This window comes from Sphingomonas sp. URJC2 (genome assembly GCF_059803575.1).
Window position 1 is genome coordinate 1 of the sequence record NZ_JAPFGX010000012.1, and the last position, 56,727, is coordinate 56,727.

At 68.7% G+C, this 56,727-nt stretch carries 52 protein-coding genes, 1 tRNA gene and 1 pseudogene (1 of these 54 only partly in view); 24 read left to right on the top strand and 30 right to left on the bottom strand.

The annotated features are described in order from the left end of the window. Positions 1-94: 94 nt before the first annotated feature. Complete coding sequence (cpaB, locus tag OPU66_RS06530) at positions 95-1,129, bottom strand: Flp pilus assembly protein CpaB (protein ID WP_498552807.1); 1,035 nt, start codon at positions 1,127-1,129, stop codon at positions 95-97. A gap of 44 nt (positions 1,130-1,173) precedes the next feature. Next, entirely contained in the window at positions 1,174-1,626 is a 453-nt protein-coding gene (locus OPU66_RS06535; RefSeq protein WP_498552808.1) for an A24 family peptidase, read from the bottom strand. A 68-nt stretch (positions 1,627-1,694) separates the two neighbouring features. Here OPU66_RS06535 and OPU66_RS06540 point away from each other — a divergent pair, with 68 nt between their 5' ends. Together OPU66_RS06540 and OPU66_RS06545 are read left to right on the top strand one after the other, a co-directional pair. Further along, complete coding sequence (locus tag OPU66_RS06540) at positions 1,695-2,696, top strand: alpha/beta fold hydrolase (RefSeq protein ID WP_498552809.1); 1,002 nt, start codon at positions 1,695-1,697, stop codon at positions 2,694-2,696. Further along, positions 2,693-3,793 (top strand): NAD(P)/FAD-dependent oxidoreductase, encoded by a 1,101-nt coding sequence (locus OPU66_RS06545; protein ID WP_498552810.1) that lies wholly within the window; start codon positions 2,693-2,695, stop codon positions 3,791-3,793. The genes OPU66_RS06540 and OPU66_RS06545 overlap by 4 nt, the downstream gene beginning before the upstream one ends. A gap of 47 nt (positions 3,794-3,840) precedes the next feature. Here OPU66_RS06545 and ruvX read toward each other — a convergent pair whose 3' ends face one another. Both ruvX and OPU66_RS06555 read right to left on the bottom strand, forming a co-directional pair. Then, a complete protein-coding gene (gene ruvX / locus OPU66_RS06550) occupies positions 3,841-4,302 on the bottom strand; it encodes a Holliday junction resolvase RuvX (protein ID WP_498552811.1) in 462 nt (153 codons plus the stop codon). Continuing rightward, positions 4,299-5,408 (bottom strand): DUF3089 domain-containing protein, encoded by a 1,110-nt coding sequence (locus OPU66_RS06555; RefSeq protein WP_498552812.1) that lies wholly within the window; start codon positions 5,406-5,408, stop codon positions 4,299-4,301. Before OPU66_RS06555 ends, ruvX begins: the two co-directional genes overlap by 4 nt. A gap of 182 nt (positions 5,409-5,590) precedes the next feature. Here OPU66_RS06555 and gatC point away from each other — a divergent pair, with 182 nt between their 5' ends. Beyond that, entirely contained in the window at positions 5,591-5,878 is a 288-nt protein-coding gene (gene gatC / locus OPU66_RS06560; protein WP_498552813.1) for an Asp-tRNA(Asn)/Glu-tRNA(Gln) amidotransferase subunit GatC, read from the top strand. Further along, positions 5,878-7,356, top strand: coding sequence for an Asp-tRNA(Asn)/Glu-tRNA(Gln) amidotransferase subunit GatA (gene gatA, locus OPU66_RS06565; protein ID WP_498552814.1), 1,479 nt, complete (start codon positions 5,878-5,880; stop codon positions 7,354-7,356). The genes gatC and gatA overlap by 1 nt, the downstream gene beginning before the upstream one ends. A gap of 26 nt (positions 7,357-7,382) precedes the next feature. Here gatA and OPU66_RS06570 read toward each other — a convergent pair whose 3' ends face one another. The 3 genes from OPU66_RS06570 to OPU66_RS06580 form a co-directional block, all read right to left on the bottom strand. Further along, positions 7,383-8,369 carry a glycosyltransferase family 2 protein gene (locus OPU66_RS06570; RefSeq protein WP_498552815.1) on the bottom strand — a complete coding sequence of 329 codons (987 nt, stop codon included), beginning with the start codon at positions 8,367-8,369 and terminating at the stop codon, positions 7,383-7,385. Between the two features lie 314 nt (positions 8,370-8,683). Beyond that, positions 8,684-9,253 (bottom strand): DUF6702 family protein, encoded by a 570-nt coding sequence (locus OPU66_RS06575; RefSeq protein WP_498552816.1) that lies wholly within the window; start codon positions 9,251-9,253, stop codon positions 8,684-8,686. After that, positions 9,250-11,667, bottom strand: coding sequence for a M1 family metallopeptidase (locus OPU66_RS06580; protein ID WP_498552817.1), 2,418 nt, complete (start codon positions 11,665-11,667; stop codon positions 9,250-9,252). The genes OPU66_RS06575 and OPU66_RS06580 overlap by 4 nt, the downstream gene beginning before the upstream one ends. A gap of 152 nt (positions 11,668-11,819) precedes the next feature. Between OPU66_RS06580 and gatB the strand changes: the two genes are divergently transcribed. The 6 genes from gatB to OPU66_RS06610 all read left to right on the top strand — a co-directional run bounded on the left by gatB (position 11,820) and on the right by OPU66_RS06610 (position 20,098). After that, complete coding sequence (gene gatB / locus OPU66_RS06585) at positions 11,820-13,301, top strand: Asp-tRNA(Asn)/Glu-tRNA(Gln) amidotransferase subunit GatB (RefSeq protein WP_498552818.1); 1,482 nt, start codon at positions 11,820-11,822, stop codon at positions 13,299-13,301. Between the two features lie 83 nt (positions 13,302-13,384). Beyond that, positions 13,385-14,149 carry a hypothetical protein gene (locus OPU66_RS06590; protein ID WP_498552819.1) on the top strand — a complete coding sequence of 255 codons (765 nt, stop codon included), beginning with the start codon at positions 13,385-13,387 and terminating at the stop codon, positions 14,147-14,149. Beyond that, positions 14,149-15,363 (top strand): M48 family metallopeptidase, encoded by a 1,215-nt coding sequence (locus OPU66_RS06595; RefSeq protein ID WP_498552820.1) that lies wholly within the window; start codon positions 14,149-14,151, stop codon positions 15,361-15,363. The genes OPU66_RS06590 and OPU66_RS06595 overlap by 1 nt, the downstream gene beginning before the upstream one ends. Continuing rightward, positions 15,360-15,977 (top strand): hypothetical protein, encoded by a 618-nt coding sequence (locus OPU66_RS06600; protein ID WP_498552821.1) that lies wholly within the window; start codon positions 15,360-15,362, stop codon positions 15,975-15,977. Before OPU66_RS06595 ends, OPU66_RS06600 begins: the two co-directional genes overlap by 4 nt. 83 nt (positions 15,978-16,060) lie before the next feature. Then, on the top strand, positions 16,061-18,301 hold the full coding sequence (gene parC, locus OPU66_RS06605; protein WP_498552822.1) for a DNA topoisomerase IV subunit A: 2,241 nt from the start codon (positions 16,061-16,063) through the stop codon (positions 18,299-18,301). Between the two features lie 123 nt (positions 18,302-18,424). Further along, a complete protein-coding gene (locus tag OPU66_RS06610; protein ID WP_498552823.1) occupies positions 18,425-20,098 on the top strand; it encodes a putative bifunctional diguanylate cyclase/phosphodiesterase in 1,674 nt (557 codons plus the stop codon). A 1-nt stretch (position 20,099) separates the two neighbouring features. Here the strand turns inward: OPU66_RS06610 and OPU66_RS06615 are convergent, their stop codons facing one another. The 4 genes from OPU66_RS06615 to OPU66_RS06630 all read right to left on the bottom strand — a co-directional run bounded on the left by OPU66_RS06615 (position 20,100) and on the right by OPU66_RS06630 (position 23,049). Beyond that, positions 20,100-21,248, bottom strand: coding sequence for a CCA tRNA nucleotidyltransferase (locus tag OPU66_RS06615; RefSeq protein WP_498552862.1), 1,149 nt, complete (start codon positions 21,246-21,248; stop codon positions 20,100-20,102). Positions 21,249-21,292: 44 nt separating this feature from the next. Then, the gene (locus OPU66_RS06620) at positions 21,293-21,832 is read right to left on the bottom strand and encodes a CoA pyrophosphatase (RefSeq protein ID WP_498552863.1); all 540 of its coding nucleotides are present in this window, start codon (positions 21,830-21,832) and stop codon (positions 21,293-21,295) included. A gap of 47 nt (positions 21,833-21,879) precedes the next feature. After that, entirely contained in the window at positions 21,880-22,467 is a 588-nt protein-coding gene (locus OPU66_RS06625) for a DUF1285 domain-containing protein (RefSeq protein WP_498552824.1), read from the bottom strand. A 75-nt stretch (positions 22,468-22,542) separates the two neighbouring features. Further along, the gene (locus OPU66_RS06630; protein ID WP_498552825.1) at positions 22,543-23,049 is read right to left on the bottom strand and encodes a GNAT family N-acetyltransferase; all 507 of its coding nucleotides are present in this window, start codon (positions 23,047-23,049) and stop codon (positions 22,543-22,545) included. Positions 23,050-23,147: 98 nt separating this feature from the next. Between OPU66_RS06630 and OPU66_RS06635 the strand changes: the two genes are divergently transcribed. After that, the gene (locus OPU66_RS06635) at positions 23,148-23,828 is read left to right on the top strand and encodes a glutathione S-transferase family protein (RefSeq protein ID WP_498552826.1); all 681 of its coding nucleotides are present in this window, start codon (positions 23,148-23,150) and stop codon (positions 23,826-23,828) included. Then, a complete protein-coding gene (locus tag OPU66_RS06640) occupies positions 23,825-24,625 on the top strand; it encodes an SDR family oxidoreductase (RefSeq protein WP_498552827.1) in 801 nt (266 codons plus the stop codon). The genes OPU66_RS06635 and OPU66_RS06640 overlap by 4 nt, the downstream gene beginning before the upstream one ends. Here OPU66_RS06640 and OPU66_RS06645 read toward each other — a convergent pair. After that, on the bottom strand, positions 24,604-24,957 hold the full coding sequence (locus OPU66_RS06645; RefSeq protein WP_498552828.1) for a c-type cytochrome: 354 nt from the start codon (positions 24,955-24,957) through the stop codon (positions 24,604-24,606). The two genes, OPU66_RS06640 and OPU66_RS06645, sit on opposite strands and share 22 nt — an antisense overlap. 146 nt (positions 24,958-25,103) lie before the next feature. Between OPU66_RS06645 and OPU66_RS06650 the strand changes: the two genes are divergently transcribed. From OPU66_RS06650 to OPU66_RS06660, 3 genes are all read left to right on the top strand, one after another. After that, complete coding sequence (locus tag OPU66_RS06650; protein ID WP_498552829.1) at positions 25,104-25,370, top strand: hypothetical protein; 267 nt, start codon at positions 25,104-25,106, stop codon at positions 25,368-25,370. A gap of 357 nt (positions 25,371-25,727) precedes the next feature. Then, positions 25,728-27,554, top strand: coding sequence for a methyl-accepting chemotaxis protein (locus tag OPU66_RS06655; protein ID WP_498552830.1), 1,827 nt, complete (start codon positions 25,728-25,730; stop codon positions 27,552-27,554). Between the two features lie 72 nt (positions 27,555-27,626). Then, the gene (locus OPU66_RS06660) at positions 27,627-29,927 is read left to right on the top strand and encodes a thiamine pyrophosphate-binding protein (RefSeq protein WP_498552831.1); all 2,301 of its coding nucleotides are present in this window, start codon (positions 27,627-27,629) and stop codon (positions 29,925-29,927) included. 51 nt (positions 29,928-29,978) lie between these two features. Here OPU66_RS06660 and OPU66_RS06665 read toward each other — a convergent pair whose 3' ends face one another. The 6 genes from OPU66_RS06665 to OPU66_RS06690 all read right to left on the bottom strand — a co-directional run bounded on the left by OPU66_RS06665 (position 29,979) and on the right by OPU66_RS06690 (position 37,653). Then, positions 29,979-30,257: a hypothetical protein gene (locus tag OPU66_RS06665; RefSeq protein WP_498552832.1), complete on the bottom strand. Its 279-nt coding sequence runs from the start codon at positions 30,255-30,257 to the stop codon at positions 29,979-29,981. Between the two features lie 193 nt (positions 30,258-30,450). Then, the gene (locus OPU66_RS06670; protein WP_160592364.1) at positions 30,451-30,663 is read right to left on the bottom strand and encodes a cold-shock protein; all 213 of its coding nucleotides are present in this window, start codon (positions 30,661-30,663) and stop codon (positions 30,451-30,453) included. Positions 30,664-31,362: 699 nt separating this feature from the next. Further along, positions 31,363-32,226, bottom strand: a complete 864-nt coding sequence (locus OPU66_RS06675; RefSeq protein ID WP_498552833.1) for a hypothetical protein — start codon at positions 32,224-32,226, stop codon at positions 31,363-31,365. A gap of 168 nt (positions 32,227-32,394) precedes the next feature. Then, positions 32,395-35,319, bottom strand: coding sequence for an excinuclease ABC subunit UvrA (gene uvrA, locus OPU66_RS06680; RefSeq protein WP_498552834.1), 2,925 nt, complete (start codon positions 35,317-35,319; stop codon positions 32,395-32,397). A gap of 130 nt (positions 35,320-35,449) precedes the next feature. Continuing rightward, the gene (locus tag OPU66_RS06685; RefSeq protein ID WP_498552835.1) at positions 35,450-37,417 is read right to left on the bottom strand and encodes a putative bifunctional diguanylate cyclase/phosphodiesterase; all 1,968 of its coding nucleotides are present in this window, start codon (positions 37,415-37,417) and stop codon (positions 35,450-35,452) included. Between the two features lie 74 nt (positions 37,418-37,491). Next, positions 37,492-37,653 carry a hypothetical protein gene (locus OPU66_RS06690; RefSeq protein ID WP_498552836.1) on the bottom strand — a complete coding sequence of 54 codons (162 nt, stop codon included), beginning with the start codon at positions 37,651-37,653 and terminating at the stop codon, positions 37,492-37,494. 337 nt (positions 37,654-37,990) lie between these two features. Here OPU66_RS06690 and OPU66_RS06695 point away from each other — a divergent pair, with 337 nt between their 5' ends. After that, the gene (locus OPU66_RS06695) at positions 37,991-38,518 is read left to right on the top strand and encodes a GAF domain-containing protein (protein ID WP_498552837.1); all 528 of its coding nucleotides are present in this window, start codon (positions 37,991-37,993) and stop codon (positions 38,516-38,518) included. Between the two features lie 95 nt (positions 38,519-38,613). Continuing rightward, positions 38,614-38,961, top strand: a complete 348-nt coding sequence (locus tag OPU66_RS06700; RefSeq protein WP_498552838.1) for a PilZ domain-containing protein — start codon at positions 38,614-38,616, stop codon at positions 38,959-38,961. Between the two features lie 45 nt (positions 38,962-39,006). Here the strand turns inward: OPU66_RS06700 and OPU66_RS06705 are convergent, their stop codons facing one another. From OPU66_RS06705 to secE, 5 genes are all read right to left on the bottom strand, one after another. Then, entirely contained in the window at positions 39,007-39,753 is a 747-nt protein-coding gene (locus OPU66_RS06705; protein WP_498552839.1) for a sigma-70 family RNA polymerase sigma factor, read from the bottom strand. Between the two features lie 185 nt (positions 39,754-39,938). After that, the gene (gene rplA, locus OPU66_RS06710; RefSeq protein ID WP_498552840.1) at positions 39,939-40,637 is read right to left on the bottom strand and encodes a 50S ribosomal protein L1; all 699 of its coding nucleotides are present in this window, start codon (positions 40,635-40,637) and stop codon (positions 39,939-39,941) included. A gap of 4 nt (positions 40,638-40,641) precedes the next feature. Further along, positions 40,642-41,073, bottom strand: coding sequence for a 50S ribosomal protein L11 (gene rplK / locus OPU66_RS06715; RefSeq protein ID WP_498552841.1), 432 nt, complete (start codon positions 41,071-41,073; stop codon positions 40,642-40,644). Positions 41,074-41,314: 241 nt separating this feature from the next. Beyond that, entirely contained in the window at positions 41,315-41,851 is a 537-nt protein-coding gene (nusG, locus tag OPU66_RS06720) for a transcription termination/antitermination protein NusG (RefSeq protein ID WP_160592372.1), read from the bottom strand. 49 nt (positions 41,852-41,900) lie between these two features. Next, complete coding sequence (gene secE / locus OPU66_RS06725; protein WP_498552842.1) at positions 41,901-42,116, bottom strand: preprotein translocase subunit SecE; 216 nt, start codon at positions 42,114-42,116, stop codon at positions 41,901-41,903. Between the two features lie 354 nt (positions 42,117-42,470). Between secE and OPU66_RS06730 the strand changes: the two genes are divergently transcribed. Then, entirely contained in the window at positions 42,471-44,210 is a 1,740-nt protein-coding gene (locus tag OPU66_RS06730) for a methyl-accepting chemotaxis protein (RefSeq protein ID WP_498552843.1), read from the top strand. Between the two features lie 44 nt (positions 44,211-44,254). On the opposite strand, the gene OPU66_RS06735 is transcribed toward OPU66_RS06730, so the two are convergent. The 3 genes from OPU66_RS06735 to OPU66_RS06745 all read right to left on the bottom strand — a co-directional run bounded on the left by OPU66_RS06735 (position 44,255) and on the right by OPU66_RS06745 (position 48,735). Further along, a tRNA-Trp gene (locus tag OPU66_RS06735) sits at positions 44,255-44,330 on the bottom strand. A 110-nt stretch (positions 44,331-44,440) separates the two neighbouring features. Beyond that, positions 44,441-46,753 (bottom strand): putative bifunctional diguanylate cyclase/phosphodiesterase, encoded by a 2,313-nt coding sequence (locus OPU66_RS06740; protein ID WP_498552864.1) that lies wholly within the window; start codon positions 46,751-46,753, stop codon positions 44,441-44,443. A gap of 251 nt (positions 46,754-47,004) precedes the next feature. Continuing rightward, positions 47,005-48,735 (bottom strand): fatty acyl-AMP ligase, encoded by a 1,731-nt coding sequence (locus OPU66_RS06745; RefSeq protein ID WP_498552844.1) that lies wholly within the window; start codon positions 48,733-48,735, stop codon positions 47,005-47,007. Between the two features lie 365 nt (positions 48,736-49,100). Here OPU66_RS06745 and OPU66_RS06750 point away from each other — a divergent pair, with 365 nt between their 5' ends. The 5 genes and pseudogenes from OPU66_RS06750 to OPU66_RS06770 all read left to right on the top strand — a co-directional run. Continuing rightward, a complete protein-coding gene (locus tag OPU66_RS06750) occupies positions 49,101-49,640 on the top strand; it encodes a RecX family transcriptional regulator (RefSeq protein WP_498552845.1) in 540 nt (179 codons plus the stop codon). 154 nt (positions 49,641-49,794) lie between these two features. Then, a complete protein-coding gene (locus OPU66_RS06755; protein ID WP_498552846.1) occupies positions 49,795-50,532 on the top strand; it encodes a cold-shock protein in 738 nt (245 codons plus the stop codon). Positions 50,533-50,536: 4 nt separating this feature from the next. After that, on the top strand, positions 50,537-51,016 hold the full coding sequence (locus tag OPU66_RS06760; RefSeq protein WP_498552847.1) for a DUF192 domain-containing protein: 480 nt from the start codon (positions 50,537-50,539) through the stop codon (positions 51,014-51,016). Between the two features lie 99 nt (positions 51,017-51,115). Next, positions 51,116-51,514, top strand: coding sequence for an NADH:ubiquinone oxidoreductase subunit NDUFA12 (locus OPU66_RS06765; protein ID WP_498552848.1), 399 nt, complete (start codon positions 51,116-51,118; stop codon positions 51,512-51,514). A gap of 197 nt (positions 51,515-51,711) precedes the next feature. After that, a pseudogene (locus tag OPU66_RS06770) lies at positions 51,712-51,945 on the top strand (DUF2155 domain-containing protein); the annotation flags it as partial. A 35-nt stretch (positions 51,946-51,980) separates the two neighbouring features. On the opposite strand, the gene aat reads toward OPU66_RS06770, so the two are convergent. From aat to OPU66_RS06790, 4 genes are all read right to left on the bottom strand, one after another. After that, positions 51,981-52,721: a leucyl/phenylalanyl-tRNA--protein transferase gene (gene aat, locus OPU66_RS06775; protein WP_498552849.1), complete on the bottom strand. Its 741-nt coding sequence runs from the start codon at positions 52,719-52,721 to the stop codon at positions 51,981-51,983. A 56-nt stretch (positions 52,722-52,777) separates the two neighbouring features. Further along, on the bottom strand, positions 52,778-53,509 hold the full coding sequence (locus OPU66_RS06780; RefSeq protein ID WP_498552850.1) for a ParA family protein: 732 nt from the start codon (positions 53,507-53,509) through the stop codon (positions 52,778-52,780). After that, entirely contained in the window at positions 53,506-54,471 is a 966-nt protein-coding gene (locus tag OPU66_RS06785; RefSeq protein ID WP_498552851.1) for an alpha/beta fold hydrolase, read from the bottom strand. The genes OPU66_RS06780 and OPU66_RS06785 overlap by 4 nt, the downstream gene beginning before the upstream one ends. A gap of 133 nt (positions 54,472-54,604) precedes the next feature. Then, positions 54,605-55,225, bottom strand: a complete 621-nt coding sequence (locus OPU66_RS06790; protein ID WP_498552852.1) for a PilZ domain-containing protein — start codon at positions 55,223-55,225, stop codon at positions 54,605-54,607. A 158-nt stretch (positions 55,226-55,383) separates the two neighbouring features. Between OPU66_RS06790 and OPU66_RS06795 the strand changes: the two genes are divergently transcribed. Then, positions 55,384-56,727 carry the 5' portion of an autotransporter assembly complex protein TamA gene (locus tag OPU66_RS06795; RefSeq protein WP_498552853.1) on the top strand. Its footprint extends 738 nt past the window's final position, so only the first 1,344 of its 2,082 coding nucleotides appear in the window; it begins with the start codon at positions 55,384-55,386; its stop codon lies off the right edge, out of view.

The following is a 56,727-nucleotide window of genomic DNA, read 5'->3' on the forward strand; positions in this document are numbered from 1 at the left end:
GGCCGGCGCGGCGGCGGCCGGCAGCGCGGCGGCGATCAGGCCGCCGGCCAGCGCGGCCGAGGCGAGGCGGCAAAAAGCCTTGGGCATCGTCATCTTATCGTCCCCCAACCGCGACCGTCGTGACGTCGTTGCCGCGCGCCACCCGGACCACGGGTCCCTGATTGTCATAAGCCGGGCCGGTCGCCGTCGGGCCGGAGCGCATGGCCGGCGCGCCGTTCGGATCGCTGCCGCCCGCGGCCGGCGCGCGGCCGGGCACCGACCGGCGGGCGAAGCGCGAGACATCGGCCCCGGTCTGATAGGTGGTGTCCCCGTCCATCGGGCGGGCGGCGACCGCCAGCAGCATCTGGCGTTCGGCCTTGGGATCATTCTTGTCGCCGACCGACACCTCGCCCGAGGCGATGGCGCGTTCCAGCTCGGCATTGTTGTCGGCGATCGAGCGCAGCGACAGCGACAGCTGGCCGAGCGACTGGGCGACGGCGATCTTTTCCGCGATGCGCGGCGTCGCTTCCAGCGTGACGGTCGAGAAGGTCAGCACTTCGGTCTTGCCGTCGTCGGTCGTCGTCTTGTCGGTGCGCTGGTCGGTCGCCAGCACGCGGATGTTGCGGATGATGGTCTCGCCCACGCGCAGCGCCGGGCCGTCGCCGCCGCCATCGACGGTCTGCGTCAGCACCAGATCGATGCGGTCGCCCGGAAACACGAAGCCGGCGACGCCGCTCTGCGCGGACACCGACACCGTGACCGCGCGCATCCCCGGGCCAAGCGCCGCCGCCAGGAAGCCGCGATCGCCCGGCTTGACCAGCGACCCTTGCGTGATCGGCTGGCCGGCGGTGATCGCGACGCGCACCACCGTGCCGGCAACCGGCGCTTCGGTTTCACCGCGGATGTAATAGGCCTGCTGGACCAGTTCCTTGGGCCAGGGCTGGTAGCGGAAGGCGTCGGGCGTCAGGATCGTGCCGACGGGCAGCGGCCGCGTGGCGACCAGCACCTGGGGCAGGTTTTCCTCCGGCCGGGGCGCTGCTGCCGCCGCGGTCGGCGCGGCCGCACCCTGGAACATGTTGCGGGCCAGAAGTGCCGTGATCGCGGCGATCACCAGCGCGCCGACCAGCAGAGCGATTTTCCGTGCATCCATGACGTTCAACGCCTCCTGAGCCGGACGGACCGGCCCGCATTTCATCAAGCAAACTGGTTAAGATATCGTTCGTAAATCGCCCAAAGCCCGGCAAAGGCGATGGCAACACCGTAGGGAATCTCGGGATTTGCCGGCAGCCGGCGCAGCCGGTGGACGATCAGCACGGCAAGCGTCACCACCCCGCCGGCGACCGACATCACGATCAGCATCTGCGCCAGCGTGTCCCCCGGCAGCCAGAGCGCGAGCGCGCCGAGCAGCTTGACGTCGCCGCCGCCCATCCAGCCCATCGCGAACGCGCCGATCAGCAGCGCGAACAGCACCGCCGCCGCGCCGATCTGGAGCGCGACGCCCGGCCACAGCGGCAGGCCGGTCGCCGCCCAGTAAGCGGGCGCGAGCAGCGCGATGGCAAGGTTCAGCCGGTTGGCGATGGTGCGCGCGGCAATGTCCGTCGCCGCCGCCACCAGCAGCAGCAGCGCGAGCACCCCCAGCAGGGCCAAGGCCGTTTGTCCCCCAAACATGCCGCAACAGCTAGACGGCAAGGCTTTAGAACCCGTAACCACGGGCCATGAAAAATCAGCCCCCGTTCGACCGCCGGGCGATTCCCGCCACGGCGCGGCTGTTTCACCGCCCCGCGCCCGATGGCTGGCCGCTGCGCATGTTCGACTGGCCGGCACCCGGTGGCGGCGCTGCGCCGGCGCGCGGCAGCCTGTTGTTCCTCGGCGGGCGCGGCGACATTATCGAGAAATATCTGGAAAGCTTTGCCCATTGGCGCGCCGCCGGCTGGCACATCCGCGCGGTCGACTGGCGCGGTCAGGGCGGCTCGGGGCGGCTGGCGGCCGATCCGCTGTGCGGCCATGCCGATGATTTCGCGCCCTGGATCGCCGATCTTGCCGATTTCGGCGGCGACTGGCGGGCGACGACGCCCGGCCCGCATGTCGTGATCGGCCATTCGATGGGCGGGCATCTGCTGCTGCGCGGGCTGGCCGAAGGCGCGATTGCGCCCGATGTCGCGATCCTGGTCGCGCCGATGCTCGGCCTGCATTCCGGCCCGCTCGGCCCGCGCGTCGGCGGCGCGATTGCCGCATTGCTCGCCCGGATCGGCCGGCCCGACCGGATGGCGTGGAAGACCAATGAGCGCCCGTCGCTGCCGGGCGCGTCGCGCCGCCGGCTGCTGACCCATGATGCCGAACGCTATGCCGATGAACTGTGGTGGAAGGACAACAGCCCCGAACTCGCGCTCGGCCCGCCGAGCTGGGCATGGGTCGCCGCCGCCTATCGCTCGATTGCCGCACTCGACCGGCCGGGGGTGCTGGAGGGGATCGCCACCCCGGTGCTGCTGCTGGGGGCCGAGCGTGACGGGCTGGTCAAGGCAGCGGCGATCCGCCGCGCCGCCCGGCGGCTGCCTGCGGCCGAGCTTTTGATGTTCGGGCCGGAATCGGCGCATGAGATCCTGCGCGAAAGCGATGGCGTGCGCGACCGCGCGCTCGCCCGCATCGATGCCTTTCTGGATGCGTGCGCGCCCGCCCCGGCCGGCATGCCCGACGCCGGAGATGCGCCGGCGGCATGATCGACTGTGATGTCGCGATTATCGGCGCGGGCATGGCCGGTGCCAGCCTGGCGGCCGCGCTTGCCGGGCGGCGGCGTGTCGTGCTCCTCGAGGCCGAGGATCATCCCGGCCGTCATGCGACCGGGCGGTCGGCGGCCTTCTGGTCCGAAACCTATGGCGGGCCGCGCATCCAGCCGCTGACATCGGCCTCGCATGGCTGGTTCGCGGCGCGCGGCCTGCTGCGCCCGCGCGGTGCGCTGTATCTGGCCGGCGACGAGGATCAGGCCGCGACGGCGGCGTTCATCGGCGATTTCGCCGGATCGGGCGTCGTGCTCGAACGCCATGGCCGCGATTTCGCCGCCGCCCGCCTGCCCCGGCTGGATGAACGCTGGCGGCACTGCATCTGGGAGCCGAGCTGCGCCGATATCGATGTCGCGGGCGCGCATCAGGCCTGTCTTGCCGACGCGCGGCGCGCGGGCGCGCGGCTGATCTGCGGCGCACAGCTGCTGGCGGCAACGCGGACCGAGGGGACGGGCGCGGGCTGGCGGCTGGACACCAGAGCGGGGCCGGTGGCCGCCGGGCTGGTGGTCAATGCCGCCGGGGCCTGGGCGGATGAAGTGGCGGCGCTGTGCGGCGCGCCGCCCATCGGCATCACGCCCTATCGCCGCACGGTCGTGCAGCTGCGCGTCGCGCCGCCGGCCCCGGCCGATCTGCCGCTGGTGCTCGACATCGCCGGCAGCTTCTATTTCAAGCCCGAGGCGGGCGGGCGGCTGTGGCTCAGCCCGCATGACGAGACGCGCGACCGCCCGCACGATGTCGCACCGGAAGAGCTGGACGTCGCGCGCGCCATCGACCGGTTCGGCGCGGCCACCGGCTGGCCAGTCGAAGCGGTCGAGCGGCGCTGGGCAGGGCTGCGCAGCTTCGCGCCCGACCGCGCGCCCGTCTATGGCCATGATCCGCTATGCCCCGGCCTGTTCTGGTGCGCGGGGCAGGGCGGCTTCGGCATCCAGACCGCGCCGGCCGCCGCCGATCTGGCGGCGCGGCTGCTGCTCGGCGAGCCGGCGGGGCCGGTCGATCCCGCGCCCTATCTGCCCGGACGGTTCGCCCGTTCTGCCTGATTGCTGGGCCTGATCGTTGGGCCTGACCGGGCCGCCCGACCCGCGCGTCAGCCCATGGCGAGCGCGTCGATCGCACCTTGCAGGATATAGGCGGCGGCCATCTTGTCGACCAGCTCGGCCCGGCGGGCGCGGCTGGCATCGGCGTCGAGCAGGGTGCGCGTCACCGCCTGGGTCGACCAGCGTTCGTCCCACAGCAGGATGGGGAGTGCGGTCACTTCCATGTTGCGTGCAAAGGCGCGGACCGACTGGGTGCGCGGGCTGTCGCTGCCGTCAAGGTTGAGCGGCAGGCCGATCACCAGCCCCCTGACCGCCTGCGCGGCGATCAGCCGGTCGAGCGCCGCCTTGTCGGCGGCAAAGCGCGTGCGGCGCAGCAGCTCGGCCGGGCTGGCGATCGACCAGCCGGCATCGCACAGCGCAATGCCGATGGTGCGCGTGCCGACATCCAGCCCCATCAGCCGGCCGCCCATGGGCAGCGCGTCGCGGAACGCGGCGGTCGCGGTCGTGATCATCGCGTCACCGTCGCCAGCCGGCGGGCGGCATCGGCGCGGACATTGGCCCAGAACAGGCTGTAATCGAACACATGGTAATTGTTCCCCGGCAGCACATAGGCCGGCAGTTCGGGCGGCGGCCCGATCAGCAGAATGCCGCGCCCGGCGCAGCGCGCGGGGATCGCGCCCGGCCGCATCGTCGCCGTCATCAGATCGTCGGCCGGAAACAGCGTGCCCAGATTGGCCGCCGCCGGGGCGCTGCCGCCCGGCTGGCCGGTCAGCGGGTTGGTGCAGAGCAGCGCGCTGCCCCGCCGCGCCTGCCCGGCCAGCCCGATGCCGGCATCGAATGCGGCCAGCACCGTCTGCGGATCGGCCGGCTCGGCATAGCTGAGCCAGGACAGCACACAGCCCGTCTGGTCGGGCCGCGTGCAGGCCGGCAGGCCGAGCGCGGGCAGATCGGCGGTCAGCGACACCGGCCAGCCGACGACATAGGCGGCAACGATCCGCCCGGCGAGCGACGTTCCCGCCACCCGGTCCTTCAGCAGCCGCATCAGATGCAGCGCGCCCTGGCTGTGCCCGGCGAGGATGATCGGCCGGTCCGTCGGCTGCGCGGCCAGAAATGCGTCGAACGCCGCGCGCACATCGCCATAGGCAAGGTCGAGCGCCTGCCCCGCCGCGCCGGCATCGGTCAGGAACGCCCCGAACGTCGCCTGCCGGTAACGCGGCGCCCAGATGGCGGCGACGCCGTTGAACGCGCTGGCCTGCCCGCGAATGAACAGCGCCGCGCGCTGATCAGCCTCGGCATCGCCGAGCGGCGCATTCCAGCGGTCGCGCCCGAAAAACGAGGTCGGGTGGATATAGAACAGCGCCGCCGCGGGCGCCCCCGCCGCCGCCACGCCCGCCGGGGTCCAGAGCGCAGGATCGGCGCGCCCGGCCCCGGGGCGCGAATGCCAGAGCCGCGGATCCTGCGCATACGCGGCAACCGGCGCGGGCGGCGCGGCGGCAAAGGGCACGCGCGGCACCAGCGCCCAGCGGATCAGCTTTTCCCCGGCCAGCGCATAGGTGAGCGCGGCTGCCAGCACGAGCAGCACCAGACCGGCAACGACATAGAGAAACTTGCGGTCCATGGCGCGGCTCCGACGGGCGTGTCGGCGCGCTAGGCCGCAACCCGCCCGCCGGGTCAAGGGGCTTTGCACCGTCGCTGCCCGCGCCATGCGCCTCGCCCGTGCGCCGGTGGCCGGCCTTTTGACGGTGCGGCTTGTTGACGGGGCGGCTTGATGGCGGGCGGCGCGGCTGCTAGCCGCAGAGTATGTCCGTAGACGCCACGACCGTCCGCAAGATCGCCGGGCTCGCCCGCATCGCCATCAGCGATGCCGATGCCGATGCCATGGTGAGCGAACTCAACAACATCCTTGGCTGGATCGAGCAGCTGGGCGAGGTCGACACCGCCGGGGTCGATCCGATGACGGCTGTCATCCCCAACCAGCTGCGCCTGCGCGAAGACGGGGTGACCGACGGCAATATCCGCGACCAGCTGATGGCCAATGCGCCCCAGGCCGAACATGGCTTTTTCGCCGTTCCCAAGGTGATCGAATAATGACCGCGCTCAATGACCTGACCGTCGCCGCGCTGCGCGACGGGGTGCGCGACGGCGCGTTTTCCGCCCGCGAAGTGGCCGAGGCGTTCAACGCCGCCGTCGCCGCCGCGCGCCCGCTCAACGCGTTCATCACCGAAACGCCCGATCACGCCCTTGCCGCCGCCGAGCAGGCGGACCGCGACCGTGCCGCCGGCACGCTCAAGCCGCTGTCGGGCGTGCCGCTGGGCATCAAGGACCTGTTCTGCACGGCCGGCACGCAGACGACCGCCGCCAGCCGGATTCTGGACGGGTTCACCCCGACTTATGAATCGACCGTCACCGCCAATCTGTTCGCGGCCGGGGCGGGGATGCTCGGCAAGCTCAACATGGACCAGTTCGCGATGGGCTCGTCCAACGAGACGAGCGCGTTCGGCAATGTGATTTCGCCCTGGCGTCGCCCCGGCGACACCGCGCCGCTCACGCCGGGCGGCTCATCAGGCGGCAGCTCGGCGGCGGTCGCCGCGCGCATCGCGCCGGGCGCGACCGGCACCGATACCGGCGGGTCGATCCGCCAGCCTGCCGCCTTTACCGGCATTTCGGGCATCAAGCCGACCTATGGCCGCTGCTCGCGCTGGGGCGTCGTCGCCTTTGCCTCGTCGCTCGACCAGGCCGGGCCGATGGCGCGCGACGTGCGCGACTGCGCGATCCTGCTCGAGGCGATGAGCGGGTTCGATGCCAAGGATTCGACCTCGCTCGACCTGCCGGTCCCGGCCTGGGAACGCAGCCTGTCGGCCGATCTGCGCGGCAAGCGGATCGGCGTGCCGCGCGAATACCGGGTCGATGGCATGCCCGCCGAGATCGAGGCGCTGTGGGAACAGGGGATCGCCTTTGTCCGCGACGCGGGGGCGGAGATTGTCGAGGTGTCGCTGCCGCACACCCGCTATGCGCTGCCGACCTATTACATCGTCGCCCCGGCCGAGGCGTCGTCCAACCTCGCCCGCTATGACGGCGTGCGTTACGGCCTGCGCGAACTGCCCGACGGGGCGGGGTTGCAGGACATGTATGCCGCCACCCGCGCCGCCGGTTTCGGCGCGGAGGTGCGCCGCCGCATCCTGATCGGCACCTATGTGCTGTCGGCCGGGTTCTACGACGCCTATTACACCCAGGCGCAGAAGGTGCGCGCGCTGATCGCCCGCGATTTCGAACAGGCCTGGGCGTCGTGCGACCTGCTGCTGACGCCGACCGCGCCGTCTTCGGCCTTTGCGCTGGGCGAGAAATCGGCAGATCCGATCGCCATGTATCTGAACGACGTCTTCACCGTGCCGTCGTCACTTGCCGGGCTGCCGGCGATGTCGGTGCCCGCCGGGGTCGATGCGCAGGGCCTGCCGCTCGGCCTGCAGGTGATCGGCCGCCCGCTCGACGAGCAGGGCGTGCTCGATGCCGGGCTGGCGATCGAACAGCGCGCCGGCTTTGTCGCGCGGCCCGACCGCTGGTGGTGAGGCGCGCGGGCAAAGCCCGGCCGGAGTCAGGGCGCGCTGTCTGAGGGCGTGCCGGGGGCGGGCTGGGCCAGATAGGCCAGCCGCTTGATCTCGCGCCGCCCGCGCGTGACGGTGTCGAGGATCAGCCCGCACACCAGCGCCAGCAGGGCGACGAGCGTCAGCCCCATGGCAAGCACCGCCGTCGGCAGGCGCGGGACCAGCCCGGTGTCGAGATAGGTCGCGACCAGATCGACCGACAGGCCGAGCGCAGTTGCCAGAAACAGCGCCGCGAACAGGCCGAAAAACGTCACCGGCTTTTCGGTGCGCGCCAGGTTCAGGATCATCGTCAGGATCCGCCACCCGTCGCGCCAGGTCGACAGCTTGGACGCCGAACCCTCGGGCCGGGCGGCATAGGCGGTCATCACCTCTGCCACCGGCAGGCGCAGCTCCAGCGCATGGACGGTGATGTCGGTTTCGATCTCGAACCCCTGCGCGAGCACCGGGAAGGATTTGACGAACCGGCGCGAAAACACCCGGTAGCCCGACAGGATATCCGAAAAGCTGCGCCCGAAGATCCACGCGACGCAGCCGGTGAGCAGCCGGTTGCCGAGCCGGTGGCCGCGCCGATAGGCGGCCTGCACCTCGCTCTGCCGCGCGCCGACCACCATGTCGAGCCGCTCGTCCGCCAGCCGCGCGATCATCGCCGGGGCCGCGCCCGCATCATAGGTCGCATCGCCATCGGCGAGCACATAGATGTCGGCATCGATGTCGGCGAACATGCGGCGGACGACATGGCCCTTGCCCTGCATCCGTTCGATCCGGACCGTCGCCGCCGCCGCCGCTGCGACCGCCGCCGTGCCGTCGGAGCTGTTATTGTCATAGACATAGATGGCGGCATCCGGCAGCGCCGCGCGAAAGGCGGCAACTGTCTGCCCGATCGCCGCCGCCTCGTTGTAGCAGGGCAGGAGCACGGCGACACGCGCGGCGGCGCTGGCCGCGGACTGATCGGGCCGGGACGGGGAAAAACTGGTCATGACCCGAGCCTATGGCAGAACTGGGCCGGGCCGGGAAAGGGCCGACGGCCCGGCTGAGGTGTTTGGCCGGGGTGTCCGCTGTTGTGTGGTGGCGGCACCGGATGTTTTTTGATTGGGAAGAACGGCACCGGCCCGCGCGTGTTTGTTTGGGTCACGGCACCGGCCCGCACCCCCACCCGGCCTCCCATATCATGCTGCCGCCCATGAGGCCGGGTGGGGGTGCGGGCCGGTGCCGCCCGTGCGGCGTGAGCCGCACCACAAATAACCCCGCCCCCGCGCCGCGAGGCGCGCAACAAACAACACCGCACCACATCTCACCCGCCGGTGAGGCTGATCGTCTCCACGCCGCCGCCGGGCAGGGTGATGGTGCGCACGACCCCGGGGGCGTTGACCTGCACCTGATGGGCGGCGCGGCGGTACAAGGTCGGCATCACGTTCGCGCGGATGGTGACGCTGCGCGCCCGGCGCGGCCCCTTGCCGGCATAGTCGATCCAGACCTGCGCCGCGTCGATCTGGGTGCTCTGATGGGCAAGCGCCACCGGCCGCCCGTCGACGGCGACGGTGAAGCTGCGCCCCAGATAGGTCTGGAGCGCCGCAATCGCCTCCGGATCATCAAGGCTCGCCTGCACATCGGCCGCGATGCGCGGCAATGCCGGTTCCAGATCATGCGCCTCGAACCGGTGCGACACGGTGACGCTGCCGTCAGCGGCCAGCGTCACCACGGTGATCGCGTCATGGCCGCGATGCGCGACCGCCGGTGCCGGCGCGAAGAGCGCCAGCCCGATTACCCCCAGCCCGATCATGCCCAGCCCGGCCCCGATCCCGGTCCCCGCCAGCATCAACGCCGCACCGGCGGCGCGCACCGCACGCGACACCCGCATCATTTGCCCTGCGGCACCGGCTGGGTGGCAAGCGAGCCGCGCCCGACCTGAAGGTCATAGTCCTTCATCCGGTTCTCGCCCGGCCGGGCATCCTCGATCTTCATGATCACCGGATCGATCGGCCCGCGATAGACATTGTTGGTGCGGTCGGTGTCGGCGATTTCCCACAGCGGGTCGACCTCGGCCGACACCAGCTGCTTGTCGGTCACATATTGCCAGGTGACGTTGCGCGGGTTGTAGCGCCAGACCTCGGCCGGGATGTAGACGGTCTCGCTCTGCCCGCCGGCAAAGCTCAGCTTGAGCGGCACCGGCATCACCAGCCCGCCGACATTGCGCAGCGAGAAGCGGTAGAACCGGTCCTTGACGGCAAGCGCCGCCTTGTCCTCGGGCGTTGCGTCCTTCACCCGTTCGGCCATGTCGCGCCGCGCCTTGGGGGTGGCATCCAGCCGGTCGGTCGCGTCGTAGAAATCGCGCGTCGCGGGATCGCGCTCGACCACGGTCTTTTCCCCGGCATTGCGCAGCGCCGTGAGCGACGGCGGCTCGGCCGCGCGCATCGCCTTGCGCATCCGCGCCGTGTCCTCGACATCGGAGCCCGCGATCCGCCCTTCGACCACCCGGTCGAGCGCGATGTCGACATGGTCGGTCGAATAGAACCAGCCGCGCCAGAACCAGTCGAGATCGATGCCCGAGCTTTCCTCCATCGTGCGGAAGAAGTCATAGGGGGTCGGGTGCTTGAACCGCCAGCGGCGCGCATATTCGCGGAACGCCCGGTCGAACAGCTGCCGGCCCATCACCGTTTCGCGCAGGATGGTGAGCGCAGTCGCCGGCTTGGCATAGCCGTTGGCACCGAACTGGAGCACTGAATCCGACTGGGTCATCAGCGGCACCTGATCGCGCGAGCGCATATATTCGGCGATGTCGCGCGGTTCGCCGCGCTGGCGCGGGAAATCCTTGTCCCACAGCTTTTCGGCCTGGAACTGGAGGAAGGTGTTCAGCCCTTCATCCATCCAGGTCCATTGCCGTTCGTCGGAGTTGACGATCATCGGGAAATAATTGTGCCCGACCTCGTGGATCACCACGCCGATCAGCCCGTATTTCGCGCGTTCGGTATAGGTCAGCGGGCCGGTCTTGCGGTCCTTGACCGGGCGCGGGCCGTTGAACGAGATCATCGGATATTCCATCCCGCCGACCGGCCCGTTCACCGACTGGGCGGTCGGATAGGGATAGGGGAAGGAAAAGCGCGAATAGACGTCGATCGTGTGGGCGATCGATTTGGTCGAATAGGCATCCCAGAGCGGCCGCGCCTCCTTGGGATAGAAGGACATTGCCATCACCAGCGGCACATCGCCCTCGCTCTGGCGCACGCCCATCGCGTCCCAGACGAACTTGCGCGACGCCGCCCAGCCGAAATCGCGGACATTCTCGGCGGCAAACACCCAGGTCTTGGTGCCGGCGGCACGGCCGCGCTCCGCCGCCTCGGCCTCGGCCGGGGTGACGACATAGACCGGCTCGCGCGCGTCGCGGGCCTGATCGAGCCGCTGGCGCTGGGCGGCGCTCAGCACCTGTTCGGGATTGGCGAGCACGCCGGTGGCCGCGACGACATGATCGGCGGGCACGGTCAGCGCGACGCGGTAATCGCCAAACTCGAGCGTGAACTCGCCCGCGCCCAGAAACGCCTTGTTGTGCCAGCCTTCATAGTCCGAATAGACGGCAAGGCGCGGGAACCACTGCGCGCCTTCAAAGATGCAATTGCCGTCCTCGCCCTCGGCGGTGAAGCATTCATAGCCCGAACGCCCGCCGACCACCTTCTGTTCGCCCATCGGGAACGACCAGTCGATCGAGAAGCTGACCTCGCCGCCGCCCGCGGCGACCGCTTCGGGCAGTTCGATGCGCATCAGGCTGTCGGTGATGGTGAAGGGCAGCGGCTTGCCATTCTGGTCGCGCACGGCGGTGATGGTGAAGCCGCCTTCCCATTCCTGCATCCGCTTGACGCGGCGGATCTCGGCGATGCTGATGCCGTCGCCGCCGGGCACGGTCTCGGTCAGCTGGGCGATCGAGTTGCGCTTGTAATCATTCTGGTCGAGCAGCAGCCACAGATAGGGCAGGGCGTCGGGCGAGTTGTTGCGATAGCGGATGGTCTGGGTGCCGCTGACGGTGCGGCGCGCTTCGTCGAGCGTCGCCTTGACGTCGTAATCGACCTTTTGCTGCCAGTAACGATGGCCGGGCGCGCCGGCGGCGTTGCGGTAATCGGTCGGGCTGGGCCAGTCCTCGCCCTCGAGCTGGCGGAATTTGTCTTCCCACTGGCCCTTGGTCTGGCGGATCGCATCGGCATGTGCCGGGGCTGAAACAAGGCCCGTCACAAGGGCCGCGGCAATGGCGGTGGCAGGCAGCAGGCGGGCGGCAACGGACACAGGCATGAATCTCCCCCGAGATCGGCCGCTCTCCCGGCCGTCGTGCAGAGGCATAGGAGACCGCATGTCATGATGTCACGCGCGATTTCGCCGCCCGCGCCGGCAAGGCGCGCGGCCCCCCTCTTGCACAAGGGCCGTGCGTGCCGCAGGGAGAGCGCATGACGACCGAGACCAGCAGCTATCGCATCCAGGGCGCCACCGGGGAATGGGAGGTGGTGATCGGCCTTGAGGTTCATGCCCAGATCACCGCCAGCAAGGCCAAGCTGTTTTCCGGCGCGGCGACGGCGTTCGGCGCCGAACCCAATGCGCAGGTGTCGCTGATCGACGCGGCGATGCCGGGGATGCTGCCGGTGCCCAACCGCGAATGCATCCGCCAGGCGGTGCGCACCGGCCTGGCGCTCAACGCCCGCATCAACCGCTGGTCGCGGTTCGACCGCAAGAATTACTTCTATGCCGATCTGCCGCAGGGCTATCAGATTTCGCAGCTCTACCACCCGCTGGTCGGCGAGGGCGAAATCGTGATCGAGCCGGCCGAGGGCGAGACCAAGACCGTCGGCATCGAGCGCATCCATGTCGAGCAGGATGCCGGCAAGCTGATGCACGACCAGCACCCGACCCGTTCCTATGTCGATCTCAACCGCGCCGGGGTGGCGCTGATGGAGATCGTGTCGCGGCCCGACATGCGCTCGCCGGCCGAGGCGGGGGCCTATCTGCGCAAGCTGCGCGCGATCCTGCGCTATGTCGGGTCGTGCGACGGCAATATGGAAGAAGGCTCGATGCGCGCCGACGTCAACGTGTCGGTCCGCAAGCCCGGCGACCCGTTCGGCACCCGCACCGAGACCAAGAACGTCAACTCGGTCCGCTTCGTCATGCAGGCGATCGAATATGAAGCGAGCCGCCAGGTCGATGTGCTCGAGGGCGGCGGCCGGGTGGTGCAGGAAACCCGGCTGTTTGATCCCGACAAGGGCGAGACGCGGTCGATGCGTTCCAAGGAAGACGCGCACGATTATCGCTATTTCCCCGATCCCGATCTGCTGCCGCTGGAGCTGGACGAGGCATTTGTCGAGGACTGCCGCGCCTCGCTGCCCGAACTGCCCGATGCCAAGCGCCAGCGTTACGAAAGCGAACTGGGGATCAGCGCCTATCAGGCGCAGGTGCTGACCGCCGAAGCCGAAACCGCGCGCTGGTTCGAGGCGCTGCTGGCGGCGGGCGAGGGCAAGGTGGCGGCCAAGGCGGCGTCCAACTGGCTGATTTCGGATCTGTTCGGCGCGCTCAACCGGCTGGGGCTGGGGATTGACGACAGCCCGGTCAGCCCGGCCCAGGGCGCGGCGCTGCTCGGCCTGGTCGCCGATGGCACGCTGTCGGGGACGCTCGCCAAGCAGGTGTTCGAGATCATGCTCGAAACCCGCGAAGACCCGCTCGCCATCGTCGAGGCGCGCGGCCTCAAGCAGACCAGCGACACCGGCGCGATCGAACAGGCGGTGGACACGGTGCTCGCCGCCAATGCCGACAAGGTCGAACAATATAAGGCCGGCAAGACCGCGCTGTTCGGCTTTTTCGTCGGCCAGACGATGAAGGCGATGGGTGGCAAGGCCAATCCGCAGGTCGTGAACGAGATCCTGTCGCAGCGGCTGGGCTAAATATATCGGATATTGATGTTTTCGGGCTTGCTCCGGGCGGCGCGGTCACATTAGCGTCGGCCCCGCAACGAATGGGGTGGGGCTTGAAGACTATCGGTCTGGCGCTGGCGCTTGCCGGCATGTGCGTGTCGTCCGTCGCCAATGCGGGGACGAAGGATTTCGCGATCCAGGGCTATGCGCTGCCGGCGGACAAGCCGGTGACCATCGTCGTGATGCGCCCTGACGTGTCGGTCGGCCAGCTTAATGCCGGCGGCAGCGTGGAGCCCAATGCCGACTGGACGGCGGCGGCGCGCAAGCATCTGCAGGACGCCCTCCGCGTGCAGGCGCAGCAGCGCAAGATCGAGATCCGTGCGGTCGATGAGACCAACGCCGATCTGCAGCAGTTCGTGACCGATTACGAGCCACTGCACCGCGCGGTCGCGTCGTCGGTGCTCGAGTTCGCTTATGGCGCGCAGCTGCCGACCAAGGCGGGGCGCGGCGGGCGGCCGCCGGTGTTCGACTGGACGCTCGGCACCGGCACGCAGCGGCTGGCCGAGCTGTCGGGCGGCAATTATGCGCTGTTCCTCTATGCCCGCGACAACTTCGCGACCGCCGGCCGCAAGACGATGCAGGCCATCGGCGCGCTGGGCTGCATCGTCGGTGCGTGCATGATCGTCAGCGGCGGGCAGCATGTCGCCTATGCCTCGCTGGTCGAGCTGTCGACCGGCAACATCGTCTGGTTCAACATCCTGCGCGGTTCGGCAGGCGATATCCGCGAATGGGGCGGTGCGGTGTCGATGGTCGAGACGCTCACCGCGTCGATGCCGACGCGCCCCGGCGAGCGGGCGGCGACCACGGTCGGCCAGTGATGCGCGGCCGCGCGGCCGTGGCGCTGGCGGCGATGCTCGCCGCGCAGCTGGCCCAGCCCGTTCTGGCCCAGCCGGTCGTCTCCCAGCCCCCGGTCGCGGCTCCCCCGGCTGCGGGCACGCCCGCCTATCAGCCGACCGATGCCGATGAGCGCGGCCTGTGGATGGCGGTCGACGAGCAGGAGCGCAAGCTGCGCGGATCGCAGTTTCTGGTGCGTGATCCGGCGCTCAACGACTATGTCCGCTCGGTGCTGTGCCGCGTCGTCGGCGACGGTTGCCGGGACATCCGGCTCTACATCGTGCGCACGCCGCAGATGAACGCCACCATGGCGCCCAACGGCATGATGGTGGTGTGGACCGGCCTGTTGCTGCGCGTGCGCGACGAAGCGCAGCTGGCCGCCGTGCTGGCCCATGAATATGGCCATTATCGCGACCGGCACAGCGTCCGCCTGTTCCGCGACGCCAAGGCCAAGACCAACGCCATCGGCTTTCTCGCGGTCGTGCCCGGCGTCAACCTGGCGGTCAGCGGCATCGCGCTTGCCGCGCAGGTTGGCATCGCCGGATCGCTGTTCGCCTTTTCGCGCGAAATGGAGCGGTCGGCGGACGAGGTTTCGGTCGATCTGCTCGCCCGGTCGGGATTTGATCCCCATGCGGCCTCGCACATCTGGGCGCAGGTGCGCAGCGAGCAGGATGCGACGGCGGCGGCACGCGGCACCAAAAGCCGCAAGGACCGGGATGGCGGCATGTTCGCCTCCCATCCGCCGACGGCCGAGCGCATGGCCGATCTGGCGGCGCTGGCCGCGCGCCAGCAGGTCAGCGGCACGCCGGCGGTTCATGCCGAACGCTACCGGGCGGCGCTGGCCCCGCACTGGGCGATGCTGATCGACGATCAGATCAAGCTCAACGATTTCGGCGGGACCGAGTTTCTGCTCAATCAGCTGGCCGCCACCGGCTGGACCGCCGATCTTCTCTATGCCCGGGCGGAGCTGCTGCGCAGCCGCGGCACGCCCGAGGATCTGGTGCGGGCGACCGAATATTATGCCGCCGCGACCGCCGCCGCCGATGCGCCCGCCGAGGCGTGGCGCGGCCATGGCCTTGCACTGCTGCGCAGCGGCCGCACGGCCGAGGGCCAGGCACTGCTCAAAACCTATCTTTCCAAAGCGCCCGGGGCATCCGACCGGGCGATGATCGCCATGCTTGCCGGGGTCAGCCAATGAACAAGATCGTCACCACCTCGCTCCTCTCGCTCGCCGCTGCGGCTGTCCTCGCCGCCGCTCCGGCGGTTGCCGGTTACAAGCTGATGCCGGCCGCGCGCCCGGTCGCGGTCGCCAAGTCGGGGCTGACCGTGACCCCGCCCGAGGACTGGAACCGCCTTGGCGCGCGGCTGGGCCGCAATGCCGAAAGCTGGACGCTGAATGGGCTCAGCGTCGACGATGTGACCTTCTATGGCGGCATCCCGGCCGACCAGACGCTGTTCCGCGAGGTCGACAAGCGCAACCGGCCGCTGCCGCGCTTTGCGGCCAACATGCTGGTGCCCGACATCGTCCAGCTGTTCGAGAACAGCTACCGCATCGCCAACAACAGTTCGCTGTTCACGATCGACGCGATCGAGCCGGCGCGCTTTGCGGGCCAGGACGGGTTCCGTTTCGCCTACAGCTTCGTCCAGCAAAATGACGAAGTGCGCCGCAAGGGCGAGGCCCGCGGCGCGGTGATTGGCGGCCGCCTCTATCTGATCACGTTCGAGGCGCCGGCAGTCCATTATTTCGACCGCCATCTGGCGGCCTATCGCAAGCTGGCCGACAGCGCGCGCATCGCCGCCGCCCCCCGCTGATCGCGCAGGTCCGCGCGGCGCGTGGGTGATCATGCGCCTGCCCGGTCTTTCCCTCGGTGCGGCGGCCCTGCTATCGGGTTGACATGACCGAAGCTGCCGCGCCGCCCGAGCCTATCGACGCCCCGTTCGACCGGGCGCTCAGCGACCGTTATCTCGTCTATGCGCTGTCGACGATCACCGCGCGGTCGCTGCCCGATCTGCGCGACGGGCTGAAGCCGGTTCATCGCCGGCTGCTTTGGGCGATGCGGCTGCTGCGGCTCGACCCGGCGGCGGGCTACAAGAAATGCGCGCGCGTCGTCGGCGATGTGATCGGCAAATACCACCCGCATGGCGACCAGTCGGTTTATGACGCGATGGTCCGCCTCGCCCAGACCTTTGCGCTGCGTTACCCGCTGGTCGACGGGCAGGGCAATTTCGGCAATATCGACGGCGATAATGCCGCCGCCTATCGCTACACCGAGGCGCGGCTGACCCAGGTCGCCATCGACCTGATGGCCGGGCTGGACGAAGGCACGGTCGATTTCCGCCCGACCTATAATGGCGAGGAGGAAGAGCCGGAGATCATGCCCGGCCTGTTCCCCAATCTGCTCGCCAATGGCGCGAGCGGGATTGCGGTGGGCATGGCGACATCGATCCCGCCGCACAATGCCGCCGAGCTGATCGACGCCGCCATCCGCCTGATCGACGCGCCCGAAACCGACACCGCGACGCTGATGCAGATCGTGCGCGGGCCCGATTTCCCGACCGGCGGGGTGATTGTCGATGCGCCCGCCGCCATCGCCGAGGCCTATGAGACCGGGCGGGGCGCGTTCCGCGTGCGCGCGGCCTGGGTGAAGGAAGATACCGGGCGCGGCACCTGGGCGGCGGTGGTCACCGAAATCCCCTATGGCGTCCAGAAGGGCAAGCTGATCGAGGACATCGCCCAGCTGATCAACGACAAGAAGCTGCCGATCCTCGAGGATGTGCGCGACGAATCCGATGCCGAGATCCGCATCGTGCTCGAACCGCGCAGCCGCACCGTCGATCCCGACATGCTGATGGACAGCCTGTTCCGGCTGACCGCGCTTGAGGCCAAGGTGCCGCTCAACCTCAACGTCCTCGATGCGCAGCGCACGCCGCGCGTGATGGGGCTGAAGGCGGTGCTCGCCGCCTGGCTGGAGCATCAGTTCACGGTGCTGCGCCGCCGTTCCGAACACCGGCTGGGCCGCATCGACGACCGGATCGAGCTGCTCGACGGCTATCTGACCGCCTATCTCAATCTCGACCGGGTGATCGAGATCATCCGCACCGAGGATGAGCCCAAGCCGGTGATGATCGCCGAATTCGGCCTGACCGACCGGCAGGCCGAGGCGATCCTCAACATGCGGCTGCGCAGCCTGCGCAAGCTCGAGGAAATGGAGATCAGGCGCGAGCGCGACGCGCTCGATGCCGAACGCGCCGGGCTGGTCGCGCTGCTCGGCTCGGAGGCGCGCCAGCGCACGCGGATGAAGCGCGACCTGACGGCGCTGCGCGACCGTTATGGCCCCGACACCGCGCTCGGCGCGCGGCGCACGGCGATCGAGGAAGCAGGGCCGGCGCGCGAATATGCGCGCGAGGCGATGATCGAGCGCGAGCCGATCACCGTCATCCTGTCGCAGCGCGGCTGGATCCGCGCGATGAAGGGGCATGTCGATCTCGCCGCCGCCGACACGCTCAAGTTCAAGGAAGGCGATGGCCCGGCCTTTGCCTTCCATGCCCAGACGACCGACCAGATCCTGATCGCGGCCGAAAATGGCCGCTTCTACACCTTGGCCGGGGACCGGCTGCCGGGCGGGCGCGGCTTTGGCGAGCCGATCGGCCTGATGCTCGATCTGGACGGCGAGGCGGGGATCGCCGCCTGCCTGCCCGCAGGGCAGGGCCGGCTGCTGCTGGCCGCGTCGGACGGGCGCGGCTTTGTCGTCAAGGTCGAGGACACGCTGGCCGAAACCCGCAAGGGCAAGCAGCTGGTCAATCTGCGCCCCGGTGCGCGGCTGCGCATCGTCCACCGCATCGCGGCCGACGCCGATTATGTCGCGGTGATCGGCGACAATCGCAAGATGGTGGTGTTTCCGCTCGCCGAGCTGCCCGAAATGGGGCGCGGCCAGGGGGTGGCGCTGCAGAAATATCGCGATGGCGGCCTGTCCGATGCGATTGCGCTGCGCTTTGCCGACGGGCTGAGCTGGTCGATGGGCGGCGCGACCGGGCGCACCCGCACCGAACCGGACCTGACGCCGTGGCGCACCGCGCGGGGGGCCGCCGGGCGCATGGCCCCGATCGGCTTTCCGCGTGAAAACAGATTTACTTAGGGGGGAGCCGCAAAGCCGTCCTTAGCGCCGCATTAACCAATGGCGGCTAGAGCGGGGGCGATGGGGCCAAGCCGGAATCTGCATTGCGTCCAGCCGCTTCCGGCCCCTGCCCGGGCCGAGCCGGTGACGCTCACCCTGGATGCGACCGCGCTCCAGCTTGCCCGTGTGCGCGCGCACCTGCTCGAGGCCTTGCCCGTTGCCGCCGGCGTGATCGGCCTTGACGGCGCGGGGCGGCCCGAATTGGTGGCCGGCAACACTGCGCTGAGCGCCATCGATCTGGGCGGCGACTGCCCGCTTGTCGACCGACCTGGGCTGGCCGATCCGATCCGGGCGCTGCTTGCGGGCAGCGGCGATGTCTCCACGCTCGACTGGATCGATGGCGACCAGATTACCGGGCGGCATTATGGCGTGCGCATCGCGCGCATTTTCCAGCTCGATGCCGCCGGGCCGCGCTTCCTGATCACGCTGATTGACCGTACCGCCGAGCGCGCGACCGAAAAGAGCCTGAGGCTCGAAATGTTCAACGACAGCCTGACCGGGCTGCTCAACCGCGCCGGCTTTTCCGACCGGCTGGAGGCGGAACTGGCGGGGGCGGAGCCGGGCAGCTTTGCCGTCATCGTCATCGATCTGCTGCGCTTCAGCCGCATCAATGAATCGATCGGCGCGATTTCGGGCGACGAACTGCTGATCACCGTCGCGCGGCGGCTGCTGAGCGTGCTGGCCCCGGGCGACGTCATCGCGCGCACCGGCGGCGACGAATTCGGGCTGCTGGTGCGCACCGGCACGGGCGACGAGGCCGTGCGCCAGATGGCCGAGCGCATCCACGGCGTGTTCGCCGAGCCCTGCCGGCTGTCGGGGCTGGAAATCCGCATCGGCTGCGCGGTTGGCTGCGCGATGCTGGAAGAGGATTGCGACGGTGACGAGCTGGTGCGCCGCGCCCAGTTCGCGGTCAAGCGCGCCAAGGCGACCGGCCGCACCGAGCTGTACACGCCGCGCGATTTCCACCGCGCGCGCCGCGCCTTCACCATCGAAACCGCGCTGCGCCGCGCGATCGAGGCCGATCGGCTGCGGCTGCATTTCCAGCCGGTGGTCGAGCTGGGCACCGGCCGGCTGACCGGGTTCGAGGCGCTGGCGCGCTGGGAAGACAATGGCATCAACATGTCGCCGGCCGAGTTCATTCCGGTTGCCGAGCAATCGGGCCTGATCGTTCCGCTCGGGCGCTGGGTGCTCGATGCCGCGCTGGCGACGCTCAAGGGCTGGGACGCGCATGGCGGGCTGGCGTGCGGGCTGGGCGTCGCGGTCAACGTGTCGGCGCTGCAGATGGCACGCGACGATATTGCCGCCATGGTGGCCGCCGGGCTGTCCGCGCATGGGCTGGACGGGCGGCGGCTGACGCTGGAGCTGACCGAAAGCTCGATCGTGCAGGATCCCGATGGCGCGTCGCGCACCATGCACGACCTGAAGGCGCTGGACACTGTACTCGCGCTCGACGATTTCGGCACCGGCTATTCCAGCCTCGCCTATCTCCAGCGGCTGCCGCTCGACTGTCTGAAGATCGACCGCAGCTTCGTGACCGACATGCTCGCCAACCGGGACAATCTGGCGATCGTGCGCGCGGTGCTGTCGCTTGCCCAGGCGCTGGGGCTTCGCACCACCGCCGAGGGGGTGGAAACGCCCGAGCTGGCGCGGATGCTCGCCGCGCTCGGCTGCACCCATGCCCAGGGCTATGTCTATGCCCCGGCGCTGCCCGCCGACGAGGCGCTGGCCTTCGCCCGGTCGTGGTCCGGCATGGCCTGATTCACGCCCCGCCGGTCAGCCGGCCCGCGACCTGATCGGCAATCGCCCGGGCGCGCGCGGCATCGGGAAAATCCTCGTCCAGCCAGATGGTTTCGACCTCGCGCAGCGCACGCGCGACCACCGGCCCGGCATCCAGCCCGCGCGCGACCAATTCTCCGCCCGACACCGGCAGCCGGGGCGGTGTCCAGCCATGGATCGCCGCCGCCGCATCGACCTGCCCGGCAAGCAGCAGCCGGTCGACCGCCGATGCCGGGCCGAGCCGATATGCCAGCACGCGCGGGCGCGCTTCGGCATTGCTCGCCAGCGCCGCGCCCAGCCGCTTGCGGATCGCGTTCGACAGCTTCAGCCGCGCGGCAATCAGATCGGCGCGGGCTGCATCGGCGGGCAGCAGCGCGGCCAGCCGGCGCACGGCATCCCCGGCGATCCCGGCCGCGCCCTCGGCGGCGATCAGCGCCTCCAGCCGCGCCGCGCCATCGGCATCGATATCGGGCAGCACCGGCCTGAGCACGCCGCCATCGATCATCGACCGGATCGCCCCGGCCGGGCGCGGGCCGCCCAGCAGCTTGACCAGTTCATCGGCGATGCGTTCGCGCGACAGCGCCATCAGGTCGTTCGCGCGCGCCGTGCAGGCGGCATAGGCCTCATCATCCGGCGCGCCGTTTCCGAACCGGGCATGGAAGCGGAAAAAGCGCAGGATGCGCAGATGATCCTCGGCAATGCGCGCGCGCGCATCGCCGATGAAGCGCACCCGACCCGCCGCCAGATCAGCGAGCCCGCCGAAATAATCATGCACGCTGCCGGTCACCGGATCGGCGGACAGCGCGTTGATCGTGAAGTCGCGCCGCGCGGCATCCTCGCGCCAGTCATCAGTAAAGGCGATGGTCGCCCGCCGCCCGTCGGTCGTGACGTCGCGGCGCAGCGTCGTCACCTCGACGCCCTTGCCGCCGATCACCACCCCGACCGTGCCGTGCTGCAGGCCCGATGCGCTCGACCATACCGACAGGCCGGCCGCCTCGGCACGGGCGATCACCTCGGCCGGGGCGAGGCTGGTGGCGATGTCGAGATCGCCGGGCGGCGCGCCCGCCAGCGCGTCGCGCACCCAGCCGCCGACATAGCGGGCCTGCCCGTCCGCCCCGCCCAATGCCGCCATCAGCCGCGCCAGCCCGTCCGCGTCCCAGCCGGCGGGCGGCAGCGTCACCCGCGCAGCCGTCGCCCCAGATTGACCAGCATCGCCGCCGTTGCGCCCCAGATCCGCCGTTCCTGCCATGGGATCTCCCAGTAGCGCCGCCGCGCGCCTTGCCAATCCATCTCGCGCTCGAATTGGTTGGCGGGATCGATCAGATGATCGAGCGGAACCTCGAACCAGTCGGCAACTTCGGCCTCGGCCGGGCTCAGCGGCAGATCGGCCGGCACCACGCCCAGCACCGGCACGACATGATAGCCGGTGACGGTGACATAAGGGTCGATCGCGCCCACCAGGCTCACCCGGTCGGGCGGCAGGGCGATTTCCTCATGCGCCTCGCGCAGCGCCGCCGTCACCACATCCTCGCCGGGGTCGATGCGCCCGCCGGGAAAGGCGATCTGCCCGGCATGGCGGCGCAGCGCGGCGTTGCGTTCGGTCAGGATCACGCCGGGCCGGGGGCGGTCGGTCACCGCGATCAGCACCGCGGCGGGATGGACGGGCGCACCCGTCTCCCGGTCGGCGGCCAGCCCGTCGCCGGCAATCGCCGCCAGCGTGGCCGGCCGGGCAAGCGCGGCGGCAAGGCTGTGGGCGAGGGGCGTCACGCGGCGGCGTCGGACGCGGACAGATCAAAGGCGAAGAACGCGCCGTCGCTCCACAGGCCGGGCGGATCGGCACCCTCATCGATCGCCCATCCGGCCAGTTCGTAATAGACCGGGCGCGCCACCAGCGCGTCGAGGCCGGGGCGCACGCTCAGATAGGGGTGCGGCCCGTCCGCCCGCTCGGCCAGCCGCAGCGGATGCGCCGGCCCGGCCACGACCAGATCGCCGGTGTTGAGGCGAAAGGCGAGGCGGCGGTCGCGGCCCGCGCCTTCGCTTGCCACCTCGACCGCGACGAACGGCGCGTCCTCGACCGCGATGTCGAGCTTTTCAACCGGCGTCACCAGCACATAGCCGCCATCCGGTTCGCGGCGCAGGATCGTCGAGAACAGCCTGACCATCGCCGCCCGGCCGATGGGCGAGCCCTGATGATACCAGGTGCCGTCGCGCGCGATGCGCATCTCGCTGTCGCCGCAATGCGGCGGGTTCCAGCTGGCGACGGGGGGCAGTTTCGCCTCGGCGGCCAGCCGGGCGATATCGGCCAGCGACAGGCGGGACAGATCGGCGGGAAGATCGGACGTATCGGCCATCACCCCCTGAAGATAGGCGCTTTCAGCCGCCGCGCCAGCCCGTTGCGCGGGTCGCCGGTCAGGTTCCGGGGCCGGTCAGGTCACCGGCAGGGCGGCGGCGCGCAGCTCGCCGGTCGCGGGATAGGCGGTCTTGATCCGCGCCAGCAGCCGGCGCTGCTCATAGGGGCCGTCGATCCGCCAGCCCCCGGCCGGGGCGGCGGTGAAGCCGAACCGGCCATAATATTCGGGGTCGCCGATCATCATCATCCCCGTCCACGGCCCGGCGGCGAAGGCGTCGACCAGCGCCGCCATCAGCGCCTTGCCGATGCCCAGCCCCTGCTGCGCGGGGGCGACGGCGACCGGGCCGACCATGACCAGCGGCCAGTCGCCGCCATCGGGGGTGGCGAGTGCAACCGGCCAGCTTTGCAGGCTGCCGACCAGCTGCCCGTCGATCGACGCCGCAAAGCTTAACGGCGCGATGGCGGTGCAGCCCGTGCGCAGCCGATAGGCGGTGCGCCCATGGCGGTCGGTGCCGAACGCGGCATCGAGCAGCGATTCGATCGCCGCCGGATCGGCATCGGCAAGCGGGCTGAGCGTGAACACGGGCGGCGGGGTCCTAGATAGCGGGGTGGCGCAAACGGGAAGGGGCTTTGACGGGCATGGACGCCCGGCGCGCGGCGCTTTAACGCCAAATGCGAAGAATGGAAGCGACAAGCGCGGCGCAGGGAGAGACGATGAAACTCTATGATGCCGGATGGGCGCCCAGCCCCAGGCGGGTGCGGATGTTTCTCGCTGAAAAAGGGCTGGATCTGGCCGCGACAGGCATTGAGCGGGTGATCGTCGATCTGGCCGCAGGCGCACAGCTTGCGCCCGATTTCCTGCGCATCAACCCGCGCGGAACGGTGCCGGTTCTGGTGCTGGACGATGGCACGGCGATTGCCGATTCGGTCGCCATCTGCCGCTATTTCGACGCGCTCTATCCCGAACCCCGGCTGTTCGGGGCGACTCCCGTGGATCAGGCCGCGACCGAGGAATGGACGCGCATCGCCGAGCATGAAGGCTATGCCGCCGTCGTTTATGCGTTTCGCAACCGCGCGCGGACGATGGCGGGCCGGGCGCTTGCCGGCCACTGGCCCGAAATGCCGCAAATCCCCGAACTGGTGACGCGCGGTCAGGCGATGTGGGGCTGTTTCATCGCGCGGCTGGAGGCGTGGCTGGCCGACCGGATATGGCTGGCGACCGATGCGTTCGGTTTTGCCGATCTGAGCGCGTTCGTCGCCCTTGAGTTCGCGGTGGCGACCCGGCTGTCGGACGGCAGCTTCCCGCCCGCCATTGCCCGCTGGCACGCCGCCATCGCCGCGCGCCCCTCGGCCGCCGCATGAGCGCGGGTGAAGCCCAGCCGCGCGCCCCGCGCGGGCGGACCGCCATCGTCACCGGCGGCGCGCGGCGCATCGGCGCGGCCATCGTCCGCGCGCTGGCCGCCGATGGCTGGCATGTCGTCATCCATTACAACAGCTCCGCCGCCGACGCGCTGGCGCTGGCCGCCGAAACCGGCGGGACTGCGGTGTGCGCCGATCTCGCCGCGCCCGATGCCGGGGAAAAGGTGATGGCCGCGCTCAATGGCGCGCCGCCGCCGGGGCTGCTGGTCAACAGCGCTGCCGGGTTCGATCTCGACGGGTTCGACGATTTCACCGCTGAGGGGTGGGACCGGCACATGGCGATCAATGCCCGCGCGCCGGTGCTGCTGGCGCGCGCCTTTGCCGATGCGGTGGCGAGATCGGGGGCCGGCGATGCGCTGGTCGTCAATCTGCTCGACGCCAAGCTGGTCCAGCCCAATCCGGATTTCTTCAGCTATTCGGTGTCGAAGTTCGCGCTGGCCGGGGCGATGGAGCTGGTCGGCCGGCTGCTTGCGCCCCGGGGCGTGCGGGTGTGCGGCATCGCTCCCGCCGTCACTCTGGTGTCAGGGCCGCAAAGCGGGGAGAATTTCGACCGGGTCCACCGGCTCAACCCGCTCGACCGCGGCGTCAGCCCGGACGATATCGTCGGCGCGCTGCGGTTTCTGGTCGCTTCGCCGGCGATCACCGGCCAGACCATCGTGATCGACGCGGGGCAGCGTTTCTACGGGCTGCCCCGCGACGTTCAGTTTCTGGACGACGCTTACTTGAGCGTCTTCAGATAGGCGATCACCTTGGCGCGCTTCGCCGCATCGGGGATGCCGGCAAAGGCCATCTTGGTGCCCGGCACATGCTTGCGCGGGTTGGTCAGGTAAAGGTCCAGTTCCTTTTCGGTCCACACGCCGGGCTTGCCCTTCATCGCGGCCGAATAGGTGTAGCCGGCGACCGATGCGCGCTTGCGGCCGACGATCCCGGCGAGATGCGGGCCGATTTTGTTCTGGCCGGCTTTGACCGAATGGCACACCGCACATTGGACGAAGTTCGGGTTGGTTTGCGCCTGGGCGGCACCGGCCATGCCCAGCATCATGATACCCAGTCCGAAGGCCATTCCACGCATTTCGGTCTCCTGTCAGTCAGCCGCCCTTTGGAGGGGAAGGGGTGGCGGCTATGCTGTCCAATAGGCCCGAAGGCCCCGTTTGCGCAACTCCCCGGGGGCGATAAGCTGCAAATCAGGGGGAGGATGCCTTGGATCATCTGGAGACGTTGAATCACCTCGAAACAGTGTTCGAGGACCGGCTGGTGAGGCTGGACGGGGGCAGGTTCGAGCGCTGCGTGTTCCGTAACGTCGTGCTCGAATATGGCGGCGGGCCGCTGCATCTGTCCGGCTGCCGGTTTGAAGGCGCGGTGCGCTGGCAGTTTACCGGCGATCTGGGACGCGGGCTGGCAGCGCTCGGCCGGCTTTACGCCGACCGCCAGGCCATCGGGTTGAAGGCGGTGGTCGACACGATGTTCCCGCCCGAGCCTGATTAGGCGGGCGGGGGCTGCCGCAGCGCAATGCCTTGAATTTACATGTGTCAAATAATTTGGACATTTGTGAAAGACAAATAAAGGATACACCTTTTACTGAAGGACCGCCGGAAACAAGGCGATAAAGTTCGCAATTGTCTGAACGATAACTGACAAAATCAGCAACTCTTATTGCAGGGACGATGATTATTCATTGCAACATCGGCACGTCCCGATCAGGTCGGCATATATGGTAAATGCGGAGAGCCGGTCCTCGCCCGGATTGGGGAGGGCTGCCGGTCCGGCATTCCGGGGGCCTTGAGCCACGCCTTGGCAGCGCCTTGCGCGGCGGCCGGGCGCGGCCCGTGCGGAAAGACCGGGATGATGATGAAGCTGCTGTCGTCGCTGCGTATCTCGACCAAGATCCAAATGATCCAGCTGATTGCCGGGCTGGTGTGCATCGGGGTTGCCGCCATGGGCTATACCGGCCTGTCGCGCACCAATCAGGGCTTTACCGAGCTGGTGCAGACGCGGCTGCCCAGCGGCACGCTGTTCGCCCGCGTGCAGCGGCTGGGCACCGAGATGGTCTTTTATGGCTACCGGGTCGCGGCCGAGCCGGGGGCCGCGCCGATGCTGGCGGCGGCCGAGGCGCGGTCCTATGCCGAGGCCCAACAGGCAATCGCCCAGCTGGGCATGATGCGCCCCGACATGGCGGCGGCCATTGGCGAGGTCGATCGCGCGCTCGACCGCATCCATGCGCTGTCATCGGCAGCGATCGCGCGGCGTTCGGCCGCTGCGATGGGCGCTGCGGTGCGCGAACTCGAGGCCGCGCGCGAAATCGCGGTGTCGGCCAACAAGCGCAACGTGGCCGAGGCGACGGCGCAGGCGATGGCGTTGTCGCGCGAGGCCGAACGCGACGGCATGGCCGCGCTGGTGATCGCGATTCTGGCGACGCTGGGCGGTTTTGCGTTCGGCTGGGTGGTGTCGTGCCTGGGGATCACCCGGCCGCTGGCGCTGATCGGCCATACGATGGCGCGCCTCGCGTCGGGCAAGACCAACACCGATGTGCCCGGTGGCGACCGCCGCGACGAGGTGGGCGACATGGCCAAGGCGGTCGTCGTGCTGCGCGACGCGGCGATCGAGCGCGAGCGGCTGGCGCTTGAAAAAGAGCGCGCCGATGCCGAACAGAAAATGGTCGTCGACACGCTGGGCCGCCACATGGCGGCGCTGGCCGATGGCGATCTGACGGCGGTGATCGATCAGTCTTTCCCGCCCGATTATGCGGCGCTGCGCGACCATTTCAACGCCGCGCTCAAGAGCCTGGCCGAGCTGATCGCGGCGGTGGCCGACAGCGCGCAGGAGATCGAGACCGGATCGACCGAAATCTCGCAGGCGGCGGAGGATCTGGCGCGCCGGACCGAGGGCAATGCCGCCAGCCTTGAACAGACATCGGCCGCGATCTCGGCGATGGACGGGCGGCTGAAGGCGACGGCCAAGGCGGCGACGAGCACCGTCGCCCGCGCCGATCAGGCATCGGTGACCGTGTCGGGCGGGCGCGAGATCGCCGATGGCGCGGTGGCGGCGATGGAACGGGTGTCGGACAGCGCCAAGGGCATCGACAGCGTGATCGAGGGGCTGGACAAGATCGCCTTCCAGACTCGCGTTCTGGCGATGAACGCCGCGGTCGAAGCGGGACGTGCCGGCGAGGCCGGGCGCGGCTTCGCGGTCGTTGCCGACCTTGTTTCCGCACTCGCCATGCGTGCCGAGGAAGAGGCCAAGCGCGCGCGCGATCAGCTGACCCTGACCCAGACCGATATCGGCACGGCGGTCGAGGCGGTGCAGAAGGTCGATGGCGCGCTGGCAGCGATTTCGACCGATGTGAGCGAGGTGCACAGGCTGTTGGCGGCGATGGCGGGCGACAATGAGGCCCAGGCCTCGGCGATCACCGAGATCAGCAGCGCGGTCGCCAGCATGGATCAGGCAACCCAGCAGAATGCGGCGATGGTCGAGCAGACCTCGGCCGCCGCGCGCACCCTGACCACCGAGGTCGCGGCGATGACCGCCAAGGCCGGCCAGTTCCACACCGGCCGGGCGGCAGCGCGCAAGCCGCAGCCGGCAGCGCTGCGCGCGGCCCCGCCCGCACGTCCCGCCGCTCGGGCCAGGTCCGCGCCGGCAATGGCGGAGGCCGAGGGTTGGGCGAGCTTCTGACCGGCAGCGGCGCGCGCGGCTGCGCCCGCTTGCTTATTGTCCTTTGTCGCTGCGATCTGCCAAAGGGCCGGGATGAGCCCTGCCGATATCGCCACGCTTGAACTGATCGATGCCCGCCTGCGCTGGCTGGCGTCGTGGACGATCCACAATGCCAATCATCTGCGCGACAGCCGCGACGGGCTGAAGGTCGGCGGCCATCAAGCGAGCTGCGCGTCGATCTCGACGATCATGACCGCGCTTTACTGCACGGCGCTCGGACCGCGCGACAAGGTGGCGGTGAAGCCCCATGCCGGGCCGATCCTGCACGCGCTGCATTATCTGGCCGGCGGGCAGAGCCGCGCAAAGCTGGAGGCGTTTCGCGGCTTTCAGGGCGCGCAAAGCTATCCCAGCCGCACCAAGGATGCGATCCCGGTCGATTTTTCGACCGGATCGGTGGGGCTTGGCGTCGCCGTCACTGCCTTTGCCAGCCTGGTTCAGGATTATCTGATCGCGCACAACGCGCTGGATGAGGGCGACGCCGGGCGGATGATCGCGCTGATGGGCGATGCCGAGCTGGACGAAGGCAATATCTATGAAGCGCTGATCGAGGCCTATAAGCACGATGTCCGGCGCTGCTGGTGGATCGTCGATTATAACCGCCAGTCGCTCGATGCGACGACGATGGACCGGATGTTCCGCCGGTTCGACGACATCTTCGAGACCTGTGGCTGGCGGGTCGAGACGCTGAAGCATGGCCGGTTGCAGCGCGCGGCCTTTGCCGAGCCGGGCGGCGAGGCGCTGCGCGACTGGATCGACACCACCCCCAATGCGGAGTTTGCGGCGCTCACCTATCAGGGCGGGGCGGCGTGGCGGGCGCGGCTGGCGGCCGATATTCCGCAGGCGCAGCCGATCCTCGATGCGCGCGACGATGCGGCGCTGGCGCGGCTGATGACCAATCTGGGCGGCCACTGCGTCGAGACGCTGACCGAGGCGTTCGCGCGCTCGGCCGATGACGTGCCGACGCTGTTCATCGCCTATACGATCAAGGGCTATGGCCTGCCGTTTCAGGGGCACAAGGACAATCATTCGGGGCTGATGACGCCCGATCAGATCGCCCAGCTGCGCGCCGAAATGGGCATCGCGCCGGGTGCTGAGTGGGAGCCATGGGCCGGGCTGGGCGACAATGCCCGCGCCGCGGCGCAGCGGATCATCGCCGCCACGCCGCTCGCCGGGCACAGCCGCCAGAGCGCGGAGCCGGTGCCGGTGCCGGCGATCCCGGTGCCGACGGGCGCGCGGCAGGCGACGCAGGCGGCGTTCGGGCGCATCCTGCTCGATCTCGCCAAATCGGGCCATATGCTGGCCGATCGCATCGTCACCACCTCTCCCGATGTCACCGTGTCGACCAATCTGGGGGCATGGGTGAACCAGCGCGCGCTGTTCCGGCGGCAGGACATGGCCGATGTGTTCCGCGCGGCGCGCATCCCTTCCGCGCAGAAATGGGGGGCGAATGCGGCGGGCCAGCATATCGAACTGGGCATTGCCGAGAACAACCTGTTCCTGATGCTCGCCGCGCTCGGGCTGGCCGCGCCGCTGTTTGGCGAGCGGCTGATCCCCATCGGCACCGTCTATGATCCGTTCATCGCGCGCGGGCTGGATGCGCTCAATTACGCCTGTTACCAGGATGCCCGCTTCATGCTGGTCGCCACGCCCTCGGGCCTGACGCTGGGGCCGGAAGGCGGCGCACACCAGTCGATCAACCCGCCGCTGATCGCCATGGGGCAGCCGGGGCTGACGCATTACGAACCCGCCTTTGTCGATGAACTGGCGCATCTGTTCGCCCACGCCCTGGCGCACATGCAGGCGGCGGGGGGCGAGAGCGTGTATTTCCGGCTGACCACGCGCGAGCTGGATCAGGTGGCGCGCGGCGATGACGGCTGGCGCGACGGCGCGGTCAAGGGCGGTTATTGGCTGAAGCCGCCCGCACCCGGCGCGCGCGCGGCGATCGTCTATATGGGGGCGGTCGCGCCCGAAGCGCTGGCGGCGTGGGAGGCGATGGCCGACGATCTGCCGGGCCTCGGCCTGCTGGCGATCACCTCGCCCGATCTGCTGCACCGGGGCTGGTCGGCGGCGCAGGCGGCGCGGTGGACGGGCGGTGCCGAGGGGCCAAGCCATGTCGAAACCCTGCTCGCGCCGCTGGGGCCGGGGGCGGGGCTGGTGACGATCACCGATGGCGCGCCGGCGGCCCTGTCATGGCTGGGCGGGGTGCTGGGCCAGCGCGTCGCGCCGCTGGGCGTCGACCGGTTCGGCCAGACCGGGGATCTGCCCGATCTCTACCGCGCCTATCGGCTGGACAAGGATGCGCTGGTGGAGGCGATGGCGGCGCTGATCGCCTGAACCGGGCGGCGGGGCGTTCGCCACCGCCCGCATGGCGGTGCGGCGCGCGGGTCAGCGCAGCGGGATGGCGGGCGTGTCGCTCTCGTCGTCCGTGCCGGTGTGCGCCGGGCCATGATCGGCCGGGCCATGATCAGCCGGGCCATGATCAGCCGGGCCATGTTCGAGCGGCGCGCGGGCGATGCGCGCCTGTTCGTTGCGGTCCTGCCGCGCGGCCATTTCAAGCCATGCCGCCTCGGCGCGCAGCGCGCGGTCGCGGACATTGGTGAGGGTTGCGCCATCGGCTTCCTGCCGGGCGCGGGCGGCGAGTTCGCGGTAGCTGGCCTGGGCCATGACAGGGCCTTTCGCAAAAAAGGGGGAAAGCGCGGGCGGACAGCGGTTTAGAGCATTTTTAAGCCGGGCAGACTTACCCGGCGGCTCGGAAAATGCGGTAAATCAAAGGCCTGGAGCGGCGAAAACCGCTCTAGGCAGGATGCCCCGGCGGGCATCCGGCCGGGACGGGTTGCCCCGCCCCGGCCCGGGGGGATTAGTCTGCGGTCTGCAGGTTGCACGCCGCCATCTTGCCGCGGCGATCCTGTTCCAGATCATAGGTCACGCGGTCATTCTGGTTGAGCGTGGCCAGCCCCGCGCGCTCAAGCGCGGTGATGTGGACGAATGCGTCCTGACCGCCGCCATCGGGGGCGATGAAGCCATAGCCCTTGTCGGCGTTGAAGAACTTGACGGTGCCAGTGATGGCCATGGGATGCTTCCTTCTGTCTGTGGAGCCACGCGACTGCCGCGCGCCCCTGTGCTCAGGGCAGGGATAGAAGGAAGAGGGAGCCGCAAAGCGCCGAAAACCGTCGATATGCGACTGTAGCGCGGCTGATATGGGGTGCGGGGGGCGGATTACAAGGGAGAGAGGGCCATTAGGCAGGCCGTTGCATGCATTACCTCAAAGCGGATTGACAGACTGAAAGCACTCAGCCTCATTTGCTTTTTTTGATGGTCGGAAGTCTACCTGTCGAGTTTACGGAAAGTGCGTATGCATTTAAGAAATCGAAGAACCGAAAAAATGACAATAAATGTCCAACAGAGAAGTGAGGCGCCTATTAGTCCGCTAGACTTCGGAGTTGGATTCCAAGTCATTAGGATAAGAGAAAAAAATGCAACAACAAGGGTGATGTATGTAGTATTAATCATATAAGACTTGAAGCGAATAAAGTGTATATTAGAGTCGATTGATATTATAAATGGTTCGCTACGCGCCATGACAACCGCGTAGATTGCGAAAAGAGAGCCAGTTTGAACAGAAGCCCAATTAAACACACCAGAGTAAAGCCCGGGTGCGCTCCAAGGTTGGATTTCCCGAGAGAACTGTACCACAAGCCAATCGGCTTTCCATATGATCAAGGCTGTGGCACAGGTTGCCAATATGGCCTCGCGCCAAGGAAGGATTGCATTAATCAACATGTCGCGCATAACGCGCTCGTAGGTAGTCGCGTTGTTCGTTAAAACATCGCTTTGCAAAATCGATTCTCATGTCACGTCCGGAAGCCAGGTCGTTTGTCGGGAGTTCGAGCCTTGTAGTGCGTTTTAGAAGATGTTGCAGGAAATTGAACGGGTCGGGGGACTCGTCTGTTTCTGCAATGATAGTTTTTACAGAACGGTGGCGGTCGGCCACGCCAAGCAACCTCTGCAATACTCCCCAGACCGTCTCCCTTTCGAGGCCGCCCTGGCTCATTCGTGCGCTGACGGTAACTTCCACCGTCGGCGCGCCAAAGTAAGCTCCCAGTCGTTCGATCCCCAGTTCAAAGTCATTGATCCCCGCGCCAGCCTCGGCCGCGAATCGATTTACGCCCGCGATTTTCACTCGAAACTTGGTAGGAGTCTCGTGTTCGAAGCGGTTCAAGGCATCCTCCTCGAGCACGGGTAGGTGGCTGAACATGCTGCCATTACTGAAGCAGTTGCCATACCTGCACAAGCGGCCAGCGGCCATCTTCATATCAAACTGTAACGCAGCTATCCTTGAAACTGTATCGTAACAAAGTGCGGCATGATGGCCGAGGCGATGGATTGGCAGAGGGTCTGTTGATACATCTGTAGGGTGGCTTGGCAAATTATCCGTTTGTACTCTAGTGAAGTCCGCAGAGATGATGCCATCAACTTCAGAAAAGTGTTCGATTCTCAAGGTTATTCCCTCGCCAACGACGCGTTCGCGTTGGGCTAGCGGTAAGGCAGCCGCTACTCGTAGGGCGTCGGCGAAGGTTGGGCCTTGGCCAGCGTGTTCAATCTCATAAAACCTAACTGTGATATCCCTGTCCATTTCAAGCCTCCGCTCTTGGAGAGGCTAGAGCCTGATAGATCCGCGAGTCAACCAAGCGTCTAAAGTCAACCTATGGCTGCGTTGTTTCGTAAGGGCTTCTAAAATGCTCCGGATCATGTGCTAAGAATGCAAGGCTGATATGAGTGTCTGGGGCGCAGAAATTAATTTTTACCCCGCCGCCACCTTCGCTGCCTTTCGCACCTTCAGCAACGGCGCCAGATACCGCCCCGTATAGCTCCCCTCGGCCTTCGCCACCTGTTCCGGCGTGCCCTGGGCGACGATTTCGCCGCCCTTCACGCCGCCTTCGGGGCCGAGGTCGATGATCCAGTCGGCGGTCTTGATGACGTCGAGATTATGTTCGATCACCACGACGCTGTTGCCCTGTTCGACCAGCGCGTGCAGCACTTCGAGCAGTTTGCGGACGTCTTCGAAATGCAGGCCGGTCGTCGGTTCGTCGAGGATGTAGAGCGTGTTGCCGGTCGCGCGGCGGCTGAGTTCCTTGGCCAGCTTCACCCGCTGCGCCTCGCCGCCCGACAGCGTCGTCGCCTGCTGCCCGACCTTGATATAGCCCAGCCCCACTTCGACCAGCATCGCCATGCGGTCGCGGATCGGCGGCACCGCCTTGAAAAACTCCGCCGCGTCCTCGCACGTCATGTCGAGCACATCGGCGATCGACTTGCCCTTGAACTTCACCTCCAGCGTTTCGCGGTTGTAGCGCGCGCCGTGGCACACATCGCACGTCACATAGACGTCGGGCAGGAAGTGCATTTCGATCTTCAGCACGCCATCGCCCTGGCACGCCTCGCACCGCCCGCCCTTGACGTTGAAGCTGAACCGGCCGGGCTTGTATCCGCGCGCCTCGGCTTCGGGCAGGCCGGCAAACCAGTCGCGGATCAGCGTGAATGCGCCGGTATAGGTGGCCGGGTTGGATCGCGGCGTGCGGCCGATGGGCGACTGATCGATGTCGATCACCTTGTCGAGCGCCTCCAGCCCGGTGATCCGGTCATGCGCGCCCGCCACCATGCGCGCGCCGTTGAGCGTGCGCGCCGCGCCCGCGAACAGCGTGTCGATGGTAAAGCTCGACTTGCCCGATCCCGACACGCCGGTGATGCAGGTGAAGGTGCCCAGCGGGATCGATGCGGTCACGCCCTTCAGATTGTTGGCGCGGGCATTGTGCACGGTCAGCTTGCGGCCATTGCCCTTGCGCCGCTTTTCGCCCAGCGGCACCGCGCGGCGGCCGGCCAGATAATCGGCGGTGATGCTGTCGGGATGGGCGAGCAGCTCATCCAGCGTGCCGCGCGCCACCACCTGCCCGCCATGCACGCCCGCACCCGGACCCATGTCGACGATATAGTCGGCGGCGCGGATGGCATCCTCGTCATGCTCGACCACGATCACCGTATTGCCCAGGTCGCGCAGCCGCTTCAGCGTGGCGAGCAGCATGTCATTGTCGCGCTGGTGCAGGCCGATCGACGGTTCGTCGAGCACATAGAGCACGCCCGACAGCCCCGATCCGATCTGGCTGGCAAGGCGGATGCGCTGGCTTTCCCCGCCCGACAGCGTGCCGGACGTGCGGTCAAGATTCAGATAATCCAGCCCGACATTGTTGAGGAAGCCGAGCCGTTCGGTGATTTCCTTGAGGATGCGGCCGGCAATCGCCTGTTGCTGCGGCGACAGGCTGGCCGGCACCGCCTCGAACCAGGCGAGCGCATCGGCGACCGACAGGCGGGTGGCGGTTGAAATGTCGCTGCCGGCGATCTTCACCGCCAGCGCCTCGGGCTTCAGCCGCGCGCCGCCACAGGTTTCGCACGGGCGGGCGGACTGGAACTTGGCCAGTTCCTCGCGCATCCACGCGCTTTCGGTTTGCAGCAGGCGGCGGTTGAGGTTGCCGATCACGCCCTCGAACGCCTTTTTCACCTCATAGGATTTGCGCCCGTCGATGAAACGCAGCGTCACCGCCTTGCCGCCGGTGCCGTGCAGGATCACCCGCTGCACCTCGGCCGGCAGATCGGCCCAGGGCGTGTCGAGCGAAAAGTCGAACTCCTTGGCCAGGCTGGCCAGCACCTGCATGTAATAGGGGCTGGGCGGGTTGGATTTGGCCCATGGCACCACCGCGCCCTTTTTCAGGCTGAGCGCATGGTTGGGCACCACCAGATCTTCGTCGAAGATCAGCTTTTCCCCCAGCCCGTCACAGGCCGGGCACGCCCCCTGCGGCGCGTTGAAGCTGAACAGCCGCGGCTCGATCTCGGCGATGGTGAAGCCCGAGACCGGGCAGGCAAAGCGTTCGGAAAACACGATCCGCCCCGGCGGCGCGTAATCGAGCTTCATGCCGCCGCTCTGGCCCCCATTCTGGCCGTCTGCCCCGGCAGGCGCGGGATCTGCCGGATCGACATAGGCCAGCCCGTCGGCCAGCTTCAGCGCCTGTTCGAAACTGTCGGCCAGCCGCGCCGCCAGCCCGTCGCGCACGACGATGCGGTCGACGACGATTTCGATGTCATGCTTGTATTTCTTGTCGAGCGCGGGCGCGTCTTCGATGTCGTGGAACTGGCCGTCGATGCGCACCCGGGTAAAGCCCGCGCGCTGCCATTCGGCCATTTCCTTGCGATATTCGCCCTTGCGGCCGCGCACCACCGGGGCGAGCAGATACAGCCGCGTGCCTTCGGGCAGGGCCATCACCCGGTCGACCATCTGGCTGACCGTCTGGGCGGCGATCGGCAGGCCGGTCGCCGGCGAATAGGGCACGCCCACCCGCGCCCAGAGCAGGCGCATATAATCGTAAATCTCGGTCACCGTGGCGACGGTGGAGCGCGGGTTGCGGCTGGTGGTTTTCTGCTCGATCGAAATCGCCGGCGACAGCCCTTCGATGTGATCGACATCGGGCTTTTGCATCAGCTCCAGAAACTGGCGCGCATAGGCGGACAGGCTCTCGACATAGCGGCGCTGCCCCTCGGCATAGATGGTGTCGAAGGCGAGCGAGCTCTTGCCCGATCCGGACAGGCCGGTGATGACGATCAGCCGGTCGCGCGGCAGGTCGAGATCGACGCCCTTGAGGTTGTGCTCGCGCGCGCCGCGCACCTGGATATGGGTCAGCATCTGGGCGTTCTATCTTTGTTCAAGGGGTGAATCCAGCGCAGAGATAGGATGCGCCGCGCCGTTGCGCGAGGGGCTGTGCGCGGTTCCCGCCCGTTCGGCCGGGCGGATTTTCAGGGCTGCCCTGGCGGGTTCAGGCGGCGGAAGATGCGCGGGCGGGCGACACCCGCGGCGGCCGCAGCGCCGGCAGTTCCAGAATGGCCTCGATCGGCATCGGCCGCGCGAGGAAAAAGCCCTGCACAAGGGTGAAGCCGATGCGCTGCGCGGCCAGCAATTGCGCCTCGGTCTCGACGCCTTCGAGCACGCAGTCGATCGCCAGCGCGTCGGCCAGCCCGCGAATGCCCGACAGCAGCCGGCGGCCGGCGGCGTCGTTCAACCGCGCGGCAAAGCTGCGGTCGACCTTGACCATGTCGATCGGCAGCTGGTGCAGCGCGGCGAGGCTGGAATAGCCGGTGCCGAAATCATCAAGCGCAATGCGCGCGCCACCGCGCCGCAGCCGTTCGAGCGCGGCGCGCGCCGTCACCATGTCGGAGACGAGCGACGTTTCGGTGATCTCGAACATCAGCCGGGCCGGGCGGATGCCCGCCGCCTCGATCCGCTGGGCAAGCTCGCCGATCGTGCGGCCGTCGCACAGGTCGAGCGCCGACAGGTTGAACGCGACCCGCATGTCGGCGGGCAGCCGCGCCATCGCGGCCAGCACCTTGTCGAACAGCGTCAGCGTCACCGCGCGCGTCATACCGGTGCGCTCGGCCGCCGCGATCAGCATTTCGGGCGACACCGCACCCAGCCGCGGCGAGGTCCAGCGCGCCAGCGCCTCGATGCCGAACGGGCGGCCGCCGACCCTGTCCATCACCGGCTGGAACAGCACCGACAGCTCGTCTTCCAGCCGCGCGGTCTGCAGCGTCGCATCGAGCGCCTGTTCGGACCGGATCAGCGTTTCAAGCGCGTCGGAAAACCGCACCATCCCGCCCCGGCCATGCCGCTTGGCGTGGTAAAGCGCGAAATCGGCGCGGTCGAACAGCATATGGGCATCGGTGCCCGCATCGGGGAAGGTGGCGATCCCTGCCGAACAGCCGACCGCGACCGAGATGTCGCCGATGCTGACCGGCCGGCGGATGGCGTCGCGCAGCGCGTCGCACAGCGTCTCCGCCTCGGCAGGCGCGCCTGGCACCAGCAGCCCGAATTCGTCGCCGCCAAGCCGCGCGACGGTCGCGCCCGGCGGGCACAGCGCGCGGATGCGGTCGCCCAGCGCCTGCAGCAGCCGGTCGCCCTGAGCATGGCCATAGGTGTCGTTGACCGGCTTGAACCGGTCGAGATCGAGCAGGCCGATCGAAAAGGGCTGGTCGGGCTGCGCCTCGTCGAGCGTGCGTTCGAGCACCGACAGGAAATAGCGGCGGTTGGGCAGGCCGGTCAGCACGTCGGTCGCCGCCAGCCGGGCATTTTCCTCGCCCAGCTGCTGGGCCTGGCGGCGCTCGGCCAGCAGCGCGTTCTTCGATGCTTCCAGCTTGACGAAGGCGTCGAAGGAATCGTGCAGGATCTTGAGAAGAACTGCCGTCACCAGCGCGATGTTGATCGCAACCGCGATCACCACCTCGGTGCCCACCGCCAGACAGGTGATGAGGAAGGTGCCGATCACCGCGCTGCACACCAGCCGCGCGGCGGTGGGGTGATGGGTCAGGCAGAAGATGACGCCCAGCACCGTCACCGCGACGAAGATCGCGATATGCCCCTGCTGATAGGCGCCGCCATAGGGGCCGAGCGCCAGCGCCCAGGCGACAAAGGCGACCGACAGCAGCATCGCCAGCACCGTCGTCCGCTTCAGCTGCCGTTCGATCCATACCGCATCGTAGCGCGCGACATCGACCGGCCGCAGCCACATCGCCATGCGGACGAGACAGGCAAGGATCAGCCCGGCCGGGATCCACAGGGTCAGGACCGGGGGCGCGACATGCCGATGGGTGAAGGCGAGCGCAAAGGCATTGACCGCCAGCAGCAGGTACAGAAACGGGATCTGGCCCCGCAGGCGCTGATATTGCGCCTGACGCAGCCCCGCAGGCGGGGCGGCCGGCAGCGCCGGATGAAGCACGCTTGCCTCGGTCAACACTCGTCTCCTGCCCCGGCCTAGACCGGCGCTGGTTAAGCGCTTCTGAGCGGGAGGCTCCGTATCGGGCGCGGTCAGGCGGAGATGGGCGGCTGTGCCCGGGCGGCAAGAACGGGCACCAGGCTCGGCCGGCTGCCGGAGCCATCGTCGTCGCGCCGGTCGGCATCCGGCGGGCTGCACCCGGCGGCGCCCAGCAACATGGTCAGAGCGGCGGCAAGACGCATGCTGCGGTTCATCACGATCCCCATCCCGGCCCGGAGGCGAGGCATGGCGTGCCCGGCCGTGACCGTCAAGTGGCACCGCCGGGGCGACACATTCCGCCTCCGTAAAAGACCCTAATCAGGCAAAGAAATTACCGGTTCAAGACAAGCTGGTATTACATGCAAGTCGAGGCAACAGTTATCCTGACAGAATGTTTCGCGACTGTTCCAGTTTGAAAATTGCTTTGTTGTCAAGTCGATTGGATGGTATTTGAGCAGTCATCGGGCAGTTTCCGCAGCAACAGTCGCCATCTTCACCGGTCAGGTGACAGGCGACCAGGCGGGCAATGTCCGCCCATGATCTGGATTTGCCATGCTTGAAACTCAGTTCATCGGCAGCAGCCGCAGCACCGAGGTCGAGCGCGCCCGGCTGGTCGAACTGTTGACCGCCGCGCCCGCCCATCTTGACGAAGGTGCGCTGGTCGATCTCCTGTTCGCCCATGCCCCGGCGCGGCTGGGCCTTGATGTCTGCTTTACCTACCGCGCCGATCCGGAGCGGGGGCGGCTGCATGTGCTGCATGTGCGCGGGCTGGATCCGGTGATGCGCGATGCGCTCGACGGCCTCGCATTTGGCGAGTTTCTGTGCGGCCGCGTCGCCCGCGACCGCCGGCAGGTGGTGATGCGCGAGATCGGCGTCAGCACCGATCCGGCCTGCGCGGCGGCGCGCAAGCTGCATCTGGGCAGCTATTGCGGCTTTCCGATGATTGCGCCCGACGGGCGGCTGTTCGGAATCGCGGCGTTCGGATCGCGCAGCCGGCGCTGGTTCCATGACGATGAAGTGGCGATGTTTGCCGAGCTGGCGGTCGAGATCGGGCTGCGCCGTCTGCGCCGCGACGGCTAGGGCGGGTTTCGGCCATATCTTCGGGCGATTACGGAGGGGCGATTTCCGCTTCGCTAAGCACTGGCTGCGATGATCGCGCCCCGGAGGATATGGTGGTGGCAAATCCGAAACCCTTTCAACTCGACGAGCGCCGCAGCTTCCGCTTCGGGATCGAGATCGAGGCACGGCTGATCGGCCCCGATGGCATGGCGATGCCGTTTCTGGTGCAGAATCTGTCGCGCCACGGCGCATCGGGCGAATGGGCGGGGGGCGATCTGGTACGCGGGACCGCCGTGGCGCTGCTGTTCCCTGATCTTGGCCGCTTTGCCGCGCACATCGTCTGGGCGGAGAAGGACCGGCTGGGGGTGGAGTTTGTCGCCCCGCTGCCGCCGCCGGCGCTCGACCGGCTGCTCGAGGAAGATCCCGACGCAATCAGCTCGCACCGGGTGTCGCCCAAGGCCTGACGGAGCCGGGGCTTACAAAATCCGGCCCGACCGGCCGCTGCCGGATCAGGCCGCGACGCCGATGGCGCGTGCCGCCTCGATCATCGCGTCGACGCGGCGTTCCGGCCCGGCATCGGGTGCGGCCGGCAGCGCGGCATCGCCGTCCAGCATCGCCGCCATCGCCGCGCGGGCGCGGAACACCCGGCTTTTCATCGTGCCCACCCGGCTGCCCGCGGCCTCTGCGGCCTCGTCATAGCCATAGCCGCAGGCGGCAACCAGCAGCAGCGCCTCGCGCTGCGCGGGCGGCAGCGCGGCCATCGCGGCTCCGGCCTCTTTCAGCGCGATCGCCGCCTCCTGGTCCGGCCGCGCGACCAGCAGGCGTTCGGCCTGGGCGTCATCCCATGCGCCGATGAATTTGTCGCGCCGCCGCTGGGTAAGGAACAGGTTGCGCTGGATCATGAACAGCCATGCGCGCAGGTTCGATCCCGGCACGAACCGGTCGCGCGCGGCCCAGGCGCGCATCAGACTGTCCTGCGCCAGATCTTCCGCGGCGGCCGGGTCGCGGGTCAGCGAGCGGGCATGGGCGCGCAGCCTGGGGATGAGCGCGGTCAGCTCGCGTTCAAAGGCGCGGTCCGCCGCGCGGCTGCCGGCGCTCAGCCGCGCGAGCAGCCGTGCCAGCGGGTCGGGCAGGCGGTCGGCTTCCTCCGGGGCAAAGGCCTGGGTGAGCAGAGGGGCCAGCCGCGCAATGCCACCCGCGATCCCGCCGCTGCTGGCGGCCATGGCCGGAGACTGGCGGGCGGCGGTCATGGTCATGGCGGACTCCCGTTGCGTGTTTCAGCCGATCAACGCGTGACGGGGCCGGAAGGTTCCGTGTGCGTATCGACATCGGCGGCCCGCCCGGTGGCACCTCGCTCAGGCATGAAAAAGGGGCCGGAGCGTCGCCGCTCCGGCCCCTTTTTCATGTCCCGCGACCGGCCGTGATGGCCGGCCGGCGGAGATCAGGCGCTCGCCACTTCGGCGACGTCGATCTTGATGCCCGGGCCCATGGTCGAGCTGAGCGCGATCTTGCGCACATACTTGCCCTTGGCGCCCGACGGCTTGGCCTTGACCACCGCATCGACCAGCGCGTCGAAGTTGGCGCGCAGATCTTCGGCGGGGAAGCTCGCCTTGCCGATGCCCGAATGGATGATCCCGGCCTTTTCGACCCGGTATTCGACCTGACCGCTCTTGGCGTCCTTGACCGCCTGAGCGACGTTCATCGTCACCGTGCCCAGCTTCGGGTTCGGCATCAGGCCCTTGGGGCCGAGCACCTTGCCGAGCCGGCCGACCAGACCCATCATGTCCGGCGTGGCGATGCAGCGGTCGAAATCGATCGTGCCGCCCTGGACGATTTCCAGCAGGTCGTCGGCACCAACGACGTCGGCACCGGCTTCGCGGGCTTCATCGGCCTTGGCACCCTTGGCGAACACGGCGACGCGCACGGTCTTGCCGGTGCCCTTGGGCAGGTTGACGACGCCGCGCACCATCTGGTCGGCGTGACGCGGATCGACGCCCAGATTGAGCGCGATCTCGATCGTCTCGTCGAACTTGGACGACGCATGGGTCTTGGCAAGGGCGATCGCCTCGTCAATGCCATAGAGCTTTTCGCGGTCGATGGCGGTGGCGAATGCCTTGGCCTTCTTGGTCAGCTTTGCCATCGTATCAGCCCTCCACAACCTCAAGGCCCATCGCGCGGGCCGAGCCTTCGATGATCTTCGTCGCCGCGGCGAGGTCGTTGGCGTTCAGATCCTTCATCTTGATGTTGGCGATTTCCTCAAGCTGCGAACGCTTGATGGTGCCGGCAACCGTCTTGCCCGGCTCCTTCGAGCCCGACTTCAGGCCGACCGCCTTCTTGAGCAGGAAGCTCGCCGGGGGCGTCTTGGTCTCGAAGCTGAACGACCGGTCCGCATAGACGGTGATGACGGTCGGGATGGGCGCACCCTTTTCGAGTTCCTGCGTCGCGGCGTTGAACGCCTTGCAGAACTCCATGATGTTGACGCCGCGCTGACCGAGCGCCGGGCCGATCGGCGGCGACGGATTGGCAGCGCCCGCAGGCACCTGCAGCTTGATATAGCCAGTAATCTTCTTGGCCATGATCCACCTCACTCTGTTTCAAGTTGAGCGGTTCTTGCGGGATGCGCTTCACGCATCCCTCCCGCCGGATTCCCGCCGCCGGAGCAGCAGAAGGCGCGGCCCTTAGCCGAAAAGCGCCGGCCGCGAAAGGGGCAAAGCGGCCCCTGTTCCATATCGAGCTGCCCCCGGCATCGCCGGATATGGAAAGGGGGCCGGCGCATGGGCGCCGGCCCCTTTCGATGCTTCGCCGGACAGGGCGCGCTTACTTGACGCGCTCGACCTGCTCAAACTCCAGCTCGACCGGGGTCGCGCGGCCGAAGATCGACACCGACACCTTGACGCGGCTGCGGTCGAAATCCAGCTCCTCGACCACGCCGTTGAAGCTGGCGAACGGGCCGTCCAGCACCTTGACCGCATCGCCGATCTCGTAATCGACCTTGACCTTGGTCTTGGGCGCGGCGGCGCTTTCTTCCTTGGTGCTCAGGATGCGCGCGGCCTCGGCCTCGCTGATCGGCTGCGGCTTGCCGCTCGACCCCAGAAAGCCCGTCACCTTCGGCGTATTGCGCACGAGGTGATAGACATCGTCGGTCATCGCCAGCTTGGCGAGGACATAGCCGGGGAAGAATTTGCGTTCGGCCTGCACCTTCTTGCCGCGCCGCACTTCGGTCACGGTTTCGGTCGGCACTTCGACGCGCTCGACCAGCGTTTCCAGGCCCAGCCGCTCGGCTTCGGACAGGATCGCGTCGCGAACCTTGTTCTCGAAACCGGAATAGGCGTGAATGATGTACCAGCGCGACATAAACGTCCTTTTATCTGGGCCGGTCCGTCGGTCGGGACCGGCAGGCCGGTCAGGCGGCGAGCGACAGCAGCAGCTTGACGATCGCGGCGAACGCCCGGTCGATGCCGAAGAAGAAGATGCCGAGCAGGCTGGTCATGATCATCACCATCACCGTGGTCATCACCGTTTCGCGGCTGGTCGGCCACGAAACCTTGGCGGTTTCGGTGCGCACCTGCTGCACGAACTGCGGAATATTGCCGATGCCTTTGCCAGCCACTTCGCTCACCTGCCCGTGTTCGGGGTGAACGGCCCCGCCCGGCCAATGCCGCCGGCGAACCATTCCACCCATGTCGGAATGCTGCACGCTATATAGGACGCCCCCGCGCCGTGCAAGGCTTGGCCGGGCGGCAACACGCGCGTCCGGGCATGGGCGGTCGGTGATCCCTTTTCAGATCAGAAGGATAGATGATCGGGAGGTCATGCAAACGATATCTTTTTACCATAAATCAACTGCAACGGCCGGCGCGGTCTATAAGCTGTTCATATCCTCGCATGGATCGGGTGATTGCACATGAAAATGTTCTGGGGTCGCCAGGCCGAAGCGCCCGTGGAACCGGCGATTGACTGCCGGATACTGAAAATGGAAGCGATCCTGGATGTTTATCCGGTTGCTGATCTGGACCAGTCGGGCCGGATCGTCGCTGCCAATGCGCCGCTGTGCCGACTGATGGGCTGGGGGGCGGGCGTGCCGGCGGGGCTGGGCATCGATGCGTTCGTTGCCGAGCCCGGCGACGAAGGGGCCTGGCCCGCCGCGCGGTCGGGCGGGGCGGCGCGCGGCCTGTTTCGGACCAGCGGTCCGGGCGGGGCGACACTGTTTGTCGACCTGATGTTCGTGCCCGCGGATGGCGGGATCATGATGTTCGTGCGCGACATGACGGCCACGCACGTCAAGGCGCTGGAGGATGCGCAGAAGCTGGCCGCGCTCGACCGCGCCCAGGCGGTGATCGAGTTCGAACTCGACGGCACGATCCGCACCGCCAACGCCAATTTCCTCGGCGCGACCGGCTTCACGCTCGACGAGATTGTCGGCCGGCACCACCGCATCTTCTGCGACGAACAGCTGGTGCAAAGCCCCGAGTATCGCGCGCTGTGGGCGGCGGTGAACCGCGGCGAACATCTGGTCGGCGAGTTCGAACGCCGCCGCAAGGATGGCAGCGTGCTGTGGATCCAGGCATCCTACAACCCGATCTTCGACACCGAGGGCCGGCCGGTCAAGGCGATCAAATTCGCCACCGACATCACCGCGCAGGTGCGCCAGCGCGAGGAAGCGGCGCGGCTGTCGCTGGTTGTCGACCATACCGCCAATGCCGTGATCGTGACCGGCCTCGACCGGCGCATCACTTACGTCAATAGCGGGTTCGAGCGGCTCACCGGCTACAGCGCGGGTGAAGTCATCGGCCGCAGCCCCGGCGAGTTTCTGCAAGGGCCGCAGACCGATAAGGCGACGGTTGCGCGCATCCGCGAGGCGCTGGCGCGCGGCGAGCCCTTTAGCGGCGAAATCCTTAACTATCGCCGCGACGGCACACCTTACTGGATCAATCTGGCGATCAATCCGGTCCGCGACGCTGCCGGGCGGGTGCAGAGCTTCATCTCGGTTCAGGCCGACATCACCGAGACCAAGCAGCATGAGCTTGATTTCGACATGAAGCTGCACGCCATCGGACAGTCGAGCGCCATCGCCGAATGGGGGCGCGACCAGCGACTGGCATCGGCCAATGACGCGCTGATCAAGTCGGGCGGCCTGACCGACGGGCTGGCGACCGCGCTCGACCGGCTGCTGTCGGCCGATGAACGCGCCACGATCGAATCCGGGCGGCAGCTGCGCCGGATGCTGGCCTGGCCCTGTGCCGATGGGCGCGAGCTGATGTTCGACGCCGTGTTCACCGGGCTGACCGACCTGACCGGCCAGGTCGACCGGGTGATGATGTGCGCGATCGACGTGTCCGACCGCCAGCATGCGGTGAGCGAGACGAGCGTCGCCGTGCGCGCGGCGATCGATGCCGGCGAGCGGATTGCCGCCATCGTCACGACGATCGATACCATTGCCTTCCAGACCAATGTGCTGGCGCTCAACGCCGCGATCGAGGCCGCCCATGCCGGCGATGCCGGCCGGGGATTCGATGTGGTCGCAACCCAGGTGCGCGAACTGGCCAACCGTTCGACCATCGCCGCCGGGGGCATCACCCAGCTGGTGCGCGAAAGCCGCGACCGCATGGCGGCGCTCGAACGTTCGCTGTCGGTGCTCGACGGCCGCGAAAAGGCAAAAACGGTTATGGGATCCGACCGGAGAGGCGATGATATGGTGCGGCGCGCGGCCTGATCGAGCGCGGCCCCGCGCGCTGGCCGCAAATCAGCGGCGGATCCTGGCAGGAGTGGAGGGACTCGAACCCCCGGCCCTCGGTTTTGGAGACCGATGCTCTACCAACTGAGCTACACTCCTCCGTCGGAGAGGCAGCCAGATAGCGGCGGCCGGGCGGGTGCGCAAGCGCCATGGTGCGCGCGCCGGGCGTTTCGGGCGCGCGGGATGTCCGCAGCGTCCCGCCGCGCCGGTCAGGCGGCGGCGGTGCGGGTGGCGTTGGGGAACAGGGCGCGGGCATCGGCCGGGCTCATCGGCCGGCCGAACAAGTAGCCCTGGATCTTGCGGCAGCCGAGCCGCTTGATCATCGCATATTCCTCTTCGGTCTCCACCCCCTCGGCGGTGGTCGACATGCCCAGACTGTCGGCAAGCGCGACGACGGCGCGGATGATGGCGAGGCTTTCGGCGGCATTGCGCGCCGCGCCCTGCACGAAGCTGCGGTCGATCTTGATCGTCGAAAACCTGGTCCGGCTGAGATAGCCGAGCGAGGAATAGCCGGTGCCGAAATCGTCGAGCGCGAGGCGCACGCCCAGCTCCAGCACCTGCCCCAGCACCGTCACGGCATTGGTGCCTTCGCGCATGAACACGCTTTCGGTCACCTCCAGCTCCAGCCGGTGGGGCGGCAGGCCGCTCTCGGCCAGTGCCGTGCGCACCGCATCGACGAAGCGCGGATCGTGCAGCTGCTCGGCGGAGACATTGACCGCGACGCGCACCGTGGACGGCCAGTTGCGCGCCTCCATGCAGGCGGTGCGCAGCGCCCATTGCCCGATCGGGCCGATCAGCCGCGCCTCTTCGGCGAGCGGGATGAACTTGGCCGGCGACACATTGCCATGTTCGGGGCTGGTCCAGCGCATCAGCGCCTCGAACCCCTCGACCACCGCTTCGTCGGCGGAGACGACCGGCTGATAGGCGAGGTGCAGCTCGCCCTTCTCCAGCGCCTTGCGCAGCGCCATTTCGAGGACGCGGCGTTCCTCGGCATGGACGTGAAGCTGGGGTTCATAGGCGTGATAATGGCCGCCCCCGGCGTCTTTCGACCGGTAGAGCGCGAGATCGGCCGAGCGGATCAGCGTTTCGACGGTGCGGCCGTCGCGCGGGCCGACCGCCGCGCCCACGCTGGCGCCGATATACAGCGTGTGCTGGTCGACATCATAGGGACGCGACAGCTCCTCGATGATCCGCCGGCCCAGCGCCTCGACCCGCGCCGGATCGGAAGCGTCGCGGATGACGACGGCGAATTCGTCGCCGCCCAGCCGCCCGCACAGCTCATTGTCGCTCATCAGCCCCATCAGCCGTTCGGAGACCCGGCCGAGCAACCGGTCGCCGACCGGATGTCCGAGCGTGTCGTTGACTGCCTTGAACCGGTCGAGATCGATCATCATGAAGCCGCAGCGGCCGCGCCATTTCTCCGCCTCGGCCATCGCCTGGCCGAGTGCTTCGTTGACCTGAAGGCGGTTGGGCAGGCCGGTCAGCGTGTCGAACCGGGCCATGCGGTTGATCTTGTCGGCCGAATGACGCTCGGCGGTGACGTCGGAGCCGACGCCGCGAAAGCCGATGAATGCGCCGCGTTCGTCATGGCGGGGATTGGCCGACAGCTCCCACCAGCGGGTCTCGCCGCGCACCTTGACTTCGAGCAGCAGGTCCGAAAACGCCTCCCGCCGCTTGAGCTTGTCGGCCAGCATGTGGAGGGCGGGGGCGAATTGCCCGGTCTCCCAGCTGTCGCCGGCGAGAATCTGGAGGAACGGCCGCCCCTCGATCGCCAGCGCCTCCTCGCCCAGCGCATAAGCGAGGCGCGGCGACACATGGGTCAGGCTTTTGGCGGCATCGATCTGCCACAGCCAGTCGGCGTCGCCTTCCTCATGCTCGCGCAGCAACAGGCTGACCACCTCTTCCTTCTCGACCAGTGCGAAGCGGGCGGCGGTGTTCATCAGGAATGCACGCCCCTGGGTCAGCGCGCTCGCCAGCAGCACGGCGGCAAAGCCCAGATTGGCGATGGCCAGCAGGTCGAGGCCGAGGGTCGCAAGGAATGTCGTCGATCCGGCGGCGGCCATGATCAGCGCGCCGGCAGCGGCCAGCGGCATCGGGGTCAGCAGCAGCACGATGCCGACCATCACCGCCAGCCCGACCGCGCACAGGGTCAGCTGCGCCTCCACCCCCGCCGCCGATGCGAACAGCGCCGGCGGTGCCGCCCACACCAGCGCGGCAGCGAGCGCCGCCAAGGTTTCGCGCCACAGGCTGGCAGGCGATGCCGTCGGCTCCGTCTCGGCGCCACGCACGCGCCACAAGGCGGTGCCGAGCGCCGCGACGAGTGCCAGGGCAACCCAGCCCCAGCGCCACATGTCCGGCACCCGCCCGGCAAGCCCGGTCCAGAGCAGGGCAATGCCCAGAAGTTCCGCCGCCAGCCGCGTCGGCCAATGGCGGCGCAGCGCCGCAATCTGCGCGGCGCGCACCTTGCCCCAGTCGGAATCACGCGGTTCCGACAGGCCAAGGGCCGTGCGCCAGTCGATCATCGGCCGTGCAGCGGCAGCGGGGCGTGCTCGTGTCACGCCTCAAGGCCTAGCGGGCTTTGGTTAGCGTTCGGTAAGCACTGATGCTCGGCTCACCGCGTTTGTCGCGCGCCTTACGGAGCGGGCGTGGCATTCGCCGCACCGGGTGGGGGTGCGGGCCGGTGCCGCCCCTGCGCCAACAGGCGCAGCACAGACAACGCCGCCCGTGCGGCGCAGCCGCACAACAAACAACGCACCACAAACAACCGCCGGGATTACGCAGCCAGATCGTAGGGCCGGATCTGCCCCGACAGATAGAGGTTGCGCGCCTTGGTGCGGCTGAGCTTGCCCGAGCTGGTGCGCGGCAGCGTGCGCGGCGGCACGAGTTCGACGACGCAGTTCATGCCCGTCACCTGGCGCACCCGGTCGCGGATGGCGTCGCGCAGCCGCGCGCGTTCCGCCGGATCGGAGGTGCGGCACTGGACGAGCACCGCCGGGGCTTCCTCGCCCGCCGGGGTGGTGATCGCAAAGGCGGCGATGTCGCCGGCCTTGAAGCCGGGCAGCTGCTCGACCGCCCATTCAATGTCCTGCGGCCAGTGATTCTTGCCGTTGACGATGATCATGTCCTTGGCGCGGCCGACAATGTAGAGATAGCCGCCCGACATGTAACCCATGTCGCCGGTATCCAGCCAGCCATCGACCAGGCACGCGGCGGTCGCCTCGGGATCGCGGAAATAACCGGTCATCACCGATCCGCCCTGGCACCAGACCTTGCCAATCGCCCGTTCGGGCAGGGCCGCGCCGTCTTCGCTGCGGATCTCGACCGCCATGTCGCGCACCGGCTTGCCGCAATTGACGACCGCGCGGAACCGTTCGGCCGCACCCGCCGCCGGGGGCGTGCCGCCCGCCAGCTCGCTTTCGGCGACCATTTCGACGACAATGCCTTCGCCCGGCGGCATGATGGTGACGGCCAGCGTCGCCTCGGCCAGCCCATAGCTCGGCAGAAAGGCGCGGGCGTTGAACCCGGCATCGCCGAACGCCTCGACAAAGGACTGCATGACATCGGGGCGGATCATGTCCGCGCCATTGCCCGCGACGCGCCAGCGCGACAGGTCGAACCGTTCGGCGACATGCATCTGGCTCGACACGCGCCGCGCGCAGATGTCGTAGCCGAAGGTCGGCGAATAGCTGAGCGTCGTGCCGGGATTGCGCGAGATCAGGTCGAGCCAGGCGAGCGGCCGCCGCGCGAAATCCTCGGTCTTCAGATAATCGGCCGACACCTGATTGGCGACCGGCGACAGCATGCAGCCGACCAGACCCATGTCATGATACCAGGGCAGCCAGGACACGCAGCGGTCGCCGGGGCGGACCAGCATGCCGTGCGAATGGGCGGCGAGATTGTTGAGCAGCGCACGGTGGGTGACGGCGACGCCGTGCGGGAACCGGGTCGAGCCGCTGGAATATTGCAGATAGGCGATATCGTCCGGATCGGCGGCGGGCAGCGGCGCATCGGGCGCGGCTTCGTTCGCGAAATCCTGCCAGGAGATGCCGGCGACGCCCGCCTGCCGCGCTGCCTCGCCCGCCATGGCGGCAAGATCGGCCGGGTAGATCAGCATCAGCGGGTCGCAGCTGTCGAGCTGGACCTTGAGCTGGTCGACATAGGCGGAGGCCCCGCCGAACGAGGTCGGCAGCGGCAGCGGCACCGGCCATGCCCCGGCATAGACCGCCCCGAAGAACAGCGATGCGAACTCCGGCCCGGTTTCGGCGATCAGCGCCACCCGGTCGCCCCGGCCGATGCCGCGCGCCACCATCCGCCGGGCATGGGCGAGCGCGTCGTCGCGCAGCTCGGCATAGCCATAGGCGCGCACCAGCGTGCCGCGCGCATCGTGGAAGTTGAAGCCCTTCAGCCCCTTGGCCGCATAATCCAGCGCGTCGCCCAGCGTCGCGAAATCGGAAAAGCGGCGCGGCATCGCATCATCGGACGGCGTGACGACGATTTCGGTCATAGACGTTCAGTGCAACCCTGTATCTCGGAGGATCGGTCCATCCGGTCACCTGCCGGGCGGACAGCAACAGTCCCGGCCCTGATTCCCTTTTTGCCCGGGCGCTTTTCTGCCCGGATCCCGTTTCCCCGCTTGCCTGCCACGGCAAAGACGCCATGGTCATGCAGCATGTTTCAGTTCCAGCCTGCCCGCATGGCGGCCGGGCGCGGTCAAAATCGGACGCGAGTGTGGCACAATCGTGGCGCGGCAGGCCCGGCAGCGGCCGGAGCGGGGACGGGGAGGGCGATCCGCCAGCGGATGACCGTGCCGGCACCGGCCGTGTCGGCACCGGTCCGGCGCGCGCGGGTCGGGGGCGCGCTGATCGAGGTGTGCGCACGCCGCCGCCGCTCGACGCCGATGCGCTGGACCGGCTGGCGCTGCGCTATGTCGAACGCTTTGCGACCACGCGGGCGCGACTTGCCGCCTATCTCGACCGCAAGCTGCGCGAGCGCGGCTGGCGCGGCGATGCGGCCCCCGATCCGGCGGCGCTGGTCGCGCGGCTGGCGGCGCTCGGCTATGTCGATGATCGTGGCTTTGCCGAACAGCGGGCAGCCGGGCTGACGCGGCGGGGCTATGGCGTGCGCCGGGTCGGCGCGGCGCTGCGCGCAGCCGGGATCGCGGCCGAAGATGCCGCACCCGCCGAAGAGGCCGCGCGCGATGCGGCCTGGGCCGCCGCGCTCGCCTTTGCCCGTCGCCGCCGGATCGGCCCGTTCGCGCCGGACGCAGCAGCGGAGGCCGACCCCGTCGCCCGCCGCCGCACTCGCGACCGGGCGATGGCGGCGATGCTGCGCGCTGGCCATGCGCCGCGCCTTGCCGCCCGCATCCTCGATGCCGCGCCCGGCACGGTGCCCGACGAAGACGGGGGCTGATGGCGGCCGACTGGACACAAGAAAGTGTAAAGCGCGCGGAAACTATGTTTCAGTTTCGCAACAAAGCTGTGCTATGATGCTAACCTGGTTGGGGGGACCTGATTTGGGGGGGCAAGTGGATCTCGATCGGCCGGCGCCGGGGGGCGCGGGTCATTTGCGGGCACAGAACCGCGTCGACGGCCTTGCCGATGGCGGGGGCGCCGGTCGCGTGCCGGCTGCCGCACGGCCGGGCAATGGCTATGGCGAGCCGTGCACCATATCGCGTGCGGCCTCGGTCGCGGCGGCGGAAGCCGCGCTGATCAGCAAGTCCGAAAGCGCCTCGCCCGCGCCCAGCCCCGATCATGCCGGGGTGGCCCAGACCGGTCCGGCAGCCGACGGCCAGACGCTCGAACGCCATTCGGGCGCGGTCAAATGGTTCGACGCCACGCGCGGCTTCGGCTTCATCGTCAGCGAACAGGGCGGCGGCGACATTCTGGTGCATTTTTCGGTCCTGCGCGACCATGGCCGGCGCAGCCTGCCCGAAGGCGCGCGGGTCGATTGCCTCGCCGCGCACCGCGACCGCGGGCTGCAGGCGCGCCAGATCCTGTCCTTCGATCTGTCGACCGCAATCGGGCCGGATCATGACCTGCTCGCCCGCCCGCGCGAGCGGGTGGACCCCGCCGCGCTCGCCGAACAGGCCGGTCCGCCCGAGCAGGTGCGCGTCAAATGGTTCAACCGGCTGAAGGGCTATGGATTTCTGGTGCGCGATGGCGATGATGGCGATATCTTCGTGCACATGGAAACCTTTCGCCGCGCCGGCATCCTCGACATCCAGCCCGACCAGCGCCTGATCGCGCGCATCGCCGACGGGCGCAAAGGGCCGCTCGCCGTTCAGGTCGATCCGGCGGACTGATCCGATGTCGCGCCTGTTTGCCGCCGCCTGCCTTGCGCTGGCGCTCGCCCCGCTCGCCGCGTGCAACGCCCGCCCGGCTGAATCGGCCCCGGCGCGGACGGCGGCGGGCCTCGATCTCGTCACCCTCAACATCACCGACGCCACCGGGCGGCGGCACAGCTTCCGGGTCGAGGTGGCGCGCACCGTCGCCGAACAGGCGCAGGGGCTGATGTTCCGCGAATCGCTGGCCCCGGATGCGGGGATGATCTTCCCGTTCGATCCGCCGCGCCCGGCCAGCTTCTGGATGAAGAACACGCTGATCCCGCTCGACATCATCTTCATCCGCGCCGACGGCACCATTGCGCGCATTGCCGCCAACACCATCCCGCATTCGCTGGCCCCGGTCGAATCGGGCGAGGATGTCGCCGCCGTGCTGGAACTGGCGGGCGGGCGCGCGGCGGCGCTTGGCATCAATGCCGGCGACCGGGTGAGCTGGCCGCGCTGAGGCCGGGGTCGGCCGGCGGGCGCGGGGTGAACCCGCCCGCTGCGCATTTGCGTTCGACCGGGCTTTCCCAACCGGGCCGACATCGCTAAACGCGGCGCCATGGGTCTGCTCGCATCGATCTTCACCTGGTGGAACGGCGCCACCATCGGCACCGCGCTTTACACCCGCCGCAACGGCGTGCGCGTCGGCAGCGACGATTGGGGCAATGTCTATTACGAAGCCCGCACGGCCGGCGAGGACGGGCAGAAGCGCCGCTGGGTGATCTTCAACGGATCGAACGACGCCAGCCGGGTGCCGCCCGAATGGCATGGCTGGCTGCACCACACCACCGATCTGTTGCCCGAAGCGCTGCCCGCGCCGCGCGCCTGGCAGAAGCCGGCGGTGCCGAACATGACCGGCACTGCGGCGGCCTATCGCCCGGCGGGCGCGCTCGAACAGGGCGGCGTGCGTGCGGCGTCGACCGGCGATTATGAGGCGTGGAGCCCGGACGCGGCATGATGCGGGCCGCGCTGGCCGGTCTCGGCCTGGCGGTCGCAGCCGGCGGCGCGGCGCTCGCGCTGCAGAATCAGGCCGCCGATCCCGTGTCCACCGCAGCCCCGCCCGCGGCGGATGCGCCCGATAATGCAGCCGAAGCCGCGACCGGCGGATCGCCGCGTGCCGGTTCCGGCCCGGCCTATGTCCGCGCCGAAACGCCGATGGCGCAGCGTGTCGCCGTGCTCGGCCTGCTCAACAAGCGCAACGGCATCGCCCGCGATCTGACGCTCAGGCCCGGTCAGGCGGTGCGCGTCGGCGATGTCATCGTCCGCCTGCGCGCCTGCGAGACCACCGCCCCGCAGGAGGTGCAGAAGCTGACCGGCGCGTTCGTCCAGCTCGATGTGCGCGGCACCGATGCGGCGTGGCGGCGGGTGTTTTCGGGCTGGCTCTATGCCGAATCGCCGTCGCTCAACGTCGTCGAGCACCCGGTCTATGACGTCTGGCCCAAAAGCTGCGCGATGACGCATCCCGAAATCGGCGCGGCGACCGTCCGCGCCGCCGCGTCGGCAGGCAGCGCGCCCGCCAGCCGGTCGAGCGCACCGAACGACCCGGCGGCGCCCGCGCCGTCCGCCGCCGCGCCAGCCCCCGCCGCCAGCGCCGAACCCAGCAACGCCATGTAATCGGCCCGGTCGATCTCGACCGCACCGAGCGAGGCGAGATGATCGGTCAGGAACTGGCAGTCGAGCAGGGTGAAGCCGCCTGCGCGCAGCCGCGCGACCAGATGGGCGAGCGCGACCTTTGACGCATCGCGCGCGCGGCTGAACATGCTTTCGCCGAAAAACGCCCGGCCCAGGCTGATGCCGTACAGCCCGCCGACCAGCACGCCGTCCTGCCAGCATTCGACCGAATGGGCATGGCCTTCGGCATGCAGCCGGTTGCACGCATCCTCGATGAGGGCGTTGATCCATGTGCCGCCTTCCGGCCCGTCGCCGCGCGCCTCGGCGCAGGCGGCGATCACCCGGGCAAAGGCGCGGTCGGCGGTCACCACGAACCGGTCGCGGCGCAATGTGCGGGCGAGCGAGCGCGACAGGTGAAAGCTGTCCAGCGGCAGGATGCCGCGCCGTCGCGGCTCGACCCAATAGATGTCGGGTGCGTCGCGGCTGTCGGCCATCGGGAAGATCCCCGCCCGATAGGCGCGCAGCAGCAGGGCGGTATCGATCGGCGGCGTCATGTCTCTGTCCGAAGCATCCTGAAGCCTGGGTGAGCGGGTCCGGCCCGGCGAACGGGCTACAGCCGCACGGCCTTTTTCTCGATGCCGCGCCACAGCCGGGCAAAGGCCTCGGCCGCCGGCGAACGCGGGGCGAACACGCCGATGGGCGCGCGTTCGCTCGCCATCTGCTCGACCGCGCTCGCCATCGGGATCACCGGCCAGTCGGGCCGCTGCTCGAGCGCGTCGCGGTGCAGCGCGCGGCGGCGGTCGACCATCGAGAAGATCGGCAGGATCGGCGCATGCCGCCCGTTCAGCCGCCCGGCAAAGGCGACGACCTCGTCCAGCGCGCGCTGCGACAGCGGTGAGGGGATGACGGGCGCGAGGATCAGATCGGCGGCCGCCAGGATCTGGGCGCTGGTTTCGGTCAGGCCGGGCGGACAGTCGAGGATGATGCGTTCATAGCTGCGCGCCGGGCCTTCGAGCAGCCGGCGCAGCCGCTTTTTCTTGCCGATTTCGAAGAACAGCCGGTCGAGCGCGCGCAGCGAACTGTCGGCGGGCAGCAGGTCCAGCCGCTCGATCCCGGTCGGGCGTATCAGCGTTTCGGGCGCGACGTCGCGCGCGAACACCCGCTCGGCCGGTCCCGGCGCGCCGCGCCCCTGGCCGAGCAGATAGCTGGCCGCCCCCTGGGCATCGAGATCCCAGATCAGCGTCCGCCGCGACGACAGGGTCGCCGCCGCCCAGGCCAGATTGACCGCCAGCGTCGATTTGCCGACCCCGCCCTTGGCGCTGTAGACGGCGATGGTCGTCATGCGCCCGCAGCCATGGCCGGCAACCGGCGCGCCCAGGCATCGACATCGGCGGCGGTGCGCGCGGGCGCTTCCTCCATCGGCACATGGCCGATGCCGGGATAGACGATCAGTTCCGCCCCCGGAATCGCGCGCTGATACCATTGTCCGTAACGCGGCGGGATCAGCCGGTCGGCCGCGCCCCACAGGATCAGCACCGGCTTGCCGAGCGCGGCCATCGCCGCCGGGGTCGCGGCCGGGCGGCGGACGGTGGCGCGGTCGAGCGTCGCGTCGCGATTGCCGGGAAAGCGCAGCAGCTCCCAGTAACGGTCGACCATCGCCGGGGTGACGACCTGCTGGACGGCGAGGCTGTCCTTCAGGCTCTGTTCGATCAGGATGCGCGGCGTCAGATGGCGCAGCACCGGGCGCAAGGCGGCGCTGCGCATCATGCTGTGGCCGATCGAGGCATGGTCGGGAAACGCCCCCGGCGCGCCCGAGGCGTCGATCAGCACCAGCCCGCGCACCTGTTGCGGATGCGCGCGGGCATATTTCCACGCCAGCTCACCACCCATCGAATTGCCCGCGACGATGGCGGGCGGCAGGCCCAGCCGGTCGACGACGCGGTCGATCACGTCGATGAACATCTCCTCGCGATAATCGCGCCGGGGATGGGCACCGGTCAGGCCATGGCCGGGCAAGTCGATCGCGACCAGCCGATATCGCCCGGCCAGCCTTTCGGTCCATCCCGCCCAGGTGTGCAGCGACGCGTTGGAGCCGTGGATCAGCAGCATCACCGGCGCATCGGCCGGGCCGTCCACCCGCACATGCACGCGCAGGCCCTCGCCCAGATCGACAAAGCGCGACTTGCCGTCGCTGTAGCGCGCGATCAGCGCCGCCCGGTCGCCATCGGGCGTCCAGGCGAAGGCGATGCCCCCGACCAGCAGCAGGACCAGCACCAGCCCCAGACGTTTCACCCACCGCATCATGCGCGCCCTCCCCGGAGGGCAGCGTAGCGGAGCCGGTCAGGCCATGGCTAGAGCGGTTTCCGATCTGGCCGCATCGGATCAAAAACCGCTCCAGATCATCGATTTAGAGGGTTTTTCGAGCGGCCGGGGCGGCTCAGCCGCGCGGGGCCTGTTCCAGCCAGTCGGCAAAACCGCGCCAGGGCAGCGGCTTTTCAAGCCGGATGCCGACGACGTCTCCCTTGGTCCAGCGCACCTCGGCGGTGGTCGCGACCAGCCCGGCGATCGAGGCGACGACCGGTTCGCCGCGCTTGAGCGGCCGGTCGGGCCGGCAGCTCAGCCCGCCGATCGAAATGTCCATGATGTCGCCGATCACCGGATCGCCTTCGCCGATCAGCTTCACCGTGCCGCGCCGCACGAAGCGCGGCGCGCGCGGCCGGATGCGCAGCAGCGGGTTGCGCTCCTCGCGCAGCACCTGCTCGACATCGATCGGCTCATCCACCTGAATGCCGCACTGGCCGTCCCGGCTCCACCGCACCACGCCGTGCATCTGCTTGTCGGAGCGCAGCTCCACCGTCACCCGGCGGTCGGGGAGGGGCGGCGTGTTGCAGCCGACCATCAGCCCGCCGGCCGAAATGTTGCGCACGATGCACAGATGGTCGTCGCCATCAAAGCTGATGCGCCCGGCGCGCAGGACCGACATGTGCCGGGCACCTGATCGGCGCTCCGGCGGATAATCGCCCTCAACCGGCTCAAAGGCTTGAAATGCGCCCGACATTTCTCGGGGCTTATGCGCAAGCCCTTAAGCGAGGCTTAAACCGGCCATCGTGCCGACCCGCAGGCCGGGCGCGGCGCACGGCGCTGAAAGCGGCTGAAAGCGATTGTGGAACCGGTCGTCAGGCGTCAGGGTTGTGGGCGGAGGATGAAGGGGTCCAGGTGAGTGCATTGACGTCATTGGCCGCGATCATGGCGTTCGCGGCACCGGCCGGACCGCAGCCCGCACCTCCTCCGCCCGCCGCGTCGCCGGCGGACGGCACGCCGCTGGCCGCTGACGGGCCGGGTGTCGAGCCGCCGGTCATCCCCGATGCCGCCTTCGACGCCATGCTGCCCCCGGTCGGCGACGATCTGGATGCGCCGCTCGCGCCGCTGCCGGCGCCTGTTGCGCCCGCGCCCGCCGCAGCGGATCCGGTGCAGGCTTTGCCGCCGGAGCTGGACGATCCGCTGCCGCCGCTTGGCAGTTTCGCGCTCGATCCGCCCGCCGGGCTGGCCGAGGCGACGGCCCCGGCCGAGGAACTGCGCTACCGGCTCGAGGTCGAGGGGCTGGACGCGGTCGGGCTGGAGCGCCGCTTCCGCAGCCTGTCGGCGCTCGACCGCGGCGACGGGGATGCGGCCAATGGCGCGGTGGTGCTGGCGCGGGCGCGCGAGGATGAGCGGCTGGCGCTGTCGCTGCTGCGCGCCGAAGGCTATTATGACGCAACCGGCAGCGTCACCCTGGAGCCGCCGCGCGACGGGCGGCCGCTGACCGCGCGGCTGCGCTTCGTGGCCGGTGCGCGTTATCGTCTGGGCCGGATCAGCGTCACCGGGCCGGACACCGATCCGCCGGGCCTTGCCCGCGATGCGCTGGCCCTGAACGGCGGCGAGCCGCTGGCCGCCGCGCTGATCGAGGCGGCGGAGGCGCGGGTGAGCGTGCGCCTGCCCGAGCGCGGCTATCCGTTCGCGACCATCGGCGCGCGCGACGTGCTGCTCGATCCCGAAACGCGGCTAGGCGATTACACATTGCCGGTCGATCCGGGACCGCTGGGCGCGTTCGGCACGATCCGGACCGGCGGCCGGCCGGTGTTCGATGCCGCCCATGTCGCGGTGCTCGCCCGGTTTCGCAGCGGCGAGCGTTATGACGGGCGCAAGGTCGACGATCTGCGCGACGCGATGATCGCGACCGGGCTGATGTCGGGCGTCGCGGTCACGCCGGTTGCCACCGAACGCCGCGATGCCGAAGGGCGGATGCTCGTCGATCTCGATGTGACGCAGCAGGCCGGGCCGCCGCGCACCATTGCCGCGCAGGGCGGCTACCAGACCGGTCAGGGCCTGACGCTGCGCGGCAGTTGGACCCACCGCAACCTGTTCCCGCCCGAAGGCGCGCTGATCGTGCAGGGGGTGATCGGCACGCGCGAACAATCGGCCGGGGTCAGTTTCCGGCGTGCCAATGCCGGTCGCCGCGACCGGACGGTCGAGCTGGGGCTGCGCGGCGCGCGCCAGCGTTACGAGGCCTATGACGCGCTG

Bases quoted from the DNA above. Each gene is read 5' to 3' on its own strand.
- OPU66_RS06695 (WP_498552837.1), top strand. From the start codon at position 37,991: ATGCTTGAAACTCAGTTCATCGGCAGCAGCCGCAGCACCGAGGTCGAG.
- OPU66_RS06600 (WP_498552821.1), top strand. From the start codon at position 15,360: ATGAACAAGATCGTCACCACCTCGCTCCTCTCGCTCGCCGCTGCGGCT.
- OPU66_RS06765 (WP_498552848.1), top strand. From the start codon at position 51,116: ATGGGTCTGCTCGCATCGATCTTCACCTGGTGGAACGGCGCCACCATC.
- OPU66_RS06580 (WP_498552817.1), bottom strand. From the start codon at position 11,667: ATGCCTGTGTCCGTTGCCGCCCGCCTGCTGCCTGCCACCGCCATTGCC.
- OPU66_RS06665 (WP_498552832.1), bottom strand. From the start codon at position 30,257: ATGGCCCAGGCCAGCTACCGCGAACTCGCCGCCCGCGCCCGGCAGGAA.
- OPU66_RS06595 (WP_498552820.1), top strand. From the start codon at position 14,149: ATGCGCGGCCGCGCGGCCGTGGCGCTGGCGGCGATGCTCGCCGCGCAG.
- OPU66_RS06625 (WP_498552824.1), bottom strand. From the start codon at position 22,467: ATGGCCGATACGTCCGATCTTCCCGCCGATCTGTCCCGCCTGTCGCTG.
- OPU66_RS06540 (WP_498552809.1), top strand. From the start codon at position 1,695: ATGAAAAATCAGCCCCCGTTCGACCGCCGGGCGATTCCCGCCACGGCG.
- OPU66_RS06705 (WP_498552839.1), bottom strand. From the start codon at position 39,753: ATGACCATGACCGCCGCCCGCCAGTCTCCGGCCATGGCCGCCAGCAGC.
- OPU66_RS06730 (WP_498552843.1), top strand. From the start codon at position 42,471: ATGGAAGCGATCCTGGATGTTTATCCGGTTGCTGATCTGGACCAGTCG.
- parC (WP_498552822.1), top strand. From the start codon at position 16,061: ATGACCGAAGCTGCCGCGCCGCCCGAGCCTATCGACGCCCCGTTCGAC.
- OPU66_RS06760 (WP_498552847.1), top strand. From the start codon at position 50,537: ATGTCGCGCCTGTTTGCCGCCGCCTGCCTTGCGCTGGCGCTCGCCCCG.
- OPU66_RS06745 (WP_498552844.1), bottom strand. From the start codon at position 48,735: ATGACCGAAATCGTCGTCACGCCGTCCGATGATGCGATGCCGCGCCGC.
- OPU66_RS06790 (WP_498552852.1), bottom strand. From the start codon at position 55,225: ATGTCGGGCGCATTTCAAGCCTTTGAGCCGGTTGAGGGCGATTATCCG.
- cpaB (WP_498552807.1), bottom strand. From the start codon at position 1,129: ATGGATGCACGGAAAATCGCTCTGCTGGTCGGCGCGCTGGTGATCGCC.
- uvrA (WP_498552834.1), bottom strand. From the start codon at position 35,319: ATGCTGACCCATATCCAGGTGCGCGGCGCGCGCGAGCACAACCTCAAG.
- OPU66_RS06675 (WP_498552833.1), bottom strand. From the start codon at position 32,226: ATGGACAGGGATATCACAGTTAGGTTTTATGAGATTGAACACGCTGGC.
- OPU66_RS06660 (WP_498552831.1), top strand. From the start codon at position 27,627: ATGAGCCCTGCCGATATCGCCACGCTTGAACTGATCGATGCCCGCCTG.
- OPU66_RS06570 (WP_498552815.1), bottom strand. From the start codon at position 8,369: ATGACCAGTTTTTCCCCGTCCCGGCCCGATCAGTCCGCGGCCAGCGCC.
- ruvX (WP_498552811.1), bottom strand. From the start codon at position 4,302: ATGATCACGACCGCGACCGCCGCGTTCCGCGACGCGCTGCCCATGGGC.
- OPU66_RS06645 (WP_498552828.1), bottom strand. From the start codon at position 24,957: ATGCGTGGAATGGCCTTCGGACTGGGTATCATGATGCTGGGCATGGCC.
- OPU66_RS06785 (WP_498552851.1), bottom strand. From the start codon at position 54,471: ATGATGCGGTGGGTGAAACGTCTGGGGCTGGTGCTGGTCCTGCTGCTG.
- OPU66_RS06575 (WP_498552816.1), bottom strand. From the start codon at position 9,253: ATGATGCGGGTGTCGCGTGCGGTGCGCGCCGCCGGTGCGGCGTTGATG.
- OPU66_RS06615 (WP_498552862.1), bottom strand. From the start codon at position 21,248: ATGGCGGCATTGGGCGGGGCGGACGGGCAGGCCCGCTATGTCGGCGGC.
- OPU66_RS06635 (WP_498552826.1), top strand. From the start codon at position 23,148: ATGGAAGCGACAAGCGCGGCGCAGGGAGAGACGATGAAACTCTATGAT.
- rplA (WP_498552840.1), bottom strand. From the start codon at position 40,637: ATGGCAAAGCTGACCAAGAAGGCCAAGGCATTCGCCACCGCCATCGAC.
- OPU66_RS06555 (WP_498552812.1), bottom strand. From the start codon at position 5,408: ATGGACCGCAAGTTTCTCTATGTCGTTGCCGGTCTGGTGCTGCTCGTG.
- gatB (WP_498552818.1), top strand. From the start codon at position 11,820: ATGACGACCGAGACCAGCAGCTATCGCATCCAGGGCGCCACCGGGGAA.
- aat (WP_498552849.1), bottom strand. From the start codon at position 52,721: ATGACGCCGCCGATCGATACCGCCCTGCTGCTGCGCGCCTATCGGGCG.
- OPU66_RS06780 (WP_498552850.1), bottom strand. From the start codon at position 53,509: ATGACGACCATCGCCGTCTACAGCGCCAAGGGCGGGGTCGGCAAATCG.
- OPU66_RS06655 (WP_498552830.1), top strand. From the start codon at position 25,728: ATGATGATGAAGCTGCTGTCGTCGCTGCGTATCTCGACCAAGATCCAA.
- rplK (WP_498552841.1), bottom strand. From the start codon at position 41,073: ATGGCCAAGAAGATTACTGGCTATATCAAGCTGCAGGTGCCTGCGGGC.
- OPU66_RS06640 (WP_498552827.1), top strand. From the start codon at position 23,825: ATGAGCGCGGGTGAAGCCCAGCCGCGCGCCCCGCGCGGGCGGACCGCC.
- OPU66_RS06545 (WP_498552810.1), top strand. From the start codon at position 2,693: ATGATCGACTGTGATGTCGCGATTATCGGCGCGGGCATGGCCGGTGCC.
- gatC (WP_498552813.1), top strand. From the start codon at position 5,591: ATGTCCGTAGACGCCACGACCGTCCGCAAGATCGCCGGGCTCGCCCGC.
- OPU66_RS06670 (WP_160592364.1), bottom strand. From the start codon at position 30,663: ATGGCCATCACTGGCACCGTCAAGTTCTTCAACGCCGACAAGGGCTAT.
- OPU66_RS06740 (WP_498552864.1), bottom strand. From the start codon at position 46,753: ATGATCGACTGGCGCACGGCCCTTGGCCTGTCGGAACCGCGTGATTCC.
- OPU66_RS06690 (WP_498552836.1), bottom strand. From the start codon at position 37,653: ATGAACCGCAGCATGCGTCTTGCCGCCGCTCTGACCATGTTGCTGGGC.
- gatA (WP_498552814.1), top strand. From the start codon at position 5,878: ATGACCGCGCTCAATGACCTGACCGTCGCCGCGCTGCGCGACGGGGTG.
- nusG (WP_160592372.1), bottom strand. From the start codon at position 41,851: ATGTCGCGCTGGTACATCATTCACGCCTATTCCGGTTTCGAGAACAAG.